Origin of the sequence: Microcoleus sp. S36a_B3, from assembly GCF_036700745.1 — a bacterium.
GTDB lineage: Bacteria > Cyanobacteriota > Cyanobacteriia > Cyanobacteriales > Microcoleaceae > Microcoleus.
Genome location: NZ_JAUBPN010000017.1, coordinates 57,672 through 115,342, shown reverse-complemented (window position 1 = coordinate 115,342; position 57,671 = coordinate 57,672). Strand labels below are relative to the sequence as shown.

Genomic DNA, 57,671 nt, shown 5'->3' with positions numbered 1-57,671 from the left:
TTTTAAGTATATTGCCATAGTTCCTAAAATGTGCATTGTCACAGCGGTGGATACAGACTTAGTGCAAGAGTCCCTCACGAATGAGCTCTGCACAATAAATTGTATTAGTCAATTCCTGAGTCAGCTCCAAAACTGGCAGGGTGCCGCGTACTCCTGTCGGGGAGAGCCCCAAATTTTAGAAGAAAGTTCAAGCTTCGGTGATTCACCGACGTTGCAAGTAAATCTCAACCTTGTAGGGCGAAGTCGAAGTATCTAAAATCGACGCTTCTGCTGACTTTTTTCAGTATACTTACTTAATGTTATATTTGATACTTGATACATATTTGTAAAATCCAAGTCTTGTGGTGGAACAGTGTCAGATACAATGGCTGGTGGGGCTTTTTCTCAAGTTTACAAAAACAATGACATATTTAAAGATTTCGTAAAGCTGTTGTCTGCATCAGGTGAGTTTAAGGAAGATCAAGCCTAGAATAGCAGGCAGGAAGGGGGAAAAATGCAGATTATTGCCATGCCAGCAAAAATTTAGTTGAATAGAAACAGAAATCGAGTTATAAACAAAAAGTAGAGTTAATTTTACTCTTCATGAAAAAACACCATTTAAATTCAAGCAAATTTTGGCCCGTGTAATTTAAGTTATTTAGGTGATGATTTCTACCGCTGACCCGACTGTATCCGTGATTATCCCAGTCCACAACGGGGGTTCTTACTTCCGCACCTGTTTGTCAAAACTGGCTCAAGCTGTGCCCAGACCGATCGAGATTATTGTAGTAGCAGATGGCGAAAGCGACGGTTCTTGGCGACTTGCAAAGGAATTTGGGGCAAAATTAATTAGAATTCCTGAATGCGGCGGCCCAGCCCGAGCGAGAAATTTGGGAGCGCAAGCTGCGAAGGGAGATATTCTGTTTTTTGTGGATGCTGATGTGGCTGTTTGTCCTGAAGCGGTGGGTTATGCGATATCGGTGTTCCAAAATAATCCCCACTTGACTGCTTTCATCGGCTCCTACGACGACGCTCCTGGAGATCCAGATTTTCTGTCGCAGTACAGGAACTTGCTGCACCACTACGTGCACCAAACCGGTAACGAAGAAGCTTCGACTTTTTGGGGAGCTTGCGGAGTGATTCGCCGGGAAATTTTTTTGCAGATGGGTGGCTTTAATGAGAATTACCGCCAAGCTTCGATCGAGGATATTGAATTCGGCTACCGTTTGAAACAAGCCGGTCATCAAATTCGGCTGTGCAAAACATTGCAGGTGAAGCACTTAAAGCGCTGGGAGGCGATGGGGATGGTGAAAGCTGACTTTTTTTACCGAGCGCTGCCTTGGACGGAACTTATTTGGCGCGATCGCCAATTAAATAACGACCTCAACTTGCAAGTGTCGAACCGGCTCAGCGTGATTTTAACTTATGTAATGCTGCTTCTGGTTTTGGGAACCTGTTGGTCGCTGAACTGCTTGCTAGCTGTGCCGTTTGTAGCTGTGCCACTGGTAGCAATTAATGCACCGCTTTATCAATTTTTTCAGCAAAAACACGGTCTCATATTTGCTCTGAAAACAATTCCTTGGCACTGGCTTTTCTATTTTTACAGCGGACTGGCATTTGCGATCGGCACGGCTCGCCATTTGTCCCAAAAAAAGCCCTTGACTGCCAAGGTTAGCTTGCCGGTACCGCTGAATCAATCAATGCCAATTGCGCTTCAACATCAGATCGATCGATAGTTGATCGGGGTATTCACGGGTGCATCTATCTATTTTAGAAGTTATAAATAATGGTATAGTTCGATAAAAAAGCTGGAGGTAGGCTGAGTGAAACATTATCCGGTTGCGATCGTCGGTGCAGGCCCTGCGGGTTTGACTGCAGCCTACGAGTTAGTCAAGCAGGGCATCATCCCTGTTGTACTGGAAAAAGGCGATAAAGTTGGGGGAATAGCTCGCACAGAAACCTACAAAGGCTATCGTTTCGACATTGGCGGCCACCGCTTTTATACTAAAGTTGAAGCTGTGCAGCATTTGTGGCAAGAGGTACTGGGAAATGAGTTTATTAAAGTGCCGCGATTGTCGCGAATTTTTTATCGAGGGAAATTTTTTAACTATCCGATCAGTGCCTTCAATACTCTGTTTAATTTGGGCATCATTGAGAGTACGCTAATTATTTTGAGTTATGTAAAAGTTAGAATTTGGCCGCTGCCGGAAGAAAAAACTTTTGAACAGTGGGTGATCAATCGTTTTGGCGAACGCTTGTATAAAACATTTTTTAAGACTTACACTGAAAAAGTTTGGGGCATTCCTTGTTCGGAAATCCAAGCAGATTGGGCGGCGCAGCGGATTAAAGGATTGTCGCTTACTACTGCAATTATTAATGCTTTGTTTGGCAGCAACGACACTAAAACATTAATCAAAGAGTTTGATTATCCAGCTTTGGGCCCGGGGATGATGTGGGAAAAGTTCGCGGAAGCTGTGGAGAATAAAGACGGCAAAGTTTATCTCGATACTAAAGTGATTAGCTTTGAGCGTGAAGGTAATAAGATTAAAAGTATTACTGCGGATCATAACGGAGAATTAGTTCAATATTCTGCTGATAATTTCATTACGAGTATGCCGATATCGGCGCTGGTAGCAAGAATGAAACCGCAGCCCCCCGAAGAGGTATTGCACGCCGCGCGATCGCTCAAATATCGAGATTTTTTGATTGTAGCGCTGATTGTCGATCGCAAGGATTTGTTTCCTGACAACTGGATTTACATTCACTCTCCCGAAGTCAAAGTGGGACGAATTCAAAACTTTAAGAATTGGAGCGCCGCGTTAGTTCCCGATGTCAGCAAAAGTTGTTTGGGAATGGAATATTTCTGTAGCGTAGGCGACGATATTTGGGAAATGTCGGACGCTGAACTTGTGGAATTAGCAACTCGCGAGTTGGTTGGTTTGGGTTTAGCAACAACTGCTGAGGTTGAAGATGGAGTTGTCATACGGCAACTTAAAGCTTATCCAGTTTATGATGGGGAATATCGAGGACACTTGCAGGTACTTGAAGGTTTTTTGAAGGGATTTGAGAATTTGCAGACGATCGGGCGAAACGGTATGCACCGATACAACAACCAAGACCATTCCATGCTGACGGGAATCCTGGCTGTGAGAAATATTCTGGGGGAAAAGCACGATTTGTGGGATGTGAATACTGAGCGATCGTACTATGAAGATTTTAGTGTCGATCGCTCAAAAGAAAAAAAGGATTCGGATTTAATTTCGCAGTCTAGTTGATTTTTGGGAACTGTTGCAATGAGGCGATCGCGCATTTTTGGTTTTTGGGCGATCGCATCTAGAGAGACTTTTAGGCGATCGGTAACAACATATTCTAAATCTGATTGCAACTCAACCATCCGCGAGCTAACCTCCAATCTTGTAGCTAACGTCTTTTAATTTTAACATCCCAGGTCTGATTGACATTCTGATGCTAATATTTGAAGTAACTTTTACTTCGGAAATAGCTGGCATCATTACCCGACATTTGGGACAAAACCAGCAAATCTTTTGTTTGTGAATGTGCCGTAACAATGGCTCCGAACAACAAGGACATTCGTGCATTATCTTGTATCTATATAATTAATTAGGGGAAAACTATTTTAGGAGTAGCCGCATATCCTAAATAAAGATAGGCAGCCGAGCGCAGCACAATTTCGGAATAGAGAATCTTTTGGATGTCTAAACTCGGCGCACGTTTTGCAGTGAATTTGTAAGCCACGATTTCCCCTTCCAAACTGAATTCAGTATCCGTCAAGTAGTGGTCGTAATCGTGCATTCCCTGAAAAATAAACCCGTAAATGGGATTGGGATAAACCGAAGAATCGTAACTTTCAGCAGATACCCAAAGTTGCCCTTGTTTGATATCTGCAAACATTTCTTCTGCGTTTTCGTAACGCATATAATCTGAAAATTGTAGATTTAAAGGCAATTGCTGGAACTCACCCATTAGCCAATCACAGAGTTGGGCGATGGTTTGATCTGAAATTTCGGCTGGCTTACTTTCCAAATAGAGTTTGGCGAGAGTTTCTACTTTTAATGCGGTTATGTTTGCTTTTGTGAGAGTCATATCGCTCTCCTCCTAACCTTGAACTACCTTTATTCTGACAGTTTTTATCAACAACTGCTATGAGCTAGCTCATAATTGCAAAAAAATAGTCAAGGCTATTTAATCGATCGCACTCCCTGTTAATTTTCCATTGCTAAACGTACTTGCTGTGAAACGCAAGCTGTGGCTTTAATTAAATCGGCTGCTTTTTCGCCGATCGCAATTATTGGCCCATTCGTATTTCCTGTAGTAATTGTTGGCATGATTGACGCATCTACCACACGCAATCCCTCAACTCCACGTACCCGTAATTCGGGGTCTACAACCGCCATTGAGTCAGTTCCCATTTTGCAGGTGCCGACAGGATGAAACACCGTACTGCACGTTTCCCGGATGTACGCTTCGAGGGCTTCATCGCTGTTAACACCGGCACCGGGAGCTACTTCCTCACCTCGAAACTCATCAAAGGCACTTGTCTGAAATAATTTGCGGAATAATTTAATTCCTGCAATGACTTTTTGCACATCAGATTCACTTTGGAGATAGTTCATCCGAATGATTGGTGCATCTTTCGGATCGGGCGATCGTAAAGATACACTACCAATACTCTCAGGATGAATCAAACATACTAAACCAGTGAATCCGGAATCAGAACTAGGAGGGAATGTCAACACCACAGGGCTGAAGATCAACTGTAAATCAGGCGCAGCATCCAGATTACCCTCGGTATGTAAAAACAATCCGGCTTCAACGATACTACTGGTGATTGCAGGGTGTAAATCCTGAGTTGCCAGGTGTACCACAGGAATGAGAGGATGATCTTGGAGGTTTTGACCGACACCAGGCAAATCGACTACTACAGAAATACCTAATGATTCCAGGTATTCTTGATTACCAATGCCCGAAAGCATCAGCAGCTTAGGCGAATCGAACGCGCCAGCACTTAAAATTACTTCCCGGTTAACCCTAACTTGGTGCAGTGTTCCCTCGTGCATATATTCCACCCCAACGGTGCGGGTTCCCTCAAACAACAATCGAGTCACCAACGCTGCTGTCGTTGTTGTCAAATTGGGACGATCGAGAATTGGCACCAGGAATGCAGCAGCGGTACTGTGCCGTTTTCCATCTTTAATCGTCATCTGATAGAGTCCTGCGCCTTCTTGGTGCATCCCATTGAAATCAGGATTGTTGTGATATCCCATTGCTACAGATACTTCTACAAATCTTTGAGATATCGGTGCCGGGGAAATTAGATCCGTAACACTCAACTCGCCATCAACACCGTGGTATTCGGAAGCACCTCGTTGCTGGTTCTCAGATTTCTTGAAATATGGCAATATATCTTGGTAACTCCAACCGGGATTACCCAATTCTTGCCAGCGATCGTAATCATGAGGATTACCTCGGACATAAAGCATGAAATTAATCGAACTACTCCCGCCCAAGACTTTCCCTCGGGGGTGAAAGATTTTGCGATTATTGAGGTAAGGTTCGGGTTCTGTGAAGTATGCCCAGTCTACCTCGGAGCCTAGTAAGTTGAAGCATTCCGCCGGGATTTGAATCTCCGGTTTAGTATCCGGGTTGCCAGCTTCGAGCAACAACACAGTTGTTTCACTGTCTTCTGTCAAACGGTTGGCGACAACGCAGCCAGCCGAACCTGCACCAATCACAATGTAGTCATAGTTCGTCATAACATTCTCCTGCTTTGTTGTATGTAATCGATTAATTTAGTCAGGCTAGAGAATTCAACTTTTCCTACAAGATTTCTGCATCAAGATACGGTTGTTTTTATACACTTCTAAAGTTCCCGACTGCTTACTGTCCAACGTGCCATCCCACACCCAATATTCATAATTACCCTTCCGAAACTTATAGACTCGAACGCCTTCTGTCGCTTTGCTAGTACCTCCGCCCAAACTTAAATTACCCTTGGAACTAATCGAGCGATAGAGCAGTTCACCTGAAGCCTTCTTTTTCCAAAGATTGATGTTATAACCACCCTGGCATTTCATACTGAGGATGAGGTCAGCCGTAGAATCAGCAGATGCAGGTAAGGAAAAATTAGCTAAGACACAGATTGGTAGAGCAAGCAGTAATGCGGATTTTTTCAGTAGTTTTTTCATGGTTCTTAAAAGTGTTTTCATGGTTCTTAAAAGATGATTCGGCGGTTTCAACCGCTTCTTGTCAAACGAAGTCTGCCTCCGCAGACTAAGAAATAAAGAAAGGGGTATTTAAACCGGATTTGGTCTAATCCCCCTTACAATCAACCAGTTTGATCTGCGTTGACAGGCATCACTTCAATAACTGTATGGGGACTTTTGAAGCTGAGACGCGCTTCGGGTTTCTGGAGTGCTATCATCGTTCTGACGTGTTCGTCTTCGTCATCACGAATGTTCACGAACACGTCGTATAGATTATCCACCTTGGGACGGCGAAATTCCTGACTGAGTGCAGTCTGAACTTCATCAAACATATAAAGATCGCCATCGCGATAGAAATTGATTGCCACATCGGGCGCAGGTTGAGCTTTCAGTTGGGCTTCAAAGGTTTTCAAGTATTCGTCATAGGTGTGATAGGCGTGACCTTCAATCAGTTCCATCAGGTAGTAGGCGTAAGAGGGAAACAGCATATAAATCGCGACGACTACCCAGTAGTAAGCGAATGCAACGTGTTGGGCGATGAAGCGATCGATCCAGAGGCGATCGCCCCCCAGTGATTCCATAATCAAGAGATGATGTAATTCGTTCCAGCTTTCAGCGAAGTGAACTTTCAACAAGTCAGCTTTGCGCCAGTAGCCCAGAGTCTCGTACAGATGCAGCACTGATAGATAAGAAAAGTAAGGCACGCGGGCGATCGTTTCCAGCATATAAAACCGAGGGTAAGAACGATTTCCGTAGACGACATCTACAAGGAAGACAAAAAAACCAACTATCAATCGAATCAAAACTTTCATGGTGAATTCCTCAATAATTGAATACATTACCAGGGGTTCAGAGTCCGACTCATCAGAGAAGTTGAAGTTCTGACTTGTACCTACTTACGCCAGTAGTTGTTAGCAGCAGCGACGGTGGCAAATTCTATGGCGACAACGTGACCAACTGCAATCAGCATCATGGCATCATTGCCATAAACCTCTCGTAACTGGTTGCGCTTTTCTTCATCAGGCTGAGTCATTTTAATAATCAGCCGTGCCATTTTGACTGCCAGTTGCCGTCCCTCTTCAGGGGTTTCTGTCAAAAGCGAGTTATTAGGAACCAATGTAACTTCGGGTGGTGTTACAACAGATGGATTGTTTGAAGTTATGTTATTCATGTCAAAATCTCCTGAGTTGATGTGTTTTTTGTAACAGCAGTATTGGTTTTTTAAGACCTCCCTAAGTTCATCTGCTTCGAGCGTAAAATAAAATCTCAATAACTTCTATGAGTTGGCTCATACTTGAAGCAAGTCACCGATGGTTTTCGGTTACTTCTCTAAAGATATCTCCTGGCAAATCCGCTCTAGCTTTTCTGGATTCCGCACACTGTAAATAGACTGAATACAGCCATCCACAATCTCAAAAGTCATCACACTGTGAATGCGGTCATCCAGATATTGGATAATGCCTGGTTGTCCGTTGATATCGGCTAAGTGAGAGACAGAATTAAGCAGCCATTTGCGACGAATTGCTAACAGCATCCGAGCCACCTTTACTGCTCCATGTATCGGCTTGAGGACTGCAACTACCTTGCCGCCACCATCTGAACAAAACGTCACATCCTTCGCCAGCAATAGCAACAATTCTTGCAAATCGCCCTTGGTGGAGGCATCTAAAAATTGGGCGGTAATCTGCTCTTGCTGCGGCCTGGAAACTGGGAAACGAGGACGTTGGTCGGCAAGATGCTGCTTCGCCCGCCGCAGGATTTGGCGACAGTTAGTAGAACTCTTGCCAACCATCTGAGCAATTTCGTCATAGTCGTAGTCAAAGACATCGCGGAGTAGAAATACTGCCCGTTCGATCGGAGATAAACGCTCCATTACAGTTAAAAATGCGATCGAGAGCGAGTCTGCTAATTCCATTAGATCGGTTGAATTTTCGGATTGTTGCGTTAACATCGGTTCTGGTAGCCAGGTACCGACGTATTGTTCTCGTTGGACGCGCGCCGATCGCAAATGATCGATACAGAGGCGCGTGATGATAGTTGCTAGATAAGTCTTTGCCGATCGCACGGTTTCGCTTGCTGTCTGTTGCCAGCGCAGGAAGGTTTCTTGTACCATATCTTCGGCATCTGTGACAGTGCCCAGCATTCGGTAGGCGATCGAGAACAGCAACGGACGATGGTCGTTAAAGTCATCCAGAGAACTCATAAAGCCCCCTGCTCTTGTTGCTGAATAGTTCTCAATGCCCAGAACCCAATTCCAGATCCTAATCCATCCACAATTAATATCAGGATGGCTGTGACTTGGAACAGCAAACCCCAGCCTTCAAAGGCAACTTGAGACACATGATCTGGACTAATCGCGATGAAATGATTGTAGAACCCAAACAGGAACGATCCTGCTATTGAACTGAGCAAGAGCCAGCTACCAATGCGGTAGAACTGCGTCCAAAGCAAAACGGCTGCAATGATGGGAATCAGAACAATCACAATACCCACAAACAAACTCTGAAGCAGAGAGAGGGGAATTGGGATTTTCAGATGCGCTAAACCATGCAGTCCGTTTGCGATCGCGTGGATGACCGCGATTGTTGTTCCATATTGAGCAAGTTTCATCTTCTTTCTCCCTGATTAGAAAGCTTTCTAGACAACTCCTAGTGTTAGCTCGATCGAGTTTAAATGCTCAGTTGGCACTAGGAACGGTAGTTTTAATAAGCCATTCCAACGATCGAGGCTGAAAATTTAGTTCGCGTTTTGCCTTGGCATTGGAGACACCTCGTATCTGGGTGCCATAGTAGACAGCATCTGCACCGCTGATTCGCAGAGCATCCTCAACTGATACCTGCGGTGGCGGTGGAGCATTCAGCCACTGGGCGTAAGCAGAAAGCCACAGGCGCACCTCTAAGGGTCGATCGTCCGCAATTAAGTAAATACCGGGATTTCCCCGATCAACTGCCGCCACCGTCGCAAAGGCCGCATCCTCAATGTGAACCCAAGACCATAGCCCATCGCCATTTCCGACGATCGGGAATTGTTGCTGCCGCACCTGTTCGGCAACGTCTCCATCGGTTGCGTACCAAGTGCCGGGCCCGTAGAAGAAGCCGTAACGCAGGACAATTCCTTCTAGATTGGGGTTCCCTAGTAAGGGATGTTCAATCTCATTCAGGATGCGGGTTCCGTCTGCAACTGCGGGCGAAGCATCTAAGGCTAGGGGTGTTTCTTCGTCTGCCAATCCTGTACCGGGAATCGCCCAAAAGGCGATCGACTGCCTGATGTAACGACGCACACCAGCCGCTTGCGCTGCCGCTAGGACATTAGCGCCCCCTTCAATACGGATGCGATCGTTCAGTGCTGCTGCCGCCTGCATCGAGTCAGGGGTGTAGGTTTTAGGCAGAGAGGTGAGTTGTTCGATTACAACGGACGGTTGAGCGCGAATGACAGCAGCTTTGACAGCATCTGCATCGAAGACATCTGCGATCGCAGGTTCCACACCTTGTTCAGCTAAAATCCGTGCTTTTTCGGGAGTGCGGGTTAACGCCACTACATCATGTCCTGCGCTGTGCAATTGGGCGAGCAGCGGACGACCGATCGCCCCCGTTGCACCTGCCACAAAAATTCTCATCTAGGAACCTCCTGTTGAAGCCTGTGAGGTATTTATAGATAAGACGAAAGAGCATCGTTAGTTGTGACAAGTCGTGCATCGCGGGCGATCGAGCAGGTTATCAATAGGAAACACGCAATAGAATTATTGATAAGATCGGAGGAGCTAGATTTAGAGGTCATCTTATGTCGCCGATTAAACAACGCCTTCTACAAGCGATCGATCGAACTCCTGAATCGATTTTAGAGCAAACCCTGACATTCCTGGAATTTTTGACCAGTCGGACACAAACCGATCTCGCCCCAGACTTTGACTCAGATTTTGATTCAGACACCGATTCCAACGACCAAATCCTCGTTGACCTGAAAGCCTCCTTCCACCAAGCCAAAGCTGGACAAACTTTCCCCATCGAGGAACTCTGGGACGGCATCAATGTCTGATATGCCAGTCCAACTCAAATTCACGGCACTCTTCAAACGTCGCCTCAAGGGACTTGCTAAAAAGTATCGTCAAATTCAAACGGATGTTCAGCCCGTCCTCGATTAGATTATCCAAGGAAACTTCATCGGAAACCAGATTGCAGGCACTCAATACACCGTTTACAAAGTCCGGGCTAAAAACAGTGATGCCCAAGTTGGTAAGAGCGGTGGTTATCGTTTGATTTATCAAGTTGAATCACCGACTCAGGTTGTTTGACACCTGATTTACTCGAAATCAGAACAAGCAAACGTCTCCGCTGAGGAAATCCCAAGTGCGATCGCAGAATACCAAGCATACCAAGGCGAATAAGCCATTTTTAAAATCTAAATTTTGGAGATCGCCGACATTGACGTAGTGACAGGATGCAGATGGCGGACGTAATATTATGTCAAATATTTAGTGATGATGCTATTTCTATCGTTGCAGTTCAAGCATTGTCAATAAATACTCAAAAATCTTAGCACGTAATTGAATCAGATATGACCCAATTCCCGACCTTCTTGTGGCAGCAGTGTATCTTTGAGAGTTGACACAAATTTTTTAAACTTGTGCTAGCTCTTGACTTACAGACTTACAGAGTGAAAATATGCAAAGACGCAAGCAACAAACAAACCAACCTATGACCTTTTCCCAGAAATCAGGGGGCAAAAGTGCCACACCCTCAACAACCAACTCAACCCAGAATCCGGGCGCGGCCCGATTGCGGACAATACTCCTCGCCGCCGGCATAGCCTCTCTGTGCGCTAGCTGCCAAAATCCTCAAGCACCAAACGCCACAACTCCCGGAGCGACTCCAGCAGCCTCTCCCGTCGCCGTCAACGCCCCCAAAGACCCAAATACTGTCAAAATTGTCTCCATGCTCCCCATGACAGGCAGCGCCTTGGGTCAATCTCAAACAATGGTCAACGGCATCAAACAAGCACTAGCCGAAACTGACTCCAAAGCTTGCGACGGCAAAATCAAAATCGAATACGAAGTGCTCGATGACGCCACCGCCGCCGCCGGCAAATGGGACCCGGCCCAAGTAACCTCCAACTCGAACAAAGCCGTTGCTGACGGTTCGGTAGTTGCCGCTATCGGTCACTACAACTCCGGTGCTGCTAAACTTTCCATTCCCGTGCTCAACCAAGCTAACGTCGTGATGATCAGTCCGGCAAACACCTATCCGGGACTGACTAAACCAGGAAAAGGCGAACCCAAAGAACCCAACGTTTATTATCCTGCAGGTACTCGCAATTTCACCCGCGTTGTCCCTGCTGATGACCTTCAAGGGGCTGTTGCGGGAAACTGGGCAAAATCTTTAGGAGTGCAAAAAGTCTTCATTCTCGACGACCAAGAACTTTACGGCAAAGGCATCGCTGACGTTTTTGAAGCAACTGCTAAAAAGTTGGGAATTCAAGTCCTGGGCCGGGAGGGAATTGATATTAAAGCTAGCGACTACAAGGCGTTAATGAATAAAATCAAAGCTTTAAATCCAGACATGATTTACTTCGGCGGCACTACTCAGAGCAATGCCGGACAAATAATTAAAGACATGAGAAATGTCGGGATGGCCGCTGATGCAGTTAAGTTCATGGGGCCCGACGGCATTAAAGATCAAGCTTTAATTGATGCCGGAGGCAAAGATGCCGAGGGTGTTTATGCTACTTTTGGCGGCTTGCCTCCTAAAGAATTGACTGGTGAGGGCGCTAAGTGGTACGAAAGTTACAAGGCAAAATATAATGCTGAACCGGAAGCTTATGCAGCTTACGCCTATGAAGCTGCTAAAGTGGCGATCGGCGCAATTAACAAAGTCTGCAAAAATGACCGGGCTGCGATCCGCGATGCTGTCTTGGCAACTAAGGATTTTAACGGGGTACTCGGCACTTGGAGTTTTGACGCTAACGGTGACACGAGTTTGACTACAATGTCAGGAAATGTTGTTAAAGATGGCAAGTGGGAGTTTGTGAGCGCCCTCAAAACGGAATAATTAGTCAGTTGACTGTTGTCAGTTGACTGTTGACTGTTGACTGTAGTGATTTTAACTGTAACTGGTTCCCAGGCAGAGCCTGGGAACTGATATCTAGAGGCTCTGCCTCACTTTTATAGCAGGAAAATCGCCTCGATTTTCTAGTATCAAAAATTGGAGGTAGAGTCTCCGAATCTGCGTTTCTAATATCTGCCTAGAAACAAGTAGAATGAATGTTCCTAATGCCCAATTTTCAATGCCAAATTACGAATAATTATGAAAAACTGGAAAAGTATTCTATTATATCTAGGTGTAGCTTATATAGTTTTGTTGTTGGGACCGATCGCCGGATTTGACTTGCCCAAAATTATTGGAGAAATAGCCAGCAACCCTGAAGTTTTGATTCAACAATTATTAGTTGGTTTGGTCAACGGGGCGCTGATTGCGATTATTGCTTTGGGTTATACGATGGTTTACGGCATTATTGAATTAATCAATTTTGCTCACGGCGATTTGTATATGTTGGGTGCTTTTGCTGCCCTAACTGTGTTCGGGGCTTTTGGCATTCAAGACGGCGCACCTTTAGCTGTTGCGATACCGGTGATGTTAGTTGCTTTAATTGTATGTTCGGCGTTTTGTGCAGGGCTGAATATTGTTGTGGAAAAGTATGCTTATCGGCCTTTGAGGAATGCTCCGCGTTTGGCTCCTTTAATTTCGGCGATCGGGGTTTCTTTCATTTTCCAAAATATGGGGTTGTTTTGGGGAGGTTTGAAAGCTTTTATTCCAGTGATGGGTTCTAATTCTGCAGCTCCGAAAAGCTTTCCCGATTTGTTGCCCAGAGTCGATATTCTCAAATTTTTGGGAATTGAAACCAGTATTGTATTTACCACTAAGGATTTAATTGTGTTGGTGGTGGCGGTTGTATTGATGGTTTTGCTTCATGTGTTTGTGCAGTACACTCGTCTGGGAAAGGCGATGCGGGCAACTGCTCAAAGCCGCGATGCTGCTAAAATTATGGGCATTAATGTGGATCAGATTATTGCTCTGACTTTTTTGATTGGGGGAGCTTTGGCTGGTTCTGCTGGGATTCTGGTTGGTTTGTACAATAATACGATCGTGTTTACGATGGGTTTTACAGCGGGTTTGAGGGCTTTTACGGCGGCGGTTCTGGGGGGCATTGGTAATATTGTGGGGGCGATGTTAGGAGGGGTTTTGATTGGGGTGCTTTCGTCTTTGAGCGATCAGTATTTGTCGAGCCGCTGGACTAATGCTTGGGTGTTTGGGGTTTTGGTGGTGATTTTGGCTTTTCGGCCTGGGGGTTTGTTGGGCGAGAATGTTCAGGAGAAGGTTTGAAATTGCAGGGTTGAAATAATGGCAAAAGACATTTATCATTATAATGTAAGGACTGCTTTAGAAAAGGATGGGTGGATAATTACAGACGATCCTCTGACTCTGCAATTTGGTTCGCGCGGTGTGTTTGTGGATTTGGGAGCTAAAAAGCTGCTAGCAGCCGAACGCGAAGGACAAAAAATTGCAGTTGAAATCAAAAGTTTTGTCGGTAAATCTCCAGTCAAAGATTGGGAAAATGCGATCGGGCAATACACTTTGTACTTAAAAATCCTGTCGAAAAAAGAACCAGATCGCACCCTATATCTAGCAATTACTGAAGAGATTTATACAAGCTTCTTTAATGAAGATATCGTGCAGGTTGTACTTGCAGATGGAGTAATGAAAATTATCGTTGTCGATACGATTCAGGAGGTTATTACCAGATGGATAAACTAGATGAATACCGCGAGTTGATTTATAAAACTCTGTCGTACTATGCCAGCCTACCGTACAGATATGCCGAGATTAATAATAAAGTCATTGTCAGCGAAGACCGAAATGATTTTTTATTGATGAGTGAAGGCTGGGAGGGCCAAAAGCGACTTCACTACTGCCTCGTTCACGTTGAAATTCGGAACGGCAAACTGTGGATTCATTATGACGGTATTGAAGATGGCATTACCGATGAATTACTGGAGGGTGGGGTTCCTGAAAGTTGCATTGTTTTGGCGTTTCATTCGCCGGAAGTACGCAAACATACCGGATTGGCGATCGCCTAAAAAGTGCGATCGATCCTACCTGCAGGAAACAGAAGATGGCGAACACGAATGATTCACTGAAGATCCTTCAACAAATGACATCTGAAGATCCTGAAATGGAGGAAATGATTAAGGAATCCTCTTTCAATGCAGAACTTGCACAACTGATTTATCGTGTTCGGACGCAAGCAGGATTGACCCAACAGCAACTTGCCGATCGCATTGGGACAAAACAGTCGGTAATTGCGGAGCTTGAAGATGCTGAATATGAGGAACATTCGCTTTTAATGCGCTGCAAAAAATTGCGCGTGCGCTCAATCAGCGATTGGAGGTTCAACTGATCCCGATCGCCCTTGAGGAAAATCGCACTGAGCAGCGTAGTGCGTAAATTGAGAAATGAGTATGTGCGATCGCGTATTATTGACTCGATTCCACTATTTTCGGTTCGATACTAAAGCCAGGTTTGAGCCAGCCAAAAACTTCGCCTAAAGTCAACTGCATTTCCCCCATAAATTCGGGAACCGGAAGTATATCTGTCGGTTCTTGCAGTGAAATCGGCTGCTGCCTTGCGGGATAAGCTAAAATGGTTTTTTCATCGGGATCGAGCAACCAACCCATCTGACAACCGGCATTCAAACAGTGCAAAATATTGTGGGTGACTTTGGTTTGGCTTTGGCCGGGGGACAAAATTTCGATTGTCCAGTCTGGGTGAGCGTTAAATGTATTGGCAATTTCGCCGTCAGCATCTAGGGGAATGCGATTCCAAACAAAAATCGCGACATCTGGAACAATAGAACGTCCGCCAAAAGTGCAGCGAAGTTCTGGTAGGGCTAGGGCAATTTGGGGTTTCTCTGCGATGTCGTTGGCGACTGTGACGAGTCTACCTTGTAGTTTGCTGTGTTTTCCTTGTGGCATGGGTTTTTGTACGATCGCACCGTTGATGTATTCGCTAGCGGGTTTGGTTTCTGGCAGTTGCAAAAACTCGTCCAGGGTGATAGTTTTTTGAGGAGCTTGTACCATATCGCGATCGCCCGTTTGAAGTGTGTTTCGGTAACAGTTCCAGTATATTTGAATTTTCGTCGCTTTTGGTGCAACAATCGAACTCAAAAGACTTAAAACTGTAGCTAGTCTGATGACAGTTTCCACGACAAGCACTCGATCGCATTGATTGAGGCAGAAGTTGGCATTGCCCGCGTCAGTCGCATCTATAACTGCGATTCCTAGCATTCTTTGATCTAACTACTGACCACTGACTAATGACTAATGACCACTGACTAATGACTAATGACCACTGACTAATGACTAATGACTTCTTTTTATGTCAAATAAAATAATCAAAGCAATTAAATCGACTGGTATTTTAGGAGCGATCGGCTGTTTGACAGTCCTCCTATTCGGCGGTTGGAGCGGCACCGTCATCGGGTGGCTGATGGGCACGGCGGCGGGCTTCATGAGTTGTCAAGATCAGAAAGTTCAAAACCCAAAGATGGGCGCAAAAGTTGGCTGTTTTGCGGGTTTGGGATTGGGCGTTTGGCTATTGGTTGCTAGCGTACTAGAAGGAATTTTAGTTAGACCTTTTTCCGGTCAATCTGCTGTGGCTTTACCTACTACTTTGCTGTACGGGGTTTGCAGTTTGGCGATAGCAATTTTGACAGCTTCGTTAATGGGTGCTTTGCAAGGTTTGCCGCCGCAACGTCAACGGCTGGCTACTCTGGTAACATTAGCTTTTATTCTAATTCTGTTTCCGTTTATCGACCTCGAAGCTCAAACTGGCTGGATTGCTACGGTAGTACAGATTCAAATCTTTATTATGTTGGCGCTGGGTTTGAATATTACTGTGGGTTTTGCGGGTTTGTTGGATTTGGGATATGCGGCGTTTTTTGCGATCGGCGCTTACACGACAGCTTTGCTATCTTCCGGGCAGATAAATATTGCTTGGAATTTTTGGATCGTTTTGCCGATCGCCGCCGGTGTAGCTGGAATAGCGGGCGTAATTCTGGGTATTCCCACCCTGCGACTCAAGGGCGATTATTTGGCAATTGTTACCCTCGGTTTTGGCGAAATTATCCCCGTGATATTTCGGAATTTAACCGAGATTCGGATCGACGAACCAATCTCGAAGATTGTTGCTTCGGTGTTGGGTAAGCCGGAGTTGGTGCTGTGTCTCGTTGGGTGCGATCGACCTTTTAACCTCACCGGCGGCGAAGCGGGAATTAACCCGATCGCGCGTCCATCTCTCCCCATCATCGGCCCATTCAGCACCGGCAACTACTTTCCCTGGTACTACCTAATTTTACTGCTCGTCGTCTTCGCTTACTTCATGATTTCGCGGCTGCGAGATTCCCGCTTGGGACGAGCCTGGAATGCCATGCGCGAAGATGAATTAGCGGCAAGCGCAATGGGCATTAACCTGGTCAAAACAAAACTTTCGGCTTTTGCGATGGGAGCGACATTTTCGGGGTTTGCAGGTGCATTTTATGCGGCTTATATCAGCGCGGTTTTTCCCAGCGTCTTCGATTTTTCAGTCTCGGTGATTATCCTGTGCATGGTAATTTTAGGCGGTTTGGGCAACATGACCGGGGTGATTTTAGGCGCTATCATTATCATGTCTGCCGATCGGCTTTATCTACCCCAACTAGCCGAAGTCCTCAAAGGTTTCCTGAATACTTTTGTACTCCCCAGAATTGCAATTCCCCAGTTAGCAGACTTTCTCGCCACCAGTTTAGACCCGATTCAAATGCGTTTATTTCTCTTTGGTTTAACACTCGTTGTGATGATGGTCGTGCGGCCCGAGGGGCTGATTCCCGACAAGCTCCACCAAGCTGAATTGCATTCAGATAGTGAAGCGAGCAATGAATCTTTAGCAGATGCCAGAAGTCAATAGTAAAGCTGAAAAATTAGCCATGAACAATGTAACTGGTACTGCTTTTATCGTTGCGGAATTTAGAGCGGAAGAAAATCAAGAAACAATTCCTCTTTACACTGATAATGTCGTAAAAATATGGCTGAATGAGAAAACCAAAGAAATCGCAGACAAAATAGCTCAAAACTCTCCCGCCGCTAAAGAAATGATCAAGTTGCGGACTAAGTATTTTGATGACGTTTTGTCAAATCAAATTTTAGGAGGTTGCAAGCAAGTAGTTATTTTAGGTTCGGGTTTAGACACTCGCGCTGCCAGAATCAATGGAGAAAAAGTCACTTATTTTGAAATAGACGACAGCGACACTCTTGAATTAAAAGAAGAAACTCTCAAAGCCAACAAAATTAGCGCCAATGTTCGCTACATTCCCGGAGATTACATCAAAGATGGTTTAATAGCTTTACTGAAAGAGAGTGAATTGGATTTCGAGCGGCCGACATATTTTTTGTGGGAAGGCAACACAACCTTGCTTGCCAAAAAAGATGTAATATTGACGTTGGAACAAATTCGTTACAATGTGAAGAGTTTTCGATTGTCCTTTGATTATATGTCAGAGCGGGTGATTTTGAGGACGACGGGCTACCAAGATATCAATGATTACATAGATAAATACGAAAGTATGTATGCACCGTGGATTACTGGGTTTGAAAACATTGCTACTTTGGCTGACGAACTCAATCTCAAAGTTATTGAAAACTTTTCGACTGCTGATTTACACGCACAATATCGCCCTCGCCGTTCGCTAGAATCTAATCTTTTTAAGTTTTATTTTGTGTGTACATTAGAGAATATGTCCGATAATCTCCCAAGTTGAGTCAGAAGCCTGCGTGAAATCTCACACTTCCATATAAAATATTAGAAAATACAACAAAAATGTCATTACTAGAAGCACAGCAACTTACAATGAAATTCGGCGGCTTGACAGCAGTCAACCAGGTTAGTTTAACCTTAGAAAAAGGCTCGATCGCCAGTTTGATCGGCCCCAACGGTGCGGGTAAAACCACTTTTTTTAATATGCTGACGGGTATCTACAAACCTACTGCCGGTAACTTGCTCCTCCAAAATAAGAATATCACGGGTTTGCCTCCCGATCGCCTGACAAGTTTCGGCATTGCTAGAACTTTTCAAAATATCCGCTTGTTTAACAATATGACTGTGCTGGATAATGTTTTGGTAGGCAGGCACAGCAGAATGAAAACAGGTTTGTTGGGCGCAATCCTCCGCCCACCAACTGCGATAGTGGAGGAACGGGAAGCTAAAATAAAAGCGCTGACTATGCTGGATTTTGTCGGTTTAGGTGCTTCTAAAGCGCTGGAGTTGGCAAAAAACCTTTCCTACGGCGACCAGCGTAGATTGGAAATTGCCAGGGCCTTGGCTTCCGATCCGAAAGTGTTACTTTTGGACGAACCGACGGCGGGAATGAACCCGAACGAAACGGCCGATTTAACTCGCTTTATTTACCGGATTCGCGATGAGTTGGATTTGAGTATTTTGCTGATTGAACATGATATGAAGGTGGTTATGGGAATTAGCGATCGCGTTAGTGTGATGGAGTACGGTACTAAAATTGCTGAGGGAACTCCGGCAGAAGTTCGCGCCGATCCTCGCGTGATTGAGGCATATTTGGGAAAAGAAGATGATGTTCACGGTTAATACAATTAGTCTGTCAACCGCAAATTTAAGGCAGATAAACACTGATTGACGCAGATAATTTTAAGATTGTGAAATGCTCTGGTTTACTATAGAAAAGGTTAATTTTAAATAAATGCAATAAAATTTTATACTTAAGTCGGGACGATATAACAAAGGACAAGGCAGAAAGAGCAATCATGCTAGAAATTAAAGACATTCACACCTATTACGGAAATATTCACGCTCTCAAAGGAGTATCGCTAACTGTCTCGCAGGGAGAAGTTGTGACATTAATCGGTAGCAACGGGGCGGGGAAAACTACCACTCTCCGCACGATTCAAGGGCTGCTGCGCCCGCGCCAAGGTACTGTACTGTTTGAGGGAAAGCCTTTGGAGTCGCTTTCTACAGAGGCGATCGTCCGTTTGGGCATTTCTCAAAGCCCGGAAGGGCGGCTGATTTTTGGGCGCATGACGGTACAAGAAAACCTGGAAATGGGTGCTTATCTCCGCAACGATACCCTCGGTATCAAGTCTGATATGGAAAAAGTTTTAAATTTATTTCCGCGTTTGCGAGAAAGAATTAGTCAAAAAGGGGGAACTCTCAGCGGGGGGGAACAGCAAATGCTCTCGATCGCCCGTGCTTTGATGTCGCGCCCCCGTTTGTTATTATTGGATGAGCCGAGTATGGGCTTGGCTCCGATGTTGGTGAGTCAAATTTTTGCGATCGTCCGCGATATTAATGCTGAAGGAACTACTATTTTACTGGTGGAACAAAACGCCCGGATGGCTTTAAGTGTAGCACATCGCGGCTATGTCATCCAAACTGGTGAGGTTGTAGTCGCCGGTACTGCTAGCGATTTGCAGTCAAATGAAACTGTTCGGAAGGCGTATTTAGGGGAAAGTTAAATATGGGAATTGGGCGGAGCGAAGCAGAGGGATTGGGCCTTGGTAATCGGCTATTAGGTCGTCTCCGCTTAGGCAATGATAATTCTGTGTTATTTTGACAATACAATAGCAGCATTTTGAAGTTGATTTGGGAGTAATAAACTATGTCTGTGATGACCGAGGCTCTTGAGCGAATCAGTATTTACTGTGAGCTAAGCGAGCCAGATAGACCCAGAGAAGAAATTGAAAAAAAACTCAATTTTTTTCCATTTCAGCTATCTGATGAAGCCTATGAATTTTATCAGTGGGCAGGCGCACCTGTAGGTATGAGGTGGCCAGATGATGACGATTGTTCATACAGTAGTTCGACATATTGCTGTGCGCTGGAGAGATTTTTTGAACCCGCAGATGACTTAATTCATTTCCTGTCTCTTGAGGAGGCAAAAGGATATTATTCTCCATCTTTTCACGATCCAAAGTATCTTCAATTTGTTTCCTATGAAAATGGTTGTCTATTCATTTCTGGTTCGGAAACAAAGGTTGAAAACTCACCTGTGCTAGAAATAGAAGAATGTGACCCTTCTTTATGGTTTCCTAGTTTAACCAACATGATGTTAGCGATCGCTGAATCTTTAGAAACAGTTGGAACTATATGGCCAGCACCAAGCATTGAAGATTATGGAACCAATAAATACCATGAAAAAATTCAAAAACAGTGGCAAGTAATGAAAGCAATAGCTCAAAAGTACGGCTCCCCTACAGGGATGATTCTTAACAACTAATTCTCTTGATTCAACAGTGTTAATATCGTTTCTAAAAAATCTGGCAACAATCATTAGTATTGGGCGAGATGCAGCGGAGGGTTTTCACGAATCCTATTTGTCAGGTGCGTCGCTATTAGATTGTCGATTTTTCTGGGAAATTTAATAGTTGCGACGCACCCTACAGCTAATAACCAATAACCAATAACCAACAACCAACAACCAACAACCAATTCCCAATTCCCAATTCCCAATTGCCCATTACCCGATTTGCGATCGCAATTTCCCCGTTTTTAATTCAGTCTCAAACGCCATCCGTACCTTTTCCCACTCCGTTTCGGCTTCCAAAAGCCGATCGCGCGCCGTCCTCGCATCAAAAACCTGTTCCCCTCCAGACTCAACCGCCATGCGGCCCATATACTCCAACTCCTTGCAAACTTCCGAAAAAGACACCGCTCCTAAATTAGCGCTGCTCGACTTCAGCGTGTGAGAAGCCAGCTTCAAACTATCAGCATCGCCGAGAAAAATAGCCTCTTTAATTGTTTCTAACTGCTGCGGTGCATCTAACAAATATATCTTAATCAACTCCCCCAAAAAATCCGGGTCTTCATCATCGTCTAACTCGCGGAGACTTTGCAAAACATGAAAATCGATCGGCGAATTTGCTGCAGGTTGAACGATCGAGTGTCCAGCAGCCACACTGTCAACTTGCTCAGTAATCTGTGGATTTTTTAGTTCAGCAACGGCATCCAATTCATCCCGCTGCAGTGGTTGGCATTTGCCCAGGGCGATCGCCAACTCTTCCCGGCGCACCGGCTTAGTAATATAATCGTCCATACCCGCTTCCAGACACTTTTCGCGATCGCCCTGCATCGCATTAGCCGTCATCGCAATAATTCTCGGCTTCCGATTAGCAGGCCAATCCTGACAAAGGCGGCGCGTCGCTTCCAACCCGTCCATCTCCGGCATCTGCACATCCATCAGCACAACATCGTAAGATTGCCGCTTGCAAGCCTCCAAAACCTCCAGCCCATTAGCCGCAATATCTGCCCGATATCCTATCCTGTCGAGCAAATGCGTAGCTACTTTTTGATTCACCACATTATCCTCCGCCAGCAAAATCCGAATCTGAGTAGAATTAGCTCCATCCTGTGCGACAGAATTGCTAGCCACCTGCCTCAAAACCGCAGGTGTCCGCTGCACGCGGTGCTGTTCTTGAGAATTTTCAAAATACTTCAATCCCGAAGTCAAAGTCGCCACATTTGAAACTTCTCCCCTACTACTTCTGCCGGCAACATATCCAAAAACTTGCAGCAACACATTATAAAACTGCGACTGTTTTAGAGGCTTAGTTAAAAAAGCCGAAAAATGTACTTCTGTAGTTTCAAGCTTTTTCCAGACTTCCGCCTTGCTCAAATAAGTAAACAGCACCAAAGGTAGCGGAACTTTGCGAGGGCTTGTAACAATGACATTCGGATTTAGCCCCTCGCCGCCAGACAAATTGCTCAGCTCCAAGGAACGAATCTTCACAGCCAAAGCCACGCCATCCATATCTGGTAGATTCATCGCCAAAATAGCCAAATCTAGCGCCGAGTTTTCTTGGATAATTTTCACAGCCTCAGCACCCGAACTTGCAGCTACGGGTATCATTCCCCAAGCCTCAGCTTGCCGGATCAAAACTTGCCGGTTAATGGCATGATTTTCGACAATCAACAAATGCTTGCCCACCGCAAATTCCGGCAGTTTTTTTGACTCTCGACTTTCATTAGCTTCTGCTGTCACCGTGAAATAAAAAATTGAACCGGAACCCGATACCGAGGGCGGAGAAAATCCATCCGGCGGAATTCCTGCGGTACTTTGTCCGATCGCCGAAACTGCCGGTTGAGACTTAGAACTTGCCGGACAAACCTGACTGACAACCCACATTTTACCACCCATCATATCGCTCAAACGCTGGCTGATAGCCAATCCCAGACCAGTTCCGCCGTACTGTCTAGTTGTGGAAGCATCCACCTGCGAAAAAGCTTTAAATAGGCGATCGATCCGGTCTGGTGGAATGCCAATGCCCGTATCTTGGACAGCAAATTGAATCTCGTACTGTCTGTTACTTGGCAACTTTTCCTCCTTAGTTGCTAGCGGTTTCAGAGCTAAAATATTGGTTATTTCCGGCAAAACTTTAGCAGCTACAGGCTCGATTTGCCGAGCGGTACAAGAAACGACAATTTCTCCAGATTCTGTAAATTTGACTGCATTTCCTAGCAGATTTACCAAGATTTGGCGCAGCCGCGTGACATCTCCTAAAATGTTTTTGGGAACAGAATCATCAATAAAGTAAGCCAGCTCTAAACCTTTTTCTGACGCTCTCGGAGCCAGCAATTCCAGAGATTCTTCTATGCAGTTTTGCAGGTCGAAGGGGCTATTTTCCAAATCCATTTTACCCGATTCAATCTTGGAAAAGTCGAGAATATCGTTAATAATAGTCAGCAAAGCATCGCCGCTGGTGCGAATTGTCTCTACAAAATCCCGCTGTTCTGTAGTTAGTTCCATATCCAGCAGCAAACCGGTCATCCCGATGACCGCATTCATCGGAGTGCGAATTTCGTGACTCATCGTAGCTAAAAACTCGCTCTTAGCTCTGTTAGCAACTTCGGCCGCTTGTCGCGCTTGCTCCAAAGCTTCATTTTGCTCTACTAACTGTTGCTGTCGGTGAACTTCCTTTTCTAAAAGTTGGGCTTGGGCTAAGGTAATTCCGACTTGAGCGGCAACATCTTCTAACAGTTCAATTTCGTCGGGAGTCCACTGGCGAGTTGCATCGCACTGGTGCAAAGTAATAATGCCATTCGGTTCGCCTTGATAGGAAGTGCGAACCGCCAACATAGATTTTAAGCCGATGCGGCGGCACATCGGCACGGAAGATTCGAGCAAAGGATCGGCAAACACATCGGGAGATGCTAGGGCTATATCTTCAGCGAGCAGTTTTTCTGTGTAGGGGTTGTAAGTGACAGAAAGTTCTAAATCTAAAGCTGATGCGTGACCTGGTTCGAGGTATTCTGCGACGCAAGGAAGGTGCGGATAAGGTTGGGAAAGGTAGGTGTGAATTGTACAGCGATTGACACCGAATACGCGCCCGATTTGGGTGGCGGTAGTCTGAAAAATTTCTTGAGTATCTAAGGTCGATCGCACTTTTTGAGTGATTTGTTTGAAGAGTAAAACGCACTGGTACTGACGCTGCAAAGTGTGCTCGCGTTCTTCGCGGGCAATTTCCGCGCCGATATAATTGCCCATCAATTTTAACATTTCAAAATTCAGCGGTTTCAAAGGTGGTTTAGCAGAGCTCGAAGTAAAGCTCAAAGTGCCAAAAATTCGCCCTTCCACTATTACCTGCGTGCCGACAAAAGCCTCCAACCTGCGGACGGCGTAAGCCGGGTGGTTCTTCCACTGAGTAGTGCCGGCGGATTCGATAGAAATAGGTTCGTTCGATCGCAAAACCTCTCGTTCAAAAGTTCTACTCAAAGCAAAACCGTCTCCTTTGGCAAATCCGAAGGGGAAATTTGACGGTACATAGGCGGCGATGACTTCGTAGCGATCGCCCAAAACCCTGCCCAACAGCCCGATATCCATCCCAAACTGACTGCAACCCATTGCCAGCAACTGAGCAGTACGTTCCTCAAAGGAGCCTGACGAGCTCACCATTACCTCGTAGAGCGATCGAATTGCTCGCTGGCTTTCCCGCAATTCCTCAACGCCTTCGACGCGGCTGCAGACATCGTGCAAAGTTCCTAAAATTCCCGCTATTTCACCCTGGGAATTCAGCCGGACTTGAGCAAATATTTCTACCGAAATAAAGCCAGATTCAGGATGAATATCTAATTCATTTGTCACCGAGTCCGAATTGTACTTAAATCGCAGTTCTCTCCGACAAAATTCCGATTTTCCAGACAGCAAAGACTCTAATAGATTTTCACACTGCGGGCGTTCATCTGGATGAACCCAATCTAAAAAATTAGTGTGCAAACTTTCGGAAACCGAAAAACCAGTAATTTCAGTCCAAGCGCGGTTGAGAAACGTCCAAACTCCCGCCGCATCCATCTGAAAAATTACTGTTGCTTTCAAAGAATCAAAGACTTGGAATCGATCGGGATCTGCGCCTTTGAGTTCTAACTGCTTGTTTGGAGTAATATCTGTATGAGTTCCGACCAAGCGCAGCGGTTTGCCTGCAGCGCTCCGCAAAACTTGACCCCGGTTCAGCACCCAGACAGTGCTGCCGTCTTTGCAGTACATCCGATATTCTGCTGCAAAATCCGCTGTCTTTTGTGCGAAGTGCTCTTCTAAAGCTGCCTTTACTCCGTTAATGTCATCTCGGTGGATGCGACTCCACCATTCCGATCGGCGATTCGAGATTTCCCCTGCTTTGTAGCCGAGCATTTCTTGCCACCGCACGGAATAAAAAAACTCATCTGTTTCGAGATTCCAATCCCAAATCCCCTGATTGTTGACAGTAGCGGGGAGATTTTGGGGCTGCCGGAAACTATTTTCTGCAATTTCAACTTCCTGGTAGCGATTTGCTGCCGGAAGCTGTATTTGGGCGGCGAGTTTTTTGTATTGCGCGTTGCTAGATTCTAGCTGTCGCTGCAAAGCGATCAAGCTAGAATGCAGAGATTTTGAATCTAGCGCTTGTAAAAGGATAGTTTTAGGATTGACAATCCCGATCGGGTGATTGCTTTCGTTAATGACTAATAATGGTAACTGGTAGTAGTATTTTTGCAGCAGGGCGACGGCTGCTTCTAGGGTAGATTGCGATCGTACCAGCGGCGGCGAGCTGTTACAAATCGCTCCCGCTTTAATTTTGTTCGAGTCTCTTCCCAACGCCTGCAACTGCACGATGTCTCGCGAACTTACCACCCCAACGAGTTTGTGCAGGTTGGGATTTGTAAATTTGGAATTTGTAGCACCAGTCGAGTTTGGTTCTGGGGTTTCAGTAATTAATACATAGCTAACATTGTGTCGGAACATCAGTTGCGCCAGATAGCGAACTGAAGAACTAGCAGGAGCGTGAATAATTCGTCCTGCTGCGATTTGAGGAATTTGATAAAGTTTAATTAAACTCGCCGGCAGCTCTAATTTCGGTTGTGAACTTGGCAGCGGCGGTGGGAAAGCGAAGGTCACGGGTGGCGGATCGCTGCTTGCTTTTTGTGGCGATTTCCCCAGTTCTTGCAACAGTTCTACCAAGCTTTGAGAGCTAATTAAACCGACAAGTTCTTCAGCGTCGCTGACGACGGGTAAATGACCAATCTGATATTTTTCCAGCAGATTTACTAAGGCAAAAAAGTCGGTAATTTCCGATTCTCTGGCTACAGTCACGGTTCTGATCATGATTTGCTCGATCGCAAATCCCCTCAAAGCAGCGCCGATCGAATTTAGCTGTACCACATCTCGCGCCGTAAAAATCCCCAGCACCGTCTGCCCGCTCCCATAGGGAGCTTTTGCGCCGCCCTGATGCAGCCCGTTGCCGAAGGCCTTTACCGCACGCGGTAAGCCGTTGTAGAAACCCGACTGTTCCCGCAATCGTGGGGAATTCCCATTGCTGAGATTTTCCAGTTGAGAATGCTCGCGCGGCTCTACCACGAGGACGTAACTGGCTCCTGTGCTGCTCATCAGCTCGATCGCCTTTTCTACGGGCGTCTGAGGGGTGACGGTAAGGGGATTGCGGTTGATGACCTGACTGAGAGAAGGAATAAACATCAGCGGGCATAAGAGTGATATTTGTTAGAAAAACCCGATCGCGGGCAGCAGCTTGATTGAGAGGCTTTACCCGCGAGCTTTCCAAGCACGGTCAAACTTTCTGTATCATAAAATTCACCCCTACTTCCAGCATCTTGGCATTTAAAATTAATTCTGTGCCAAATCCTGACAATTGGCGGGTAATGACAAGTCAGAACCAATGCTATCTGCCACAGGGCGGACTTTTAACTGGCCGGCAATTCCTCGCCCAGCCTAACTACTGCGGGTTGACGAGCAAGAATTTCTGCGATTGTCTAGACTGCACCCTACTTTCTCGCCCTCAACGGAATTCTCGCTCAGATTCTGTTTGAGGCAAGATACTTATACACTACCAATTTACCAGCGGCCGCAGGCTTGTTACAAGATTGCCAATTAGTAGGTATATAAACTGTGCAATTAGGGGGTGGGAGAAGCCAGAGGGAGAGAACGGGAAAGGGGGAGCTTTGAATATATAGCCTTTCTCAAAAAGGTGAGGAGTTGAGATTTTAGATACTTCGGCTTCGCTGTACAAGTTTGAGATTTTAGATTGGGGGATTGAGAACTCGATCGATCAATACCTCATTTTGGGCTCGGACTGCTATAGATTTTAGATTAGGGAATTAGGGCATGGGGAAAATGAGGGATTGAGGGATTGAGGGATTGAGGGATTGAGGGAGCGATCGGTCAATCCCTCATTTTGGGCTCGAACTGCTATAAAACAAATAATGGCGATAATCACTGACTCTGTTATTATAGCAAATATTAATAATTGCTATAAATTCTCAATTATTAGAATTTTTTATTTTAAATTACCGTCTACTGCACCGATGTAGCGATCGCACCCTGCAGCAGTACCCGATATTTTAATTGCGACGGCGTTTTGAGCAAAAATTGCGATCGGGCTGGACAACTCAAGGATCGGGGCGATTAAAATGCCTATAACTAAACTTATAATTGTGGTTTTTGATAACACTTGAATGCTGACGTTGGACGTTGGACGTTTGAACAAAGCGAGCGGGGACAGCACTAACAACTAATGACTAATGACTAATGACTAATGACTAATGACTAATGACTAATGACTGATGACTTCAACCGACGCTGAAGTTCCCCCGCCGCCGTAGCAATTACGACCGCCAAAATCGGGTGCAGTGGCTCGCTGTAGCGAACTTCTGCATAAGTAAGCGCATGAATCAAAGTAAAATAGCCACAAACTGCCAACAGTGGCAAAAACTCCCTCCAGCGATGCCGCAAAACTATCATGCCCAAAATAGCAAATACAGGCAAATTTCGCGACGCTAAAATGCCGATAATCCGTTGTGGCGAAAACAATGTCCGCATTGCCTTAATCTTAAACAAAGTGTGATAAGGCCAGTCACTTATAGGGTTTCCAAACCAGAAAAAAACTGCCTTTTGCAAACAATACCAGAGATAGACAGCCGGCTCGCGGAGTATTGAAGCGATCGCCCGTTTGGTAAAATAGCGATCGCCCTCAATTGTAAAAGCATTGTGTCCTCCATTCCGAGCCGGATTGAGTTCTTCCTGCCAAATCTGAACAATATTGCGTTTTGGTAGTTGTTCGTAGGCTAAATGATAAAACTCTGGACTTCCTTGCCACAGCGCACCTATAGAAACGCTGTAAATCAAAAAAGTCTTGTGAGTTCGATAATTGTGGTAAGTCCAAGGTGTAGTAATGATAATAATTGCGCCCAAATAAGCAACAAAACAAGCAATCTTGCGCTTTAAAGACCATTGAGGCGGCATCAATAGTGGCACAATTAATGGAAACAACATCGCTGTCGGTCGGCAAAGATTTGTAATTGCCAACAGCGCACCTGCTAATGAAAATTTTTGCCACTGCGGCTGTTCCAATGCCCGTAGCAAGCCCAGCACTGTTAAAAGCATTAAAGGCGTGTATAAAATCTCCGTTTGCAGCAGCCTTACATGAAGAATCAGGGCAGGATTCAGCGCTATTAATCCAGCCGCGACTAAAGAACTTTGAGGGCCAGTAAAACGCCGTGCCAGGATAAAAGTTAGCGGTATAGTTATCGCCCCTAAAAAAGCTTGTACGTATACTACAGATGCGGGAGAACGACCAAAAATTGCATAGCATCCAGCCACAAAAAATGGATAAACAGGTGTCCGGCTCGGTCGCTCAAAAAAATGACCCTTCAGCAACCAGTAGGCCAAACCCTCATAGCCCGGTTCGTCGCCTCTGAGACGGGCGATGGTATCGGGGAGAGTTTGGTTGGTGTGCCACGCAAAATAAAGCCGGAATGCTAATCCTAGCAGCGTCAGACAAATCAGCGCCAAGATAATTATGCGGTGATTTCTTTGCTGCTGGGCTTCGGAGATATCTGGTGTCATAAGAACAGACTGCGAAGATTTGATTGGCTCTCAATTTTTTAGGTTGGGAATGTCAAAAATTATATCGTTTCAGCTTTTATTTTTTTCGAGAATTGATGTTTTTTTTCACGAAGTGTATCTAATGTGAGAGAGTTCCAGCGGACGATCGCATCTTCTGACTCGCCAGTCGGGGTTTGGGCGATTCCCTACGGGATAGCTTCGCACGCGCGTACTTTCGGGTTGTAGGAGCGATCGCAGGGGCATTTGTTACAAATCAGAACTAACAGTGACAGTACCAGCGATCGAACTTACCGCCAAACAAACGAAAACTCAACCCGGATTCACAGACTTGAGGGACTTAAACTTCATGGCTTCTATTGATAAAATAATCAAGAGCTAATTGCGACAATGATTCTAATCCCCAACTGTCAACTGGCTAGTTTTTTTAAACAATTTTTAAGCATATTTATTGAAAAATTTCTTATTAACGAGTACGGTAAATAACTGAACTTAGTATTGAAATCTTTATTCTTAGGTACTTTCAGAGATACATCACATAAAAAAATAATTACCTCAGCCAATTTAGTTAATTTTAAGTAGCAATAGGCTGTACAATCTGCTTCGACTAGATGAATTAAAGCAAAGTTGTGGCAAAATAAAAATGGGGCTAACTACGGAAATTACACGTACCAAAATGCCAAGGGCGCGACTTTAACAGGAACTCGGGCTTATTTGTTGAAGGCATTGCCGACAAATTAAATTAGTTGAGACAGAGGCAAATATCTAAAAAATATCTGCCTCTATCTGCGTGCATCTGCGATTTAAAAATTTCTTAAATTCTGTCTGCTCTTGGATTGATAACAAGAAAATTGGATCGCGCGTGCGGAATGCGAGTCCGTAATCCAAGAGCGGACTGCAGTTTGCACGCGCGATCCTTTTTTGTGATGGTAATCCAGCGGACAGGATCTTAAATCCTGCAATGTCTCCAATAAAATTCTACCAATCAAGACGGTAAACTGTGTTTGTGATTCAACCAACCTGTCACCAATGCTAGTAAAAACATTCCTAACAATGCAAATCCTAGCAACAATTTACCGCCTTCGAGAACGCCTGCTCCCAGAGCTACTAATGGAGGTTTTGCCACAACAATACTCAGCGTCAGAGTAGTGATAAATCTCCGCCATTTCATTTGAGTTAATCCGACACCGTAGCAAACAAAGTCAAACAGCCCAGTCATCAGTAAAGCCGTTACTAAAAAGATATTACTTTCTAGGTAATTCTGATTAATAGAATCTACTTTATCCATGAACTTTTCCCCGACAATTTTTTGCACGAGGTGGCGTCCGTAGCGTTTGGCAATGTAGAAATTAATGGTACAGGCGATCGCATCAGCAATGGCGATCGCGATTAAACCCTGGGTAAACCCAAACAATGCACCTGCTAGCAGCGAATAACCGGTACCTGGTAGGGCAGGAATCACAATGCTTACCATTCGCAGCAACATCACCACCAACGGTGCCCAAATTCCAAACTGACTGATGTTAGCTCTAATTTGCTCGATCCCGTAGTGGTTGATTAGGACGATCGCACCCACAACCAGCAAAGCCGTCAGGCTAAACTGAAGCCATTTAATCCAACGGTTTTTCATGGTTGAGACTCCAACTTTAATAAAATTACCATTCTTAAATCTCTCAATCCCTCCCATCTAAAATCTAAAATTGACTGACTACTCACATTTTTGAAAAAGGTTATAAATAATTCCCTTCATCGTTTTGATTTAGAATACAAGATTAACGGAATGCAGCACAAATCCTCAGTTACAACTATTGTTTCTGGCGGATAGTAAAGTTCCTCAAACAAAATCCATCCTGTTTTTTGCTGAATGTAAGCATGGGTGCTCAGCCCTAGCTGTTTTGCTGTCGCAGCCATCTCTCGATAATCAAGCATTAAGCGATCGCAAAGTTCTCGCTTTCGCAATCCTTCCATCTCATCCATATTGATTCATCGCCCATTATTACAAAAATTATCGCAGATTTTGTGAACTAAATTTGTTTCTTTTTATTAACTGCATCAAATACAGAAAAAACAGATAAGTAGAATAAAACTTGAATTAATACGCGATTGTTAAAACTGTCGGTCGAGGATTTCCCTCGCATACCGCCTACTTTCCCGGATGGTCGGGGGACTTCGAGCCGATTCTGGTTTCTCCCTTTTTTTTAGCTTGTCATTACCGACACTTTCATTTTTAGTTTGCCGACTAGCCCGCCTTCGCTTCAAACAAACGGCGAGGGAGCATTGGGTTAAAACAAACTAAAACAACCAGAAACTGGGTTGGTTAAAACCGATTTTGGCTATTAGTCAGAGAAGGGATTCAAACCCTCTTCTTATGGCGCAAGTCCACTGATAGTAAACGGGGAAATCTGATTTTCAGATCAATCTATAATTGCTTTCAAAAATGTCAAAAATGCGAAGTTAACGGGAAATTAAGACAATGTATTGAGGGCGGGAGCGATCGATCCCTCTTCTTCCAGCCTCGCCATCAGTCGCGTCACCGTGATCCGCGTAATCCCCAGGGCTTCGGAAATCTCTTGGTGAGTCAATCTCAAATCAATTAACAGCCCTTGTGCGACTTCCCGACCAAATTTTTTTCCCAACCAAACCAATAGTTGCAGCAATCTATCCCGCAGAGATTCGGTGCGAAGTATGCAGAAAAATTCTTGAGTTTGCTGAAGGTGGGCAAAAATTTCATCTAAGGAGCGATCGTACAAATTGGTCGGAATGTAGCTAATTTCTACATGAGTCTTGCACTCAATTTGATAAGGTTGCACGCCACAGAGCGGCTCACCGATCGCGTCTCCAACTCCCCAATCTCCCAGCGTGATTGCTGTCCCCTGCTCGCTCCAAGTCACGGTTCGGACAGCTCCCCGTTCTATTCACAACAAGCCTTGAGACGGCACCGGCACTAACTGACGGTGGGTGAAAGTCTGGTGTCTTAAACTAGCGTACAAGCCTGGAGTGTAGGTGGAAAGAGTCATGGGATTCACCGTTACTTTTACTTTGAATAGTATTTGCAGCTTAAATTAATTAATAATATTTATTAACTATTTTGTAGCTGATGCCAAAAATTAAAGAAACCGGGTTTCTCGACAAAAACCTAGGCTTTCTGCGCCATACCCTGACCAGAAACCGGGTTTCTCGCCCTTGCGAGTGCGTCAGGGTTTGGATTTGGGGGAATTCGGCGGCGATGCGGGAAAGGTCGATCGACACATTTGCTGTTCGGGGACACACATATAAAGAGAGCTAGAACCAAAGCATCTGCATTACCAGGCAGATCCTGGTAATGAGCAAATTTTTATTACTTACTTAAACATATAAATATGTGACTAATATCACATATTTATATGTTTGCTATCACATTAAGACTTGTTAACAATCTGTTACATTTATTTACATAAAGCAACAAAGGAAAAACAAATGACTTCACGCAATTTGATGGTTGACGACCAAGGCCTCATGAACAACTTCGCGATCGAGCCTAAGATGTATGTAGACACTAACGTCAGCACCGGATTTACCAAATATGCTGAAAAAGTTAACGGACGTTTTGCAATGATTGGCTTTGTTTCGCTTCTGGCGATCGAAGTTTTGACAGGACAAGGCTTTCTTAGCTTGCTCAAAGATGCTTTAGGCTAGGACGATCCGTTAGATAGATTTAATAAAATCTCCGTTCAATAGCTCATAATAAAAAATGTTTGTAGTAAGGACTGAAGTCCTAACTGCAAACGATTTTTTTTGTTTCAAATATGTTTGCTGTCGCCGCTTGGGGCTAATTAAAATAAATCTTATGTCCGATCGCGCGATCGGACATAAGATTAAAACTATAGCCTTTTTCAGAAAGATGAGGTACTATGTGGCATGGGGCATAGGGCATAGGGCATACCTCACTTTTTTGATAACCGCTGTAATCAGAGCCATACAAATTTTTAGACAAACAATCTAGGTCTAAAGGTAGATGATAATTGTCAAGAATTAAGCTTACAATTTCCATACTTATACAATTTTTATATAAACAAAACAGGTGCATCAATAAGGCAATAAATTAGACGAGCAGCCCAACTCGTGAAGCAATTTTAAACATCGAGGGATTTCTCTAGAGTACCTAAGTCTTATAAGGAGCATAAAATGTTAGATATTGATGAAATGAGCTCAAAAGAAATACAAGAGCTTTTGCAGAAAGTAGGGCACGGACACCTCGGCTGTGTGTTTGAAGGGCATCCATACGTTGTCCCAATGCACTATTATCTCCAAGATTCCGACATATACATTTTCACAACTGTCGGGATGAAAACTAAGTATATGGATGGAAATCCAGAAGTCTGCTTGCAAGTTGAAGAAGTCCGCGATTCGGAACACTGGCGCAGCGTTGTCGTCAACGGGCGAGCAGAACGCCTCACCCAGCAGCCAGACATCGATCGCGCGATGGAATTGGTCAAAGAACACAACCCCACACTTTCACCCGCCATCAATCGCACTTGGATTGACTCTTGGGGGCGTGCGGAGGTAATAGCAATCTACCGCATTTACCCCAGCGAAATGAGCGGGCGCACGACGCAGGGAATCAGCAGTCGGTAAGCTGGGAGACATCTGGGTTGAGTAGAGAAAATAGGACTCACTTGAAACCGGGTTTTTTACGAAAATACTTAATTAAGACCTTCAATATCGCTAAAAAACCCGGTTTCTGAGTGTCGGAGTGCGTCCAAAACTGAAATTACTAAAAAGTCCTCCTGGGGGAAAACCCTGCGCCAGCGGAAAATAGTGCAAAATATTTTCTCAAACAGCCTTGCTTGCCAAAAACTCTCTCATATACCGATTCACTAACTGCGGCTGTTCCTGCTGTACCCAGTGGCTGCAATTGGGAATGTACTGAATCTGAAAATCCCGCACGTAATCTTCAGTCCCGTAAGTTAATTCTTTGCCGAGGGCGCTATCATTTTCTCCCCAAATCATCAGCGTCGGAACTTGCAGCACATCCCAATTCTGGCGATCGAGAAATCCGCTAGCAATGTTGCGGTAATAATTGATAGTAGCAGTCAGAGCGCCCGGTTTAGCCGCCGCATCTTTGTAAGCTTGGATGTCAGAGGGGGTAAAGCTGCTTTTGTCAACTGCCATGCCTTCAAAAGCAAGGGCGATCGCCCGATAGTCACCCAACCGAATTAAGAACTCCGGCAAAACCGGCAACTGAAACAAAAAAACGTACCAACTTTTTCGCAATTGTTGGGGAGTTCGCAGCCCTTCCGCAAACTTGGCCGGATGCGGTAAATTCATCACAATTAATTTATCGACCATCTCTGGATAAGCATAGGCAAAATTCCAGGCGATCGCCCCTCCCCAGTCGTGACCGACTAAAACGCAACTTTCGTATCCCAAACCCTGAATAATTCCCTTGACATCTTGCACAAACTCTGCCATCACGTAGGCAGATTTATCCTTCGGTTTGTCGCTGTCATTGTAACCTCTAAGATCCACAGCGACAACTTGATAATCTGATGCAAATTCCGGGATTTGATGGCGCCAAGAATACCAAAATTCGGGAAATCCGTGCAGCATCAGCATCAGCGGCCCGGAACCTTGAGTGACACAATGAAGCTTGATGCTATTTGTCGCAATAAATTCGTGTTTCCAAGGTTCTTTCAGCACAGGCATATTTGATAGTTCCTCTAGCTAGAGATAGATTTTAGCAGTTAAATAAGTTGAGATTTCAGATTAAAGAATTGAACAATTCAAAATGACCGATCGCCCTTCGTGATTTGGTGATTCCTGTGTGGGACAGGTGTCGGGCCCGTTTCCCGAAAGGATTGCAATTTCAGTCAAAATATTAGTATAATGTTACTTCCGTTTCGACAACTGTCAAGCCAAAAATAACTTATTTTCGATCTGGCGAAAATCCAGATTATCAAATTTTTGACAATTTTTGAGGATGCAAGTTAAATAATTCATAGTTTGCGAGTACACTAGAAATTGAAGGAGTTCATACCATGTCTGGCGATCGCCTGCAACACATTGTTAACCGCTTGACAGATCAGCTCAAGCGCGACGTATTAGTTGAAAAATGCCTATACGACATTCGAGAAGTTTTGCAGAGCGATCGCGCGGTGCTGTATTATTTTTACAGGCAGTGGCAAGGTCAAGTGACTTGCGAGACGTTAAGTGCGATCGAATTCTCAATCTTAGGCTCAACCGGGCCAGACGAGTGTTTTAACGGCGACTACGCTGCTTTGTACGAAGCCGGCAGAGTTAGAGCAATTGCAGATATTGAAGTAGAACCAATTCACGAATGCCACCGAGATTTTCTGCGTAGCCTGAAAGTTCGGGCCAATTTAGTCGTGCCAATTTTAACTAAAAAAGGGCTGTGGGGGCTGTTAGTTGCTCATCAATGCAGCGGGCCCCGCACTTGGTTGCGATCGGACATTGAATTCATGCAGAAACAAGCGCAAAATATAGCGATGTCTCCCACAATTCAAGATAGTTAATCTTTCATCCAAAATCCTGCTTTGTGACTATTCAGGTGCATTGTCTGTGCAATGGAAAATTACCAACTGTCCCAAAATATGGTGTTCTATTGTTAGGCGGAGGTTTGTAGCGACTCATAGGGCTGGATGAGAATCTCAGCGGGAATTCCTAACTCTTGATTCAGCTTCCGAATCATTTCCAGAGTCAACGAGCGTTTGCGAGATAATATCTCAGAAACTTTAACTCGACTGCCAATACATGGTTCCAAATCGCTACCAGACCATCCGCGAGCCTCCATGTAGTATTGAATGGCTGCAATGGGATCGGGTATTGCGATCGGAAAGTGTGCCTTCTCGTAAGCTTCTACTAGGGTACTGAGCACATCTAGGCGATCGGACTCAGGTGTATTAGGAGCTGCATTAAACAGCAACTCAACCTCTCGAAGGGTTGCCTGATAGTCAGTTTGGGTTCTAATTGGACGTATTTCCATATATCAATTTGTGTTTAGATTGTTTCTGTATCTACCTTGTCATACTCGGCATGAGTGCCAATAAAGTGGATAAAAATAATGCCGATGTCATAACGAATGGCAACAATCAGCCGATAGGAATTGCCTTTGATGTTAAACACAACACGATTGTTTGCAATGATGCGGGCATTACGATGAGCGGACTTAACATCGACTGGACTCTGCCAATCGGCGTGAGACGCTTCGTAGTACCAAGTTTTTAGTGCTTCTGAGGCATCTGGATGAGTTTACCAGAAGTTTCGCAAGGTGCTGCGGGACAAAATACGCATAGAACTTTGTGACTGGAACTCCCGAAACACAAGACAATTGAAATATGAGTTCTGCCATTCTCATGGGGCAAAGAATAACGTGCTATCTCATCATTTTATCACAGAATTTTTGTCTCTAGGAATAGTTGGCGGCAAGGAGTTTTCGGATGCTGGGGGAGCGAAACCCAAGAATGATATCTTGAGGAGACACGCCATGTTGAATCAGTTCTCGATCGATGTAGATTTCGGTACTGTTGTGTTGAATCCAGATTTTATTTTCGATGATATCGAGCTGCATGGCACAGCCATAGATGCGATATTCGTCGCGCCATTCGTTGTGCATGACGAGGTATCGATCGCGGGCGAAATCGAATATTAGCTGAGCATTTGCGTCATTTTTAGAAAAGTCTTCGAGAAAGTCACAAACAATTTTGCGGTATTCGTTTAGTCTATCCATTGGTCGATCGCCTCACGAGTTGGATTGTAAATAATTAGTCGGATTTCATAACGTTCGACGACAGTTTTTGCGGGTTCAAATCTGAGAAACATTTGATAGGTATCGGTGGGCACTGCCAGATTAGCCCTGTCTGGCGTGTGTGCTGAGTTTGGTTTTTAGTGCCGAAAATGCTTGAAATATCGTAGTTTGTAGGGTGTGCACTGCGCACCGGTTGACTTTGATACCCATTGAAATACGTACTGGTTTGCTTTTTAATACTTTTTGACGCACCCTACAAGATTAGCCGGTGCGCATTGCGCACCCTACAAAATACTAATCCCAGCACAGCGTCGATGTTTTATCCTTAATCATCTTGGCATCACACTTTGGGCAAGGATGTGTACTAGGCCAGGGATAGAACCGCGATCCCCGACATTGACGACAAATACTCGGATAATGATAGTTAGGATCGCCAGTCGGGCCATCTTTGCCATCGCGATCAATCACAACGTCAACTACTGCTTTACAATCTTCACAGGTCATTGTTCTAACAACAGTGATCATTCCAAAGCCCAGACCACCAGAAACCTCTTTTGCTATGTACCCACAACCAGGACATACAAAGTTATATAGTTGACCCATTGTTTTCCTTGATGAAGTTTGGCTAATTTGTACCAGTATACCTCTGTCCCAAAGCCGATCGGATTGCAGAGCAGAACTCTCTGACGACTAAGCAGACTAACTTGTAATAGTATTTTAATTGTAGGGTGCGTCAGGTGAGTTTCTTTAACAACTATTTAAGGTTTAAATATCTGACGCACCTTACTAATTATGAGAATTGCGTAATTCCTGCTAGTTAACTAACAGCTACAGCACTCCCCAAAGGATGCTGCTGCAAAACAGCTTGCAAATACTTCCCAGTATAAGACCTCTGATTTGCCGCCACATCCTCCGGCGTCCCCGCCACAATAATCTCGCCACCCTTATCTCCCCCTTCAGGCCCCAAATCGATCGCCCAATCGCAGCACCGAATCACATCCAAATTGTGTTCGATTACCAAAATTGAATTACCCTTATCCACCAATCTTTGCAGCACATTTAACAAATGGTGAACATCATAAAACGACAAACCAGTCGTCGGTTCATCAATCAAATAAAGCGTCTTCCCAGTAGCGCGGCGCGACAGTTCCGTTGCCAATTTCACCCGCTGCGCTTCGCCCCCAGAAAGAGTCGGTGCAGGCTGTCCCAACTGAATATAACCCAAACCCACATCCACCAAAGTTTGCAATCTGACACCAGCCCTAGGAATATTTTTAAACATTTCCCAGGCTTCCTCCACTGTCATGTTCAAAACATCAGAAATTGACTTGCCTTTATACTTCACTTGCAGCGTTTCCCGGTTGTAGCGCGCACCTTTACAAACCTCGCACTGCACGTAAACATCGGGCAGAAAATTCATCGAAATTACGTTTACTCCTTGGCCGCCGCAAGCTTCACACCTTCCTCCTTTTACGTTAAAAGAAAACTGCCCAGCTTTGTAACCTCTTGCCTTTGCTTCAATGCTTTCGGCAAACAAATCCCGAATCACATCAAAAACTCCGGTGTAAGTAGCGGGATTGGAACGCGGAGTGCGGCCGATGGGAGATTGATCGATGACAATTACCTTATCAACCACATCCTGCAGAGACCGTTCGCCCTTCGTTTTGAGAGCTTCCATATCGGGCGGCAAAGGAACTTTTTTGGTGAGATAGTGTTGCAGCGACGGGTACAGCAATTCATTGATTAAGGTGGATTTTCCAGAACCGGAAACGCCTGTCACGCAGACGAGTTTACCCAGCGGAATTTCCACATCAATATTTTTTAAATTGTTGCGCGTCGCATTTTTGATTGAGAGAGCTTTACCATTGCCTTTTCTCCTTTCATTGGGAGTTTCAATTACTCGTTTTCCCGACAAATAAGCACCGGTTAAAGATTCCTCGGCAGCCAGCAGGTTTTCTAAACTTCCTTGCGAGATAATTTTGCCGCCGTGAACGCCTGCGCCTGGGCCGATATCGACAATGTGGTCGGCCGATCGCATGGTTTCTTCATCGTGTTCTACTACAATCAAAGTATTGCCTAAATCCCGCAACTTTGTTAAGGTTTGCAGCAGCTTAAAGTTGTCTCTTTGGTGCAGTCCGATGCTGGGTTCGTCCAAAACGTAGAGGACACCGGTCAAGCCGGAACCGATTTGAGTGGCGAGGCGAATTCGCTGGGCTTCGCCGCCAGAAAGCGTCATTGCTGGACGGTCTAATGTCAGATAATCTAATCCGACATCGAGCAAAAATTGCAGCCTAGCTTTGATTTCTCTCAGGGCTAAGTCGGATATTTGAAATTGCCGATCGCTCAATCCCAAATTCTCGACTCTCTCTCGACAGTCGCGAATCGAAATACTGGTCAAATCGACAATGCGGTACTGTCCCAGCCGCACCGCCAGCGCCTCTGCTTTCAAGCGTTTGCCGCGACAAACCTCGCAAGGGCGATCGACTCGATACTGTTCCAGTTTCTGCTTAATTAAATCAGAACCAGTATCGTCGTACTGGCGCTGCAACATGGAAATTACACCTTTAAAATCTCTCCGCAAATCATTGACGCTGGTGTCTCGCTTTTTACCTTCTGCGGTTTGTTTAAACTCGTTTCCATACAAAATCACCTGTTGGTGTTGTGGCTTCAATCGGAACCAAGGAGTGTCGATATCAAAGCCGCAAGCATCAGCAACACTGCACAACAAAGAGAGATAATAGGAATTGTCTTTGTCTGACCAAGGGGCGATCGCGCAATAAACAGGTGCTTTCTCGTCAGGAATGACCAACTCCGGCGCAAAAGTCCGCAAATTCCCCAAACCGTGGCAGTTTTGGCAAGCGCCGTAGGGCGAATTAAACGAAAACAATCGGGGCGAAAGTTCTTCCATCACCGCGCCGTGTTCGGGACAAGCAAAGTTTTCGGAAAATACGATCGGCCCGTTGGGTTCGGAATTTTCCTCAGTCGGTAACTCTTCAACGATCGCAATTCCCTCAGAATGTCGCAGACAAGTTGTTAGAGAGTCAACTAAACGTTCTTCTAAACCGGCTTTTTTAACTAACCTGTCAACAACTATCTCGATGTTGTGCGTATGATTTTTATCTAATTCGATATTTTCTGACAGTTCTAAAATTTCTCCGTTAACTTTGACTCGAATAAATCCTTCGGAAGCTAAACTAGACAGTAATTTGCGGTGAGTGCCTTTTTTTCCGCGCACCACGGGCGCCAGAAGGTGAAAACGAGTGCCGTCTGGAAGTGCCATGACTCGATCGCACATTTCATCAATTGTCTGCGGCGCAATGCAGCGATCGCAAATCGGACAGTGCGGTTCGCCAGCTCTGCCGTAGAGCAATCTGAGATAATCGTAAATTTCTGTAACAGTGCCGACAGTCGATCGCGGGTTGTGAGAAGTTGACTTTTGGTCGATCGAAATAGCCGGACTCAACCCCTCGATCGCGTCCACATCCGGTTTGTCCAACTGTCCCAAAAACTGGCGCGCGTAGGCGCTGAGAGACTCAACGTAGCGGCGCTGTCCCTCTGCAAAAATTGTATCGAAAGCCAGGGAAGACTTACCGGAACCGGAGACACCAGTAAACACGATCAGTCGATCGCGCGGCAGTTCCAAATCGATATTCTTCAGGTTGTGCTGTCTCGCACCCCGAATCTGAATCGTATTTTGGCTGTTGGAGTTCAAAGTCGTCACATGATGTCCGTTGTGGGATGCACTTGACTGACTGGGTGAGGTTTCGGCGCGTTGGGACATGAGAGTAGTGCAAAACAGTGCTTAACCATCTTAGCGCTGCCTTTGGAATAGATAGCATCCAAACTCAAGAATATCAAAGAATCGTCAAATAGTTGACAGTTGACAGTTGAGGGTTCAGTTTTAACGCCCGCTGCTGTTTGCACAGTAGACTGCATAATGTTTACTTCCCCTGCATTGAGATTAACATCAAAGAATCTTTAAATAAGTTTCCGTCGGCCCGTCGGGCAAAACCTTCAAAATTTGATGCTTCAAATCCACTTCAATTCCCAGCATGGTTTGAGCGTTTGGAATGCGAGTCCTAGTTAAATCCGAGGACTTTAGTCCTCACTACAAACCGACATTTTTCGGGTAAAATCGAGTCTAATATTTTAATTACTGAGGCTTAGTGTCATGCCTATTCCCAAACTTAGTGAAACAATCATCAAAAATAACAGTTCTGAGCGATCGCTCAACCGAGCCGAAGATTACTATTTAGGTGGAACTGTTACTAACGCAGTCCTCCGTGGCAATATGGTGCAAGCAACAGTATACGGTTCTCAATCTCAAGCCTACAGCGTTAGCCTGCCGTTCAATCCTGCGGGATTAACATCTGGAGTATTCTGCACTTGTCCTTACGATGGCGATGGATGGTGCAAACACATTATCGCGACGCTGTTTTTGTGTCTGCGAGAACCCGAAAAAATTGAACGTGGCGAGAGGCTGGAAGAATTGCTTTCTCGCCTCAACGATGCCCAAATCTATGAGTTAGTAGAGCATTTAGCGGACAACGAACCGTCGCTGATCAATGCGATCGAACTATACGTTAATTCTAACGCTGTGTCTGCGCCGACAAGCCAATTGACGAAAATACATCGCCAAAGTGCGATCGATCCTGCTCCTTTTCGGCGACAAGTACGAGACATTTTCCGACAAGCTGAGAATTATTCCGAGTATGAATATGGTTATGATGAAGAAGACCCGATTACAGAAGAAATTTTAGAATTGATTCAGCAAGCCCAGGAATTCAGCGAACAAGGAGATGGTAAAAACGCTTTAGTAATTTTAGAAGCCATTACCGCAGGCTGCGTTGATGATTGGGATGACGTAGAAGAATATGGTTTTGAAAGTTATCAAATCACCAATGCTTTGAATGAAGCTTGGACAGCAGCCATTTTGACCGCCGAACTAACTGCTGAGGAAGAAATAGATTTTCAGGTGATGTTAGAAGGTTGGAACGATGAATGGGATTGTGATTTCAGCATGAGTTTGGAAGCTTTACGCCAAGGTTGGGACTACCCGCCACTCCAGCAGATATTGGAAGGAAACCTTACTGGGACAGGAATGTGGGCTGATGATTCACCAGATTATGCTCGTGAATTAACCTTGACTCGCTTGCAAATTCTCGATCGCCAGAACCGTGACAAAGAATACTTATACCTAGCCAAAGCAGAAGGCTGTATTCAACAATATCTGACCATGTTAGCTCGTTTGGGGAGAATAGAAGAAGCTGTGAAAGCTGCGGGAACCGAGATGACATCAGTCGAAGAGGCTTTTGCTCTAGTTCAAATTTTACAAGAAGACGGATATTCAGAAGAAGCTCTAAAAATTTGTCAAGCTGGGTTGAATTTACCCGGCAATCTTACCTACAAACTGGCAATTTGTATGAGTGAATTAGCCGATGAATTGGGCGAAAAAGAATCTGCGTTTAATGCTAAGCTTAAAATTTTTGAAATTCAACCTTCCTTGAATGATTATCTTTTATTGCAGGAGTTGTCAGGAGATAATTGGTCAACTTTGAGAGCAGATTTATTGGCAATTGTAAGAACCATTCAAAACTACAATTCTGCCGAAGCAAAGGTTGATATTTTTCTGCATGAAAAAATGATTGAAGAGGCGATCGCCCTTGTAGAAACATCTTACAGTTCCGAACTGGTTCATCGAGTGATGATGGCGGCAATTCCCCATCGCCCAGATTGGGTAATCGTCAATGCTTGTCGGCGCGCTGAATCGATTCTAAATGCAATGAAATCAGCCGAGTACGATAGTGCGATTAAGTGGCTAGAAAAAGCCCGTGCTGCCTATATACAAGCTGGGCAAAAAGTTGAGTGGTCTGCTTATCGCGCTCAACTGATGGAAGTACACAATCGGAAGCGGAAATTCATGGGGCTGTTCAAAAACTCATATTTAAATTGAGTCTTAATTTTACCCTAAATTTCTGGCAAAAATTGCAGAGTTTTGTGAAATTATCGGCGCTTCTCTGTGTCGATATGCCTCGCTTCTGCCGTTGATATTATGTCCGAGCGATTTCTATAACAAAAACAGTTCGTAGTGCGGAATTGAGTCTGCCCTACGAACTAATTTTATTGCGGTCAATCGCTCGGACACGATATGATATCGTTTCCGGTTGCATCGGAATAATAAAATTGAGTCAACAGTCAGTAGGGGCGGTGGATGGTGCGTGCCCGCCCTCTTAATACCATTTTTCTAAAGATGTACTATAGATGACCCCCCCAACCCCCCCTTACTAAGGGGGGGTTGGGGGGGTCATATCTAGCTTTATGAAATTGGTATAACTTAACAGTCAACAGTCAACAGTCAACAGTCCACAGTCAACATTCATATATATGAGTGCAACCGAAATTGATATGATTTATCAATATTATTTGACATCAGCACTCGGTGCAACCCTATTCCAATTTACCCGAGAAGCACCGTACAAAATAAAATTATCCAAAAGTCCGTAAGCATCCCCGCAATTGTAACCCTTAGCCTCTACACATTTCTTGTCCGCCCTTTGATTCACCGCCACAAAAATATCAACTCCATCCGGCAACACACCCGCATACATCTTCAAATTAGCAAAATCATCAAGGATGTGACCTCCATCGTCCACAGGCGGCAATTTCCACTCCTTCGGATTATTCTTTCCCCCTAGTTGAATTGCCCAAGCATGAGTACCATCAAGCGCTCCATTGTGAGCAGTATATCGATTCCAAACATTATTTCGCTTTTCCCCAATGCGCGGGTTATTCTCATAACCACCCACCCAATATTGTGACATAAATTTGAGAAAAACTCCAGCTTCTGCAGCTAGCGAACCGGTGCCGGGACTCAGATCTGTGTTTCTGCGGGAAAAAAGAACCTGGCTTAAATTCCAAGACCAATTTATCCTCCCCGGCTTGGTATTTATCCAGCTAGAAAAATCGCAAAAGTTACCCTTCCAAATGCAGTGCGGTCGCTTCAAATCCCATCCCTTACCGTAGTAATTCTTTCCGTTCCAGTGGCGCTTTTCCGGTTCGCGACTGCTAAAATTTTCTACTTCTTGGGTCATAAAAATTCCGTTGTTAGACGTAGTAGGAATTCCCAACTCTGTTTTGAAAAAAAGCTCCAAAGCAGAGCCTTGATGAGTTTCTGGTTTACCCGTTTTAGCAGCATATCTGCCAGAAGCTACAAGCTGCTGCATAATAATCGTAGGAAATGCCGGACTGGTATTGGAATAATGATATTGACCGAGGGGATACTGAAGGCATCGCCCAGCCAAAACCAGCATAGTTTCTTCTAAATTAGGACTTGGCAAAAAATAGCCTGCGTTAGGGGAAATTCCCAGTTGAGTTTTAGCTGAACCGACAGATTTGTTTCCCCATTCATTGATAAGTAGCTGTTCTTGCGATTGAAAATCTGCTGCTGTTTTCAAATTCCGAAGCACTGGCAAATTTGCAGTTACATCTTGACCGTATCTGGGGGCGCTGCGCTGAAGTCCCGAGCGGTGCGAGAGCAGGTGTCCGAGGGTGACGTTTTGCCACTGTTTGTCGGCAAATCCTGAGTTGAGATTGCTACAATTACGGTCTTTAATTGCTACGGGAAATTTGACTTTCCCCGAAAATACGGCGTGCAATTTTTCAGGGATAATCGCGACTGGATATTGCTTGTTCAAACCGGGAATTAGGGGCGGATAATGCTGGGGATCGAACAATTTCATTCCTTCGATTTGCTCGTCAGTCAGTTCTAAGCCAGCCCGATCGCGCGCCGTCTGTTTCAGCGCCCAGCGCACCATTGCAAAGGTAACAGGCTTGCTGATGCTGCCCATACGCATGGGGGTATCTGCGGGTACGATCGCGCTTTGAGGAGCCTGCATATCGTCGCCGCAAGCCGGATTTGCGTTCAAGGTCGATCGGCCTTTCATGCGCCCCAAGCCCCAAACACCCACGGGCTTACCTTTGACAGAAACACCGAGGACAGCCGCACCGACGCAGCGGTAGCGCATGAACTCTGTCAGGGATTGCAAAATCGGCTGGAGTTGCGCGTCACCGCTACCGCTAACGGGGATGCTTTCTTCTGCTAAAGCTGTGTTGTTGTTCGACTCAAAAACTTTTCCAAAGCCTCCTAAGAGGATAGCACAAATTAAGGTTAGATTTGTGTAAAAAAATCTGTTAAATTTGAGTTGATTAAAAGCAATTTTTATCATAAAAGCCTCTGGTTTTAAAATAAAGGGCGGTACTCAATTTCCCGCCCTTTCGTAGCGATTGTCAACGTAATTTGATAGATGAAGTCAACCGCAGATATCGGGCAGACGCAACAGTGATAGACCCAGATTATTTCAAGATAGGCAAGCGATATTTGCAATTTAACTCTACTATAGAGGGACGGGAGGTGCGGATGAGAATACTAGATTTGGGTTGACATTAATTAATTTTTGGTCTTGCACAACCCCAATCAAATTGTCCTTGTAGAAGATACCAGTATCTTGAACATTATTGCCGTTCCACTCGCCAACTTTGAGAGAATAGCCGTCTGCGAAATTGCCTTTAATTTGAATTTTGTCTTGACCTAAAGTAAAATCGGTAATCGTAGCATAGCCGGTGCCGAGATAGTAAACATTGTTAACGTTGCCGAGTACAAATGTGTCCGCACCCGCGCCGCCTGCGAGAGAATCCGATTCAGTACCGCCGCCGATACCGTTACCAGCACCCGAAAAATTAGCACCGTCAAGGTAATCGTTACCGTCGCCGCCGATGAGATAGTCTTTGCCGCTTCCTCCGAATAAATAATCGTTGTGAAATCCGCCGGACAGAAAGTCTTGCCCAGCACCTCCATACAGCATATCTTCGCCAGCTTCGCCGTATAATTTATCATTACCGGCGCCGCCATCTAACTTATCGCTACCGAAGCCACCGTCGAGGAGGTCGTCTCCCGCGAGACCGGACAAGATATCATCGCCTTTATTGCCGTAAATTGTATCATTTGAAAGCTGAATTTGACCTTGGTTGTTGATTGTCCAATTTTGTCCAACTAAGGATTTGTGGAATTGACCGTCGCCGTTGACAGTGTTGTTGTCGTCGTAGTCTGTACCGTTGATAACTGATGACATTTTTGTGACTCCTGTTTACTTTTCAAGTGGTGCAAGGGTGAGAAAGACTCAACTAACTTGCTTGATGTGTCTAGTTTCTCCTTTCGTCAAGCAAGCGACAATGGGAATAAAATCAGGTGTTTAAAGAACTAAAAAATGGCTGGCAACAATGATTTACAGTAAAAACTCAGCTTAAATCAGTTAAAATAGGGAAAAGTCAGGGTAATTTCCCGATGGAGGAACAACTCTTCTCTGGCAATAGTCTGCATACTTACGTATATACGTACTCACGGGCGAGCCCATGAACTCAGAATTAGAATTATCTTGGAGCAAAACCAAAGAATCTGCCGATCGCATTTTTGCCCAAAACACTGGCAAATATCTCAGCGACCTCGAAACGAAAGTCCTGCAAGGTTCTTGGGAAGGCAAAAGTTACGATGAAATCGCCAAAACCTACGGCTACAGCGCTGAATACCTCAACAAAGATGTCGGTAACAAATTGTGGCACAAGCTTTCTGAAGCTTTGGGAGAAAGAATTACTAAGAAAAATTTCAAAGAAGCGCTGAGGAGAGCTTATGAAGCAGAACCCAGTCAATCTTTGTCTGCAAATCCGCCCTCGCCAACATTACCGACGGCGGCAAATTTGCAATTCCCCGAAGGTTCAGTAGCCTTAGATTCACCTTTTTATATAGAGCGTTCCAGCATCGACTCTCTCTGCGAGGAAACGGTTGTCAAACCCGGTTCTCTGATTCGGATTAAGGCCCCGGAGATGATGGGTAAAACTTCACTGATGAACCGGATTTTAGCTCGCGCTGTCCGAGAAAATTATCACGCAGTTTATTTGGATTTGAGCGCCGCCGATCGAGGAATTTTAACAAATCTTGATAAATTTTTGCGTTGGATGTGCTTGATGGTAAGCCGGCAGTTAAAGTTAGAAAATAAGTTAAACGAGTATTGGGATACGGATATTTTGGGCAGCAACGATAACTGTACTGTATACTTTGAAGAGTATTTGCTGGCAGAAATAGCAACTCCTCTAGTGTTGGGATTGGATGAAGTCGATCGCATATTTCCCTACACAGAAGTAGTTGAAGATTTTCTGGGGATGCTGCGAAGCTGGCACGAAAAAGCCAAAATTTCTGATATCTGGAAAAATTTACGGTTGGTAATGGCGCATTCTACGGAGGTTTATATTCCTTTGGATATGAATCAATCTCCGTTTAATGCGGGAGTGCCCGTGGAACTGCAGGAGTTTGACAGCCAGCAAATCCACGATTTGGCTGGGGTTCACGGCTTGGATTGGGGTGATGGACAGTTTCAAGAGTTGATAAGTGCGATCGGCGGACATCCTTATTTAGTAAGATTGGCAATGTATGAGGTTAGTTGTGGCAAAATTTCATTAAATCAGCTATTAGAAAATGCTGCCTCAGAATCGGGAATCTACAGCAATCATTTGCGGAAGCATTTAGAGATTCTGCAACAAAATCCCGAATTAGCTTTAGCTTTGAAAAAAGTTGTAAATTCCCCGGAAGCAGTTGAATTAGATTCAATGCAAATTTACAAGTTGCACAGTATGGGAATTGTGGGGCGGCAAAACAATTATGTCATGCCGCGCTGCAATTTGTACCGCGAGTATTTTTGCCGTGTTTTAGGTTGAAAAGCATGGTTTGCAGTTTATTGTATCAGATGCTGTTCGGTCGATCGACCGCGATTGCTGTAGATATCGCTTTGATATGGTTTCCGGTTGGATCGGAATGATTTAACCGCAGAGGACACAGAGAACGCAGAGGGAGACAAGAGAGAGATGAATAATTCACATGAATAGCGGATTTGGTATGAGTTTTTCAGTTTTATGCAAGTGGACTTAAGCTATAAGGCGGGGGTTTAAATCCCCGCCGGACTTCGCGAAAAAATGTGGAAAGTTGACACCAATAGCTGGTAATGCAAAACCTACAGATAGAATTAGACGAATGACAGGGTTAAATCCGCAGCCATGTTATCTGCAACTACAGCAATCATGTCACCTTGATAAAATATTTTCGTGTCTTTGAGTGACTGATTCCCATAACCGTATTGGCCCGATGTAAATTCGTAATCTTGCTTTTTACCCAGCATTAAGATTGCATCCCCATCAGATTTCTTAAAGTCCCGAATAATCGCATAAGCAGTCTCGCCTAAGCCATCTAAGTAAGGAAGTTTAGGGTCTGGGCCACCGTTCATAACTAGCGAGAATGTATCTGCTCCCGAACCACCAATCAAGGTGTCGATTTCATAAGAATCATATTGTCCTGGCCCGTTGGTGTGGCCGATGAGAATATCATCGCCACTATTGCCTTCCAACCAGTCGGAACCGCGGCCGCCACAAAGCTGATCTTTACCGCTACCGCCAAACAGGAAGTCGTCACCGTCAAGACCTTTGAGTGTATCTGCACCGCCACCGCCAAAGATTGCATCGCGAACCTGATTGTCATCACTCCCGATTAGATAGTCAGCTCCTGCTGTTCCCGTTATGTTGTCATTGGGTAAGCCACCGATTTTATCGAAGCTGCCGAACAAGCTGTTAGCAAAGTTACGGTCAGAGGCGATTATTTTACGTGTTTCTACTATTAAGTTATCATTGATGTCTGGCCGAGGAACGTCGGTAAAGTCTTCAATCAAACCGGAATTATTAGGCTTGGGCTCGTCATCGGGATTGGTTCGAGGAACGTCGGTCAAGTCTTCAATCAAACCGAATCTAGGGGTAAAAATGTTAGCATCGGCGATCGTTCTAAGTGCTGTCATGGGAGTAGTTCCTATTTGTGATGATTTTCTGAGTTTGCGGAAGCGATAAGTGTTTGTATTTGTTTGCTGCACCTTTTGCTTCCTGTTATCAGTTTCGTGCTAAAACTCTTGAACGGCAATGGTGATAAAATCAGGTATTGTAGGAACTGATAAATAGCTTCAGGCTTTTAATTTATAGGGAAAAATCAGGTGCAGCCTGACAAAGCATCATCAAAATCAGGACTCAGGAATCAGATCAAAGAAACCGGGTTTTTACCTAATCTGTCGCCTATAACCAAGGATTTGCCCAAAAAACCCGGTTTCTGACTGTCGATTCGCCAGTCGTCAAAATCAGCAAAAGTCAGGTTTTTTGATAAATCTCTACATAGTCAGGTTTGCGATCGTACAATCAAATCTAGATATGGGTGCAGGTAATGATGAAAGAATCTCCACTTGGTTATGAATATCAGATTGGCGGTAGTCTCCCAGCAGATGCGTCGTGTTACGTGACGCGCCAAGCAGACTTGGACTTTTACGAATGTTTGAAGGCTGGTGAGTTTTGTTATGTTTTAAATTCGCGGCAAATGGGTAAATCTAGTTTGCGGGTGCGGGCTATGCAAAGATTGCAAGCTGAAGGTACTGTTTGCGCTTTTATCGATTTAACTGGGATTGGTAAGGAGGATGTAACTGCGGAAAAGTGGTATGCTGGTATTGTTAATTCTTTGGTCAGTAGCTGTCAGCTAGGCAATAAAGTTAATTGGCGGAGTTGGTGGCGCGATCGCCGGGATTTGTTTTCGCCTCTACAGCGGTTTAGTTTGTTTATTGAAGAAGTTGTTTTAGTTGAAATAAAACAAGATATTGTTATTTTTGTTGACGAGATCGATCGCGTTTTAAGCATGAATTTTTCTACGGATGAGTTTTTTGCTCTGATTCGCTGGTTTTACAATCAAAGAGTTGACAATTTTTTATACCGGCGTTTGACTTTTGCGCTGTTGGGAGTGGCGACACCGGCGGATTTGATTGCTGATAAAACTCAAACTCCTTTTAATATTGGTAAGGCGATAAATTTAGGCGGTTTTAAAATTGATGAAGTGCAGCCTTTGATTGATGGTTGGCGGGGACAAGTTGGTGATGCTGAAAGTGCGTTAGCGAAGCCCTCGCAGAGGATCGCCCAAATTCTAGATTGGACGGGCGGACAACCTTTTTTGACTCAAAAGCTGTGCAAGTTGGTGCTTGAGGAATCTGCATTGGGAAATTCGCGATCGGTTGAAGAGGTGGTGCAGTTGCGGATTGTGGAGAATTGGGAGTCTCAGGATGAGCCTGAACATTTGAAAACTATTCGCGATCGCATTTTGAGAAATCAGCAAAAAGCAGGGCAGTTATTGGGGCTTTACCAGCAAATCTTGCAGCGGGAAATAGGCACTGATGGGAGTCGCGAACAAACCGAGTTGCGCCTCTCAGGTTTGGTGGTTCTGCATCAAGGCAAATTAAAAATTTATAACCGAATTTATGCCGAGATTTTCAATCTTGAATGGGTGGATAAACAGTTGGGCAAGCTGCGCCCTTATGCGGAAAATTTTAATGCTTGGAATGCTGCCAATTTTGAGGATAATTCGCGGTTGCTGCGGGGAAATGCCCTACAAGAAGCTTTGGACTGGGCAAAAAATCAAAGTTTAAGTCCTCTGGACTACCGCTTTTTAGCGGCGGCTCAAAATTGGGAAAAGCGAGAAGTTCAACAGGCTTTAGCAGTCAAAGAAGAAGAAGGTCAGATATTAGCAGAGGCGAATGAAATTTTAGTTTTAGCTCAACAACAGGCGAAGGTTAAATTAACTCAAGCCCAGCGGAGAGCTACCCGGATTGTGGCTATCGGTTCTCTAGTTTTGGCAGTTTCTATGATCACAGCAATCTCAATCCAATTACAAGTAAAAAAAGCCCAACAGCAACTGGCAGAACAACAAGTAATCTTGCAAACTTCATTTTCTAAAGCAGCTTTGGTTTCCGATTCTTTTGAGGCGCTGCTGAAAGCATTACAAGCAGCACAACAGATCAAAGGATTAGAAAAATTAGCCAGCAATGAGACACAGATACAAGTAACGAGGGGGCTACAACAGGCAATTTATCATGTTAGAGAACGCGATCGCGCGATCGGTCACCGTGGCGCTATCAAAAGTGTAACTTTCAGTCCCGATGGCAAAATTTTTGCTTCTGCTAGCGAGGATGGTACGGTAAAACTCTGGAATGCTAGACCAGCTACATTAATATCAACCCTGACAGGACATACTGGTAGAGTTACGAGTGTGAGTTTTCATCCTAATGGCAAGATTTTGGCTTCTGGAAGTGAAGATGGTACTGTCAAGTTGTGGGATGTAACGCGCAGCACTTTAATTAAAACTATTAAGGCTCATCATAGCTGGGTGAGAAGTGTCAGTTTTAGTCCTGACGGTCAAATTTTCGCTTCCTGTAGTTCCGCTGGTTTTATCAATTTGTGGAAAACAGCAGACGCTACATTATTAAAAACTCTGAAAGCACATACCCAGATCGTTACCCATATTAGTTTTAGTCCCGATGGTAAAACTCTCGCTTCTGCAAGTTTTGATACAACCGTGAAGCTTTGGAATGTTGGCGATGGATCTCTCATAAATACTCTGGAAGATCATAAAAGTAACACCAGAAGTGTCAGTTTCAGTCCCGATGGTAAAACCTTAGCTTCTACCGATCAAGACGGCATAGTGAAACTGTGGAATGTAGTAGATGGAACTTTACTGCAAAACCTTCCAACCCATCGCAGGGCTGTCTGGAGTGCAATTTTTAGTCCAGATGGCAATACTCTAGCCACTATCAGTTCCGATAGTACAGTCAAATTGTGGAATTTAGAGGATATAAACGACAATACAACTGAACCGCAACTTCTTAAAGGACATCGTGGCAGAATTTTGAGTATTGGTTTTAGTCCAGATGGCAAAACTCTGGTTTCTGGAAGTTTTGATAGTGCAATTAAGCTCTGGAATTTAGATGTGAGGGAACCGCAAACCATTAAAGGAAATAGCACTAATGTTCAAGCTGTAAGTTTTAGTCCCGACGGTAAGATGTTAGCTTCTGGTAGCGACGACTTTAAAATAAAGTTATGGAATAAGAAAAATGGTACTTTACTCCAAACTCTCAACGGTCATCAAGGTCTGGTGCTAAGTGTTAGTTTTAGTCCCGATGGTAATATATTAGCTTCCGGCAGTGTTGACAAAACAATTAAGTTGTGGAATGTCCAAGATGGTAGACTACTAAAAACTCTCAACGGTCATAGCGCTTGGGTGAGAAGCGTTCGCTTTAGTCCAGATGGAAAGACCTTTGTTTCTGGCAGTTCTGATAGTACGGTAAAACTTTGGAATGTAGCAGATATGAGGTTATTGCAAACCTTTAAAGAACCTCGCAGTATTGTAACCGATTTAAGTTTTAGTCCAGATGGAAGAACTCTAGCTGTGGCTTGTTCTGACGGTGATATACAGCTATTAAATTTAAAAACAACGACTTTAATGCAGAGTTTTCCCGCCCATAGCGGTTGGGTAGCTACCATTAGCTTTAGCCCAAATGGTAAAATTTTTGCTTCTGGTGGTTCGGACAGTATAGTCAAACTATGGAATGCAGAAAATGGCCGATTATTGTTCACCCTAGAAGGACATTTATCTGATATAACTAATATCAGTTTTAGTCCAGATGGCAAGACTTTAGCTTCCTCTAGCGATGACGGTACAGTGAGGATATGGAATGTAGAAAATGGTCTGGAAATATCAATTTTAGAAGGACACCTTGGCCGCGTTACCAGCGTGATGTTTAGCCCAGATGGCAAAACACTGGCTTCTAGTGGGCTTGACAATACTATCAAGTTGTGGAACTTAGAATTTGATTTAGATCATTTTATCAGGCAAGGTTGCTTGTGGTTGGAAGATTACTTTGCTTCCCATCCTGAAGAGGCGAGAAAATTTAGCAAAATATGTAAATAAATAATTTATGGCTGAGCATTTATATCGCCAATCATCCTGACGAAAGGGCGATCGCCCAAATCTGCAATCCTTAAAAAAATTGAATAATATCGTGTCCGATATACCCGATCTAAGACGTTGATGTCACCAATGGCGGGGATGGGGCGAGTTGATGGGATTATTTGTGGGTTTCATAGCAATTCCGGTTGCACTCCTCATGATGTTAACTGTCAACTGTCAACTGTCAACTGTTAACAGTTAATTTACTATTTCGATGAAGAGAGAATTTGATATCATAGATAGTTGGTGAATCCGCCTCCTACAGGATTTTAGGATGTTTATTGCACGCCAATAAACTTGTGAGTTTGCAAAGACAACCTATAACTCGGATGCTGTTTTAGTAACTCCAAAATAATCGGAATCGCCCGATCGCGCGATTCCCATTCCGGCTGCAAAAACACAGGCACATTCATATCCTCAACAAAATATTTTTTGTAAAAATCAACTTCTTCGCCCGTGCTAACTACCAACTTAATTTCATTAGCTTTCTTCCAGAAATGCTCTTCTACCGGATATTTAGGATTGACGTGTTCTTTAGGAGAAAGAGTAATCCAAGCCAGCGGCGAAACATCTTGCCAATAGGCGCCAGAAGTTTCGATACTTACCTGTTTGTCAGCTTGTAACAATGCTGCAACTAACTCCGGTAAATTCTGGTGAATGAAAGGTTCGCCGCCAGTAATGACAACTCTCGGAGACTGCAATTGAGCTAGCAATTGTGCGATCGACTGCGGCACCGACGGCAAACCTTTGCCACCATTTCCGTAGCCAGTATCGCACCAAGGACACCCCACGGGACAACCTGCCAATCTAATAAAATCAACTAAAGTACCTGTCCAATAACCTTCGCCTTGAACAGTGCACTGAAAAGTTTCGTGAATCGGTAATTTTATTTGTAAATTTGATGCCAGCATTTGTCACTTTAAATTAATAATATTTGTTGAGGATTTTGATTAATTGTAATTGATCGTCGGTAATTAATATAGTTCTAGATACAGGGGTAGGCAGAAACCGGGTTTTTCACGAAAATACTGTATCGCAGCCTTGAATACAGATAAAAACCCGGTTTCTTTGGTCTTAATAAAGTTCCCAGCAACTAGAACTCTTTAATTTTGATGTTCCGGCTGCATCATAGTCGCCCAGCGGCGTTTCAGGGCTAAAGTTAGTCCGTCAGCAATGGGGACAACACTCAGAGTAACTCTCGGATCGTTACGCAATTTGTCGTTGAAACTGCGAAGGGCGAGGGTACTTGTGTCTTGTACTTGAGGATCGGCAACTCGTCCCGACCACAGAACGTTGTCAATTACTATTAAACCGCCATTGCGTACAAGTTGGAGCGATCGCTCAAAATAAGCCTCATAATTTTCTTTATCTGCGTCTATAAATGCAAAATCAAAGGTTCCGGCTTGTCCCTCGGCTATTAGTTTGTCGAGAGTATTGATTGCCGGCCCCAATTGCAAGGAAATTTTGTTTGCGACACCCGCCGCTTCCCAATAGCGTCGCGCTATAGAAGTATATTCCTCGCTGATGTCGCAGGCAATAATTTGACCGTTAGGAGGCAGGGCTAAGGCTACGCACAGGGAGCTATAACCAGTAAAAACGCCAACTTCTAAGGTTTTTGTCGCTCCCATAAGCTGCACCAGCATCTCCATAAACTGACCTTGTTCGGGAGCTATTTGCATCATACCCATCGGATGCTTAGCAGTTTCTTCTCGCAGTGCAGCGAGAATATCTGGCTCCCGCAGGGAAATAGATAATAGATAATCGTAAAGTTTATTTTCTAGACCAATAGTTGAGTTCGCCATCGGTTTGTCCTTCCTGCTGACTTTTGATTTGAGATTGTATGCGTGCAGTTATTGGAAATCGGATACGGTAGAGTTAATTTTAGCTATTTTGCTGTGGCTGCAGCTTGCGGTATGACCCTCTCGGTGACAAGCTGGTAATTTATTTGCTTTCACGGGCGATCGACCTTTCAATCAGTTTATCTCAGCCGCAGGCGATCGAGCAGCTCTGCAAAAGAAAAGTGGAGAGAGGAGCGTTTTGACATTGCTGCGTTCTTCCCCAAGCGTAACCCTGTGAGTTATACCAGTTCAAAAAAGAATGCCACTGTAGATAAGCTGTAAACCCAGACACAATCAGTCATTACTAATTTCAAATCTTAAATTTTAAATGGTATGACTTGGGGGAAATCTGACTTTATCCGATCGCTAATCGCTAATGAATAATTATTTATAACTTAGGCAATTCTCACAGACAAACCGTTTTATTTAACTATTATTGCTCGGCGAAAGATCGTGTATTTTTTTTCAACAAACCAGGTGTCTGGAAACTCTTGTGTCCTGGAATATTACTAATCACTAATAAACTGGGTTGAACAATAGGACGCTTTATCAACTGTCACAGCTTATTCTTCCACACCCCAAAAACCTACCCACAATCAAAATAACATTCCACGATTGAGATATAGCAAGTATTTCGATGAAAAAGTCAGGTTGGTTGCAACCCTTGCCTAGCACTGTTACTCATAACTAATTAACCGAGATTAATAGGACGATTACTTAACTGTCACAGTTTCTGGCTCCATATCAAAACAACCTACTCACAATCAAAATAACATTTCACAAAGGCTCTCTTTATGTACAGTTTTGCAGGTTTTGGTGCGGGTACTGGCTTATTTTTATTGTTGATTTTTGCCATTCTGCAATGGCTGCACGTCCCCGCCGGCAGTTTTATTGATTGGGTAATTGCCATTGCTATTTTTGAATGGCTGTTGCTGATAGTTACTGTTCCTTGGAATGTCCATTTTGAAGCTAAAGAAGTTTTAGCGCAAGCGGCTGAATCTACTAAAAAAAATATTGCTGTCGATCATGAACAAGTCAAATACGTTAATGTATTAGTTCGCCGATCGCTCTTTGTGGCGATCGGCCTGCATCTCGGAAGCGCGATCGTACTTTACGCCCTAGCCGCCACTGGAATTAGTGCTGTGGGCTATCTCAGTTCCGGTGCTGCACTGCTGTTAACTGTAATGCGTCCAGCTATCCGAGGTTATCAATATTTAGCCCAGCGGCTGAGAACTATCCGCAGCCAATTTTTGTACCCCCGCGAAGATATTGTCGAACTCCGCAGCCGCTTTGCAAGCTTAGAATCTACAGTTAAAGATTTATCCAATCAATTCAGTTTAAATAATCCGAATTCGTGGGTAGCTGTCCAAGAGCGGGAGCAACAGGCTACCACAAGAGAATTAACTAATTTATCGGCATCTCTACAATCTTTGCAAGCGAAAAATCAGGCAGAACACACTAAACTGGCAAGAGATGCAGAAAGTGCGATCGCCCAGCTTACCGACGACGGACAATTTCTCAACCACGTCCGCGAAATCATCCGCTTCTATAAAGAAGCATAAAAAAAGTCAGTAGTCATTAGTCAGTAGTCAGTAGTCATTAGTCATTAGTCATTATTCATTTTAGCCTGAGCGAAGCCGAAGGCTAGTCATTGGTCATTTTAGCCTGAGCGAAGCCGAAGGCTAGTTATTAGTCATTGGTCATTAGTGCTTTCCCCTCCGAGCGAACGTCCAATGTCCGAACGTCCCCGATCGGGAACGTCATTAGTCATTAGTCATTTTCGCAATTTCCAATTACGAATTCCCGATTACCAATGACTAATGACTAATTCTCTATCTTTAGATAGATGCCCTATACTCGCCCGGTGTAAATTTTTGAATAAAAACACCATTAAATCTGTCTTGAGGAAGACGGAATAAGTGTATTATAGATAACAGCAATTTTGAGGAAACTATAACCAAAGATAGTTTGTTAATGAGTTAGCTTAAGCTTAATATTAAACTATAAGCGAAAGACCTTTTTGAAAAGATAACTCAGGAAAAAATCATGACTAATCGCCAACCAACACCGCCCGAGAGTGAAATTAGCAAATCAACACCAACCGACAAAGAAATCGAAGCTAATATGGAAGCCCCCCACTACGACAGGGGCATTACTCCTGCTGAGACAGCAGCGCGCCAAGAACGCGAAGGTGCTAACTTCATGCACGCAACCACCGAAGCAAAGCAGAAAAGCGCCAAAACAGACGACCAAACCGATAACGAAAGCATTAACACTACAGATGGTTATACAGTAGACCAAGAAGGTCTGGTTAACAATTACGCGATCGAACCGGAAATGTACATCAACGAACCGGGCGATTTGAAAGCAAAAGAAGAAGCCGAAGCAGCAGAACGCGCTCGAATTCTTGCGGAAATCAAAGATAAAAAAGGCGAGGAAGGAAAACTGACAGAAGAAGCAGACACCCGTCACAAAGGGCCAGGAATTATCTAGATTGTCTGGTTGATAGTTGCACCTCAGCGCGCGAGGTAGCAACTCGAAAGGGCGCGGATTTTTTTAGATACGGGAAAGGTCGATCGACCTTTCCCCTAAAATCCGGGCCCTATTTTGCTTGAGAATGCTGTGACATATATCCCGATGCCTAAAAATTACTCAAGCCCTAACATTTTGCCTCAGCCAATTAAACTTTGCCTGAGCTAGGGCTAAATTTTGCATAATGCTAGGATTGATATCCTCGCGCTCTAATTCTGGTTGATCAAATTCTTCTATATTGCGCCCATATTCTATATGTCTAATTGTACCGCGCATCCTGTCTGCCAAACAGAGCGAAATTCCATAATAAAAACGGGAAGCAAAACCCATATCTTGTTCGAGTTTGACTACTAACTGCCGCCGGGGAATTGCCAGCAAGTGAGTTTTTTCGATCGCCTTTACCGTAGCCAAAGGAGGGCGAGCATCAATAAAAGAAACTTCTCCCACAAGTTCACCGCTAGCTATTCTAGCGAGTTCTTTCGTCTCTTGGGCCTCAATCGAAACGCTCAAACTCCCTTCCAAAACAATATATAACGCATCTATCTGTCTCCCTTCAAAAATCAAAATCCCGCCCGCATCGAGAACTTCCCTTTTACCTTTTTGGATGATCCAGTCAATATCATCATTATTTAACTGGCTCAAAATAAAAAGTGCTTTTTTTCTGCTGCTGCTGTGTGGCATAAATTTAGCTCCCGATCGCTTCTTTATATAATCATCTTTCGTCTGCTCGTTACCAGTCGGAGCGACAGTAATGCAGATCCGGATGAAGAGCCTTTCTTTACCTCTGCGCCTCGGGATAGAAAAAATTGTGGCAGATGTTTAAGTTATTAAATTTTCGTTCCCAATCGCTGAGGCATCGCGTTGAATAATTAATCTTTCAATAATAGCATTTGTTGAATAAATTTTTTGAACTCGATCGGCATTCACAACAGATTGCAAATTTCTTGTCTGACAACCGATCGGGTTCGCCCCACAGCTTTCTTTGGGGATGGGGCGCCCGAAACAATTCTCAGCGCCCCGTT

At 44.5% G+C, this 57,671-nt stretch carries 48 protein-coding genes and 1 pseudogene; 21 read left to right on the top strand and 28 right to left on the bottom strand.

Features of this window, described 5'->3' with window-relative positions; all coding sequences use genetic code 11:
• The first annotated feature begins 644 nt into the window (after positions 1-644).
• A complete protein-coding gene (locus tag QUA01_RS18945; protein ID WP_333091853.1) occupies positions 645-1,715 on the top strand; it encodes a glycosyltransferase family 2 protein in 1,071 nt (356 codons plus the stop codon).
• An 87-nt stretch (positions 1,716-1,802) separates the two neighbouring features.
• The gene (locus tag QUA01_RS18940) at positions 1,803-3,254 is read left to right on the top strand and encodes an NAD(P)/FAD-dependent oxidoreductase (protein WP_333091724.1); all 1,452 of its coding nucleotides are present in this window, start codon (positions 1,803-1,805) and stop codon (positions 3,252-3,254) included.
• Between the two features lie 346 nt (positions 3,255-3,600).
• On the opposite strand, the gene QUA01_RS18935 is transcribed toward QUA01_RS18940, so the two are convergent.
• From QUA01_RS18935 to QUA01_RS18900, 8 genes are all read right to left on the bottom strand, one after another.
• The gene (locus tag QUA01_RS18935; protein WP_333091726.1) at positions 3,601-4,083 is read right to left on the bottom strand and encodes a transposase; all 483 of its coding nucleotides are present in this window, start codon (positions 4,081-4,083) and stop codon (positions 3,601-3,603) included.
• Between the two features lie 119 nt (positions 4,084-4,202).
• Positions 4,203-5,753 (bottom strand): GMC family oxidoreductase, encoded by a 1,551-nt coding sequence (locus QUA01_RS18930; RefSeq protein ID WP_333091728.1) that lies wholly within the window; start codon positions 5,751-5,753, stop codon positions 4,203-4,205.
• A gap of 54 nt (positions 5,754-5,807) precedes the next feature.
• Entirely contained in the window at positions 5,808-6,206 is a 399-nt protein-coding gene (locus tag QUA01_RS18925) for a hypothetical protein (RefSeq protein WP_333091730.1), read from the bottom strand.
• Between the two features lie 119 nt (positions 6,207-6,325).
• Positions 6,326-7,015 carry an alternative oxidase gene (locus QUA01_RS18920; RefSeq protein ID WP_333117360.1) on the bottom strand — a complete coding sequence of 230 codons (690 nt, stop codon included), beginning with the start codon at positions 7,013-7,015 and terminating at the stop codon, positions 6,326-6,328.
• Between the two features lie 80 nt (positions 7,016-7,095).
• On the bottom strand, positions 7,096-7,374 hold the full coding sequence (locus QUA01_RS18915) for a hexameric tyrosine-coordinated heme protein (protein WP_333091733.1): 279 nt from the start codon (positions 7,372-7,374) through the stop codon (positions 7,096-7,098).
• 150 nt (positions 7,375-7,524) lie between these two features.
• Positions 7,525-8,406, bottom strand: coding sequence for an RNA polymerase sigma-70 factor (locus QUA01_RS18910; RefSeq protein ID WP_333091735.1), 882 nt, complete (start codon positions 8,404-8,406; stop codon positions 7,525-7,527).
• Positions 8,403-8,813, bottom strand: a complete 411-nt coding sequence (locus tag QUA01_RS18905; RefSeq protein WP_333091736.1) for a hypothetical protein — start codon at positions 8,811-8,813, stop codon at positions 8,403-8,405. The genes QUA01_RS18910 and QUA01_RS18905 overlap by 4 nt, the downstream gene beginning before the upstream one ends.
• Before the next feature lie 67 nt (positions 8,814-8,880).
• Entirely contained in the window at positions 8,881-9,819 is a 939-nt protein-coding gene (locus tag QUA01_RS18900) for an NAD-dependent epimerase/dehydratase family protein (protein WP_333091738.1), read from the bottom strand.
• 164 nt (positions 9,820-9,983) lie between these two features.
• Between QUA01_RS18900 and QUA01_RS18895 the strand changes: the two genes are divergently transcribed.
• From QUA01_RS18895 to QUA01_RS18870, 6 genes are all read left to right on the top strand, one after another.
• Positions 9,984-10,238 (top strand): hypothetical protein, encoded by a 255-nt coding sequence (locus QUA01_RS18895; RefSeq protein ID WP_333091739.1) that lies wholly within the window; start codon positions 9,984-9,986, stop codon positions 10,236-10,238.
• 659 nt (positions 10,239-10,897) lie between these two features.
• On the top strand, positions 10,898-12,247 hold the full coding sequence (locus tag QUA01_RS18890) for a branched-chain amino acid ABC transporter substrate-binding protein (RefSeq protein ID WP_333091741.1): 1,350 nt from the start codon (positions 10,898-10,900) through the stop codon (positions 12,245-12,247).
• Between the two features lie 255 nt (positions 12,248-12,502).
• Positions 12,503-13,579 carry a branched-chain amino acid ABC transporter permease gene (locus tag QUA01_RS18885; protein ID WP_333091743.1) on the top strand — a complete coding sequence of 359 codons (1,077 nt, stop codon included), beginning with the start codon at positions 12,503-12,505 and terminating at the stop codon, positions 13,577-13,579.
• A gap of 18 nt (positions 13,580-13,597) precedes the next feature.
• Positions 13,598-14,011 carry an element excision factor XisH family protein gene (locus QUA01_RS18880; RefSeq protein WP_228050014.1) on the top strand — a complete coding sequence of 138 codons (414 nt, stop codon included), beginning with the start codon at positions 13,598-13,600 and terminating at the stop codon, positions 14,009-14,011.
• Positions 13,999-14,334, top strand: a complete 336-nt coding sequence (locus QUA01_RS18875; RefSeq protein WP_194067796.1) for a XisI protein — start codon at positions 13,999-14,001, stop codon at positions 14,332-14,334. Before QUA01_RS18880 ends, QUA01_RS18875 begins: the two co-directional genes overlap by 13 nt.
• A 74-nt stretch (positions 14,335-14,408) precedes the next feature.
• Positions 14,409-14,654 (top strand): helix-turn-helix domain-containing protein, encoded by a 246-nt coding sequence (locus QUA01_RS18870; RefSeq protein ID WP_333091747.1) that lies wholly within the window; start codon positions 14,409-14,411, stop codon positions 14,652-14,654.
• Between the two features lie 76 nt (positions 14,655-14,730).
• On the opposite strand, the gene QUA01_RS18865 is transcribed toward QUA01_RS18870, so the two are convergent.
• Positions 14,731-15,333: a Uma2 family endonuclease gene (locus tag QUA01_RS18865; protein WP_333091854.1), complete on the bottom strand. Its 603-nt coding sequence runs from the start codon at positions 15,331-15,333 to the stop codon at positions 14,731-14,733.
• 298 nt (positions 15,334-15,631) lie between these two features.
• Here QUA01_RS18865 and QUA01_RS18860 point away from each other — a divergent pair, with 298 nt between their 5' ends.
• The 5 genes from QUA01_RS18860 to QUA01_RS18840 all read left to right on the top strand — a co-directional run bounded on the left by QUA01_RS18860 (position 15,632) and on the right by QUA01_RS18840 (position 20,531).
• Positions 15,632-17,197: a branched-chain amino acid ABC transporter permease gene (locus QUA01_RS18860; RefSeq protein WP_333091749.1), complete on the top strand. Its 1,566-nt coding sequence runs from the start codon at positions 15,632-15,634 to the stop codon at positions 17,195-17,197.
• 19 nt (positions 17,198-17,216) lie between these two features.
• Positions 17,217-18,047, top strand: coding sequence for a class I SAM-dependent methyltransferase (locus tag QUA01_RS18855; protein WP_333091751.1), 831 nt, complete (start codon positions 17,217-17,219; stop codon positions 18,045-18,047).
• Between the two features lie 59 nt (positions 18,048-18,106).
• Positions 18,107-18,886: an ABC transporter ATP-binding protein gene (locus QUA01_RS18850; RefSeq protein WP_333091753.1), complete on the top strand. Its 780-nt coding sequence runs from the start codon at positions 18,107-18,109 to the stop codon at positions 18,884-18,886.
• A 176-nt stretch (positions 18,887-19,062) separates the two neighbouring features.
• On the top strand, positions 19,063-19,770 hold the full coding sequence (locus QUA01_RS18845) for an ABC transporter ATP-binding protein (protein WP_333091755.1): 708 nt from the start codon (positions 19,063-19,065) through the stop codon (positions 19,768-19,770).
• 143 nt (positions 19,771-19,913) lie between these two features.
• A complete protein-coding gene (locus QUA01_RS18840) occupies positions 19,914-20,531 on the top strand; it encodes a hypothetical protein (protein ID WP_333091756.1) in 618 nt (205 codons plus the stop codon).
• Between the two features lie 240 nt (positions 20,532-20,771).
• On the opposite strand, the gene QUA01_RS18835 is transcribed toward QUA01_RS18840, so the two are convergent.
• The 6 genes from QUA01_RS18835 to QUA01_RS18810 form a co-directional block, all read right to left on the bottom strand.
• Positions 20,772-26,252, bottom strand: coding sequence for a response regulator (locus QUA01_RS18835; RefSeq protein ID WP_333091758.1), 5,481 nt, complete (start codon positions 26,250-26,252; stop codon positions 20,772-20,774).
• Between the two features lie 817 nt (positions 26,253-27,069).
• The gene (locus QUA01_RS18830) at positions 27,070-27,297 is read right to left on the bottom strand and encodes a hypothetical protein (RefSeq protein WP_333091759.1); all 228 of its coding nucleotides are present in this window, start codon (positions 27,295-27,297) and stop codon (positions 27,070-27,072) included.
• A gap of 41 nt (positions 27,298-27,338) precedes the next feature.
• A complete protein-coding gene (locus QUA01_RS18825; RefSeq protein ID WP_333091761.1) occupies positions 27,339-28,637 on the bottom strand; it encodes a glycosyltransferase family 39 protein in 1,299 nt (432 codons plus the stop codon).
• A gap of 982 nt (positions 28,638-29,619) precedes the next feature.
• Positions 29,620-30,264: a TVP38/TMEM64 family protein gene (locus QUA01_RS18820; RefSeq protein ID WP_333091762.1), complete on the bottom strand. Its 645-nt coding sequence runs from the start codon at positions 30,262-30,264 to the stop codon at positions 29,620-29,622.
• Between the two features lie 116 nt (positions 30,265-30,380).
• Positions 30,381-30,611, bottom strand: a complete 231-nt coding sequence (locus QUA01_RS18815; RefSeq protein WP_333091763.1) for a hypothetical protein — start codon at positions 30,609-30,611, stop codon at positions 30,381-30,383.
• Positions 30,612-31,099: 488 nt separating this feature from the next.
• Complete coding sequence (locus QUA01_RS18810) at positions 31,100-31,525, bottom strand: Crp/Fnr family transcriptional regulator (RefSeq protein ID WP_333091764.1); 426 nt, start codon at positions 31,523-31,525, stop codon at positions 31,100-31,102.
• A 565-nt stretch (positions 31,526-32,090) separates the two neighbouring features.
• On the opposite strand from QUA01_RS18810, the gene QUA01_RS18805 reads away from it, so the two are divergent.
• Both QUA01_RS18805 and QUA01_RS18800 read left to right on the top strand, forming a co-directional pair.
• A complete protein-coding gene (locus tag QUA01_RS18805) occupies positions 32,091-32,309 on the top strand; it encodes a chlorophyll a/b-binding protein (protein ID WP_194011728.1) in 219 nt (72 codons plus the stop codon).
• A 489-nt stretch (positions 32,310-32,798) separates the two neighbouring features.
• Positions 32,799-33,248 (top strand): pyridoxamine 5'-phosphate oxidase family protein, encoded by a 450-nt coding sequence (locus tag QUA01_RS18800; RefSeq protein WP_333091765.1) that lies wholly within the window; start codon positions 32,799-32,801, stop codon positions 33,246-33,248.
• 198 nt (positions 33,249-33,446) lie between these two features.
• Here QUA01_RS18800 and QUA01_RS18795 read toward each other — a convergent pair whose 3' ends face one another.
• Positions 33,447-34,319 carry an alpha/beta fold hydrolase gene (locus tag QUA01_RS18795; protein ID WP_333091766.1) on the bottom strand — a complete coding sequence of 291 codons (873 nt, stop codon included), beginning with the start codon at positions 34,317-34,319 and terminating at the stop codon, positions 33,447-33,449.
• A gap of 332 nt (positions 34,320-34,651) precedes the next feature.
• On the opposite strand from QUA01_RS18795, the gene QUA01_RS18790 reads away from it, so the two are divergent.
• Positions 34,652-35,146, top strand: a complete 495-nt coding sequence (locus QUA01_RS18790) for a GAF domain-containing protein (protein WP_333091767.1) — start codon at positions 34,652-34,654, stop codon at positions 35,144-35,146.
• Positions 35,147-35,238: 92 nt separating this feature from the next.
• Here the strand turns inward: QUA01_RS18790 and QUA01_RS18785 are convergent, their stop codons facing one another.
• From QUA01_RS18785 to QUA01_RS18760, 6 genes and pseudogenes are all read right to left on the bottom strand, one after another.
• On the bottom strand, positions 35,239-35,616 hold the full coding sequence (locus tag QUA01_RS18785) for a helix-turn-helix domain-containing protein (protein WP_333091769.1): 378 nt from the start codon (positions 35,614-35,616) through the stop codon (positions 35,239-35,241).
• Between the two features lie 14 nt (positions 35,617-35,630).
• Positions 35,631-35,855: pseudogene (locus tag QUA01_RS18780) on the bottom strand (type II toxin-antitoxin system HigB family toxin); the annotation flags it as partial.
• A 184-nt stretch (positions 35,856-36,039) separates the two neighbouring features.
• Entirely contained in the window at positions 36,040-36,360 is a 321-nt protein-coding gene (locus QUA01_RS18775; RefSeq protein ID WP_333091771.1) for a XisI protein, read from the bottom strand.
• Positions 36,348-36,473, bottom strand: coding sequence for a hypothetical protein (locus tag QUA01_RS18770; protein ID WP_333091774.1), 126 nt, complete (start codon positions 36,471-36,473; stop codon positions 36,348-36,350). Before QUA01_RS18770 ends, QUA01_RS18775 begins: the two co-directional genes overlap by 13 nt.
• Before the next feature lie 722 nt (positions 36,474-37,195).
• Positions 37,196-40,159: an excinuclease ABC subunit UvrA gene (uvrA, locus tag QUA01_RS18765; RefSeq protein ID WP_333091776.1), complete on the bottom strand. Its 2,964-nt coding sequence runs from the start codon at positions 40,157-40,159 to the stop codon at positions 37,196-37,198.
• Positions 40,096-40,314, bottom strand: coding sequence for a hypothetical protein (locus QUA01_RS18760; protein ID WP_333091778.1), 219 nt, complete (start codon positions 40,312-40,314; stop codon positions 40,096-40,098). The genes uvrA and QUA01_RS18760 overlap by 64 nt, the downstream gene beginning before the upstream one ends.
• Before the next feature lie 235 nt (positions 40,315-40,549).
• On the opposite strand from QUA01_RS18760, the gene QUA01_RS18755 reads away from it, so the two are divergent.
• Complete coding sequence (locus QUA01_RS18755) at positions 40,550-42,331, top strand: SWIM zinc finger family protein (protein WP_333091781.1); 1,782 nt, start codon at positions 40,550-40,552, stop codon at positions 42,329-42,331.
• A gap of 466 nt (positions 42,332-42,797) precedes the next feature.
• On the opposite strand, the gene QUA01_RS18750 is transcribed toward QUA01_RS18755, so the two are convergent.
• Together QUA01_RS18750 and QUA01_RS18745 are read right to left on the bottom strand one after the other, a co-directional pair.
• Positions 42,798-44,603: a serine hydrolase gene (locus tag QUA01_RS18750; RefSeq protein ID WP_333091783.1), complete on the bottom strand. Its 1,806-nt coding sequence runs from the start codon at positions 44,601-44,603 to the stop codon at positions 42,798-42,800.
• A gap of 168 nt (positions 44,604-44,771) precedes the next feature.
• On the bottom strand, positions 44,772-45,506 hold the full coding sequence (locus tag QUA01_RS18745) for a calcium-binding protein (RefSeq protein WP_333091784.1): 735 nt from the start codon (positions 45,504-45,506) through the stop codon (positions 44,772-44,774).
• A 280-nt stretch (positions 45,507-45,786) separates the two neighbouring features.
• On the opposite strand from QUA01_RS18745, the gene QUA01_RS18740 reads away from it, so the two are divergent.
• On the top strand, positions 45,787-47,142 hold the full coding sequence (locus tag QUA01_RS18740) for an AAA-like domain-containing protein (RefSeq protein WP_333091786.1): 1,356 nt from the start codon (positions 45,787-45,789) through the stop codon (positions 47,140-47,142).
• Positions 47,143-47,447: 305 nt separating this feature from the next.
• Here the strand turns inward: QUA01_RS18740 and QUA01_RS18735 are convergent, their stop codons facing one another.
• Positions 47,448-48,266: a calcium-binding protein gene (locus QUA01_RS18735; RefSeq protein ID WP_333091788.1), complete on the bottom strand. Its 819-nt coding sequence runs from the start codon at positions 48,264-48,266 to the stop codon at positions 47,448-47,450.
• Positions 48,267-48,679: 413 nt separating this feature from the next.
• Here QUA01_RS18735 and QUA01_RS18730 point away from each other — a divergent pair, with 413 nt between their 5' ends.
• The gene (locus QUA01_RS18730) at positions 48,680-52,240 is read left to right on the top strand and encodes an AAA-like domain-containing protein (protein ID WP_333091789.1); all 3,561 of its coding nucleotides are present in this window, start codon (positions 48,680-48,682) and stop codon (positions 52,238-52,240) included.
• Positions 52,241-52,557: 317 nt separating this feature from the next.
• Here the strand turns inward: QUA01_RS18730 and QUA01_RS18725 are convergent, their stop codons facing one another.
• Entirely contained in the window at positions 52,558-53,190 is a 633-nt protein-coding gene (locus QUA01_RS18725; protein WP_333091790.1) for a 7-carboxy-7-deazaguanine synthase QueE, read from the bottom strand.
• A 192-nt stretch (positions 53,191-53,382) separates the two neighbouring features.
• Positions 53,383-54,081, bottom strand: a complete 699-nt coding sequence (locus tag QUA01_RS18720) for a class I SAM-dependent methyltransferase (protein WP_333091792.1) — start codon at positions 54,079-54,081, stop codon at positions 53,383-53,385.
• Between the two features lie 830 nt (positions 54,082-54,911).
• Between QUA01_RS18720 and QUA01_RS18715 the strand changes: the two genes are divergently transcribed.
• Both QUA01_RS18715 and QUA01_RS18710 read left to right on the top strand, forming a co-directional pair.
• The gene (locus tag QUA01_RS18715; RefSeq protein ID WP_333091793.1) at positions 54,912-55,679 is read left to right on the top strand and encodes a hypothetical protein; all 768 of its coding nucleotides are present in this window, start codon (positions 54,912-54,914) and stop codon (positions 55,677-55,679) included.
• Positions 55,680-56,163: 484 nt separating this feature from the next.
• Positions 56,164-56,610 (top strand): hypothetical protein, encoded by a 447-nt coding sequence (locus QUA01_RS18710; RefSeq protein ID WP_194070633.1) that lies wholly within the window; start codon positions 56,164-56,166, stop codon positions 56,608-56,610.
• A 159-nt stretch (positions 56,611-56,769) separates the two neighbouring features.
• Here the strand turns inward: QUA01_RS18710 and QUA01_RS18705 are convergent, their stop codons facing one another.
• A complete protein-coding gene (locus tag QUA01_RS18705) occupies positions 56,770-57,330 on the bottom strand; it encodes a cyclic nucleotide-binding domain-containing protein (protein WP_333091795.1) in 561 nt (186 codons plus the stop codon).
• Positions 57,331-57,671: the final 341 nt, after the last annotated feature.

Coding starts and splice junctions, on each gene's coding strand:
- QUA01_RS18775 (WP_333091771.1), bottom strand. CDS start 36,360: ATGGATAGACTAAACGAATACCGCAAAATTGTTTGTGACTTTCTCGAA.
- QUA01_RS18755 (WP_333091781.1), top strand. CDS start 40,550: ATGCCTATTCCCAAACTTAGTGAAACAATCATCAAAAATAACAGTTCT.
- QUA01_RS18705 (WP_333091795.1), bottom strand. CDS start 57,330: ATGCCACACAGCAGCAGCAGAAAAAAAGCACTTTTTATTTTGAGCCAG.
- QUA01_RS18820 (WP_333091762.1), bottom strand. CDS start 30,264: ATGAAAAACCGTTGGATTAAATGGCTTCAGTTTAGCCTGACGGCTTTG.
- QUA01_RS18915 (WP_333091733.1), bottom strand. CDS start 7,374: ATGAATAACATAACTTCAAACAATCCATCTGTTGTAACACCACCCGAA.
- QUA01_RS18835 (WP_333091758.1), bottom strand. CDS start 26,252: ATGTTTATTCCTTCTCTCAGTCAGGTCATCAACCGCAATCCCCTTACC.
- uvrA (WP_333091776.1), bottom strand. CDS start 40,159: ATGTCCCAACGCGCCGAAACCTCACCCAGTCAGTCAAGTGCATCCCAC.
- QUA01_RS18735 (WP_333091788.1), bottom strand. CDS start 48,266: ATGACAGCACTTAGAACGATCGCCGATGCTAACATTTTTACCCCTAGA.
- QUA01_RS18865 (WP_333091854.1), bottom strand. CDS start 15,333: ATGGTACAAGCTCCTCAAAAAACTATCACCCTGGACGAGTTTTTGCAA.
- QUA01_RS18745 (WP_333091784.1), bottom strand. CDS start 45,506: ATGTCATCAGTTATCAACGGTACAGACTACGACGACAACAACACTGTC.
- QUA01_RS18935 (WP_333091726.1), bottom strand. CDS start 4,083: ATGACTCTCACAAAAGCAAACATAACCGCATTAAAAGTAGAAACTCTC.
- QUA01_RS18740 (WP_333091786.1), top strand. CDS start 45,787: ATGAACTCAGAATTAGAATTATCTTGGAGCAAAACCAAAGAATCTGCC.
- QUA01_RS18895 (WP_333091739.1), top strand. CDS start 9,984: ATGTCGCCGATTAAACAACGCCTTCTACAAGCGATCGATCGAACTCCT.
- QUA01_RS18910 (WP_333091735.1), bottom strand. CDS start 8,406: ATGAGTTCTCTGGATGACTTTAACGACCATCGTCCGTTGCTGTTCTCG.
- QUA01_RS18925 (WP_333091730.1), bottom strand. CDS start 6,206: ATGAAAACACTTTTAAGAACCATGAAAAAACTACTGAAAAAATCCGCA.
- QUA01_RS18795 (WP_333091766.1), bottom strand. CDS start 34,319: ATGCCTGTGCTGAAAGAACCTTGGAAACACGAATTTATTGCGACAAAT.
- QUA01_RS18785 (WP_333091769.1), bottom strand. CDS start 35,616: ATGGAAATACGTCCAATTAGAACCCAAACTGACTATCAGGCAACCCTT.
- QUA01_RS18920 (WP_333117360.1), bottom strand. CDS start 7,015: ATGAAAGTTTTGATTCGATTGATAGTTGGTTTTTTTGTCTTCCTTGTA.
- QUA01_RS18870 (WP_333091747.1), top strand. CDS start 14,409: ATGACATCTGAAGATCCTGAAATGGAGGAAATGATTAAGGAATCCTCT.
- QUA01_RS18945 (WP_333091853.1), top strand. CDS start 645: ATGATTTCTACCGCTGACCCGACTGTATCCGTGATTATCCCAGTCCAC.
- QUA01_RS18710 (WP_194070633.1), top strand. CDS start 56,164: ATGACTAATCGCCAACCAACACCGCCCGAGAGTGAAATTAGCAAATCA.
- QUA01_RS18720 (WP_333091792.1), bottom strand. CDS start 54,081: ATGGCGAACTCAACTATTGGTCTAGAAAATAAACTTTACGATTATCTA.
- QUA01_RS18760 (WP_333091778.1), bottom strand. CDS start 40,314: ATGCAGTCTACTGTGCAAACAGCAGCGGGCGTTAAAACTGAACCCTCA.
- QUA01_RS18730 (WP_333091789.1), top strand. CDS start 48,680: ATGATGAAAGAATCTCCACTTGGTTATGAATATCAGATTGGCGGTAGT.
- QUA01_RS18890 (WP_333091741.1), top strand. CDS start 10,898: ATGACCTTTTCCCAGAAATCAGGGGGCAAAAGTGCCACACCCTCAACA.
- QUA01_RS18855 (WP_333091751.1), top strand. CDS start 17,217: ATGAACAATGTAACTGGTACTGCTTTTATCGTTGCGGAATTTAGAGCG.
- QUA01_RS18750 (WP_333091783.1), bottom strand. CDS start 44,603: ATGATAAAAATTGCTTTTAATCAACTCAAATTTAACAGATTTTTTTAC.
- QUA01_RS18715 (WP_333091793.1), top strand. CDS start 54,912: ATGTACAGTTTTGCAGGTTTTGGTGCGGGTACTGGCTTATTTTTATTG.
- QUA01_RS18815 (WP_333091763.1), bottom strand. CDS start 30,611: ATGGATGAGATGGAAGGATTGCGAAAGCGAGAACTTTGCGATCGCTTA.
- QUA01_RS18880 (WP_228050014.1), top strand. CDS start 13,598: ATGGCAAAAGACATTTATCATTATAATGTAAGGACTGCTTTAGAAAAG.
- QUA01_RS18905 (WP_333091736.1), bottom strand. CDS start 8,813: ATGAAACTTGCTCAATATGGAACAACAATCGCGGTCATCCACGCGATC.
- QUA01_RS18900 (WP_333091738.1), bottom strand. CDS start 9,819: ATGAGAATTTTTGTGGCAGGTGCAACGGGGGCGATCGGTCGTCCGCTG.
- QUA01_RS18860 (WP_333091749.1), top strand. CDS start 15,632: ATGTCAAATAAAATAATCAAAGCAATTAAATCGACTGGTATTTTAGGA.
- QUA01_RS18790 (WP_333091767.1), top strand. CDS start 34,652: ATGTCTGGCGATCGCCTGCAACACATTGTTAACCGCTTGACAGATCAG.
- QUA01_RS18840 (WP_333091756.1), top strand. CDS start 19,914: ATGTCTGTGATGACCGAGGCTCTTGAGCGAATCAGTATTTACTGTGAG.
- QUA01_RS18845 (WP_333091755.1), top strand. CDS start 19,063: ATGCTAGAAATTAAAGACATTCACACCTATTACGGAAATATTCACGCT.
- QUA01_RS18875 (WP_194067796.1), top strand. CDS start 13,999: ATGGATAAACTAGATGAATACCGCGAGTTGATTTATAAAACTCTGTCG.
- QUA01_RS18930 (WP_333091728.1), bottom strand. CDS start 5,753: ATGACGAACTATGACTACATTGTGATTGGTGCAGGTTCGGCTGGCTGC.
- QUA01_RS18850 (WP_333091753.1), top strand. CDS start 18,107: ATGTCATTACTAGAAGCACAGCAACTTACAATGAAATTCGGCGGCTTG.
- QUA01_RS18725 (WP_333091790.1), bottom strand. CDS start 53,190: ATGCTGGCATCAAATTTACAAATAAAATTACCGATTCACGAAACTTTT.
- QUA01_RS18800 (WP_333091765.1), top strand. CDS start 32,799: ATGTTAGATATTGATGAAATGAGCTCAAAAGAAATACAAGAGCTTTTG.
- QUA01_RS18805 (WP_194011728.1), top strand. CDS start 32,091: ATGACTTCACGCAATTTGATGGTTGACGACCAAGGCCTCATGAACAAC.
- QUA01_RS18825 (WP_333091761.1), bottom strand. CDS start 28,637: ATGACACCAGATATCTCCGAAGCCCAGCAGCAAAGAAATCACCGCATA.
- QUA01_RS18885 (WP_333091743.1), top strand. CDS start 12,503: ATGAAAAACTGGAAAAGTATTCTATTATATCTAGGTGTAGCTTATATA.